This window comes from Streptomyces durocortorensis, assembly GCF_031760065.1.
Classification (GTDB): domain Bacteria; phylum Actinomycetota; class Actinomycetes; order Streptomycetales; family Streptomycetaceae; genus Streptomyces.
The window spans coordinates 6,248,898-6,305,906 of record NZ_CP134500.1; the positions used below are offsets into that span (position 1 = coordinate 6,248,898).

The following is a 57,009-nucleotide window of genomic DNA, read 5'->3' on the forward strand; positions in this document are numbered from 1 at the left end:
GCTCCACACCTCCCAGCAGCTCGCGGCACGGCAGGGTGAAGTCCGCCGGGGCGGGCAGCGCGTGCACCAGGGTCAGCAGCGGTGCGAGGTCGCGTGGCTCGGTGGGGCGTACGGGGTCGGGGAGCCGGTGCCAGAGCGTCACCGGGTGGCCGTCGGCCGTCCGGGGCCGGTGCTCGGCCGCGCGGACGGCCGGGACGCCGGAGGCGGCCAGCCAGTCGGCGAGGGCCACCTCCCGCTCGGCCCGCTCGCGCAGCTCGGGGTGGCCGGTGGCGTCCCGCCCGACCTTGATCACCAGGTCCCCGTCGGCGAACACCGCGTTCTCGCCCAGCGCGAGCAGCTCCGCCGTGCCGGGGAGCCCGGCAGCCGTCAGCACCTCACGCGCACGCTTCTCGTCCATGGGTGCGATTTTCGCATCTCCGGGGACCACCCTTGACGAACCGACGGGCCGTCAGCACGATGACGAAGGCTCACGGTCGGCCGGAAGGGAACGACGTCCGCCTCAGGTGTCTTAGGTGCATCAGGTGCATCAGTGGCATAAGAGACAGAGAGGTCTCCTTCGTGACATCGGTGACCGCGGCGAAGCGGCCCGGGCGGCCGGGAACCCCGGGGCGGAGGGTGTTCGGCGACCGCGCCGCCTGGTTCCTGGTGCTGCCCGCTCTCCTCCCCATCCTGATCCTCAGTGTGGGGCCGCTCCTCTACGGCATCGGGCTCGCCTTCACCGACGCCCAGTCCGGTCGCACCCGCTCCACCCAGTGGATCGGCACCCTGAACTTCCAGGACCTGCTGCACGACACCCTGTTCTGGGACTCGTTCCGGATCGGCCTGCTCTGGGCGGTCGGCGTCACCGTCCCGCAGTTTCTCCTGGCGCTCGGCCTCGCCCTGCTGCTCAACCAGAACCTGCGGATGCGCTGGCTGGCCAGAGCTCTGGCGATCATCCCCTGGGCGATGCCCGAGGTCGTCGTCGGCATCATGTGGCGGCTCGTCTACAACCCCGACGCGGGCATCCTCAACGAGACCATCCGCGACCTCGGCCTCGGCGACGGCCGGGACTGGCTGACCGGTCTCGCCACCGCCCTGCCCGCCGTGATCCTCGTCGGCATCTGGGCGGGCATGCCGCAGACCACCGTGGCCCTGCTCGCCGGGCTCCAGAACACCCCGCACGAACTCCACGAGGCGGCGGCCCTGGACGGAGCGGGCGCCTGGCGCCGGTTCCGTACGGTCACCTGGCCCGCGATCAAGCCCATCGCCCTCGCCATCTCCGCCCTCAACCTGATCTGGAACTTCAACTCCTTCGCCCTGGTCTATGTGCTGACCAGCGGCGGGCCCGGCGGCCGGACCCGGCTGCCGATGCTTTTCGCGTACGAAGAGGCTTTCCGCTACGGACAGTTCGGCTACGCCGCCGCTATGGGCTGTGTGATGGTCGCGGTGGTCTCCGTGCTCCTGGCCTTCTTCCTCGTCGGCCGGCTCAACGGAGGAGACGAGGAGCGATGAGGCGAGAAGCGATGAGGCGAGGGTCCGCAGGGCGGGAGCCGGCCGGGCTGCGCACCAGCGGCGCTGCGCGCGCCGGCCAGTACCTCGCGCTCCTGGCCTATCTGGTCTTCCTCGCCCTCCCGTTCCTCTGGCTGCTCTCCACCGCCTTCAAACCCGCCCGCGAACTGGGCTCGCTGCATCCGACCTGGATTCCCGAGCAGCCCACCCTGGACAACTTCCGCCAGGCCTTCGACGAGCAGCCGCTGCTCCAGGCGGCGGCCAATTCGCTGATCGCGGCCGTCTCCGCCGCCCTGATCGCCGTCGTCATCGCCACCCCGATGGCCTATGTGATGGCCCGCCACCGGGGTCGGCTCGCCACCGCCGCGACCGGCTGGGTCGTGGTCAGCCAGGCGTTCCCGTTCGTCCTGGTGATCATTCCGCTCTTCCTGGTGCTCAAGAACCTGCATCTGATCAACACCCTGTGGGGGCTGATCCTGGTCTACGTCGTCTGGTCACTGCCCTTCGCCCTGTGGATGCTCGCCGGTTATGTGCGCGCGGTGCCCGCCGAGCTGGAGGAGGCCGCCGCCGTCGACGGCGCGGGCCGGGTGCGCACCCTCGTCTCGGTCGTCACCCCGCTGCTCGCGCCGGGGATCGTCGCCACCGCCCTGTTCGCGTTCATCACCGCATGGAACGAGTTCTTCTTCGCGCTCGTCCTGCTCAAGACCCCGGAGAAACAGACCTTGCCGGTCGTCCTCACCCACTTCCTCGGCGCGGAGGGCGTGGCCGACCTCGGGCCGCTCGCGGCCGCCGCGTTCCTCGCCACACTGCCCTCCCTGGTCCTCTTCGCCTTCATCCAGCGCCGGATCACCGGCGGCATGACGGCCGGGGCGGTGAGGGGCTGATGCGGGCTGCCCTGGCCCGGCGGGCCGCCGCGGCCGCCGTCGTACTGGCTCTCCTGCTCACCGGCTGCTCCGGCGGAGGGGACGACGGACGGGACGCGGACGGCACCATCCGGCTGCGGTTCCAGTCGCTGGCCTGGCAGAAGGAGTCCGTCGACGCCAACAAGCAGCTGGTGAAGGAGTGGAACGCCGCCCACCCCGGCGTCCAGGTCGACTACGTCCAGGGCAGCTGGGACAGCGTCCACGACCAGCTGCTCACCTCCTTCGAGGGCGGCGAGGCGCCCGACATCATCCACGACGCATCCGACGACCTGGCCGACTTCGCGTACGGCGGCTATCTCACCGATCTGGGCCCCCTCCTCCCGGCCCGTCTCAAGGCCGAGATCCCCGAACAGTCCTGGCGCACCACGACCTTCGGCGAGGGCGTCTACGGCGTGCCGTTCCTCCAGGAGCCCAGGGTCCTGATCGCCAACACGAAGCTGCTGAAGGCCTCCGGCGTCCGCATCCCGACCCCTGAGGACCCCTGGAGCTGGGAGGAGTTCCGGTGGGTCACCAAGGAGCTGACGGGCAAGGGGCGGTACGGGATCGCCTGGCCGCTCAAGGAGCCGGTCTCCGTCACCCTCAACCTGGGCCTGTCCGGCGGCGGGCAGCTCTTCCACCGCGACGACGACGGCAAGGCGGTCCTGCGCTTCGAGGAGGGCGACCGGGTGGTGCCCGGCACCATCCACGACCAGGTCAACACCGACGGCAGCGCTGCCCGCAGCGCCTTGGGCATGGGCGGGTCGGACTCCCTGCCCGGCTTCTTCGGCGGCAAGTACGCGATGGTGCCTCTCGGGTTCTCGTACCGCCAGCAGATCATCCAGCAGGCGCCCGAGGGGTTCGACTGGACGGTTCTGCCGGCACCGGCGGGTGCGGGCGGGCCGACCCAGGGGGTGAGCCCGCAGACGCTGTCGGTCGCCGAGGACAGCCCGCACAAGAAGGAGGCCGTGGCCTTCATCGACTTCCTCCTGCGGCCGCCGAACATGGTGCGACTGGCCCGGGGCGACTGGATGCTGCCGACCGGTACCGAGGCGCTGGCCGACCCCTCGCTGCACACCGCCGAGCACGGCTGGAACGTAGGGACCGCGCTGGCGCGGGGGCTGCGCCCGGCGCCCGCCCAGAGTGTGCGTGGCTATCCCGAATGGAAGGACAAGGTGGCCACCCCCGCCCTCCAGGAGTTCTACAGCGGCGCGATCGACATCGGTGAACTGCGCAAACGGCTGGTCGACGACGGGAACAGGGTGCTGGCGCGCTACCAGCGCTGAGGGGGGAAAGGGAGCGGGGACGGAAACAGATTGCACGAGACGTCTCGTCTCGTTTACGGTGCCGGTATGACGGAATCCCCGCGTGCCCACATCGCCATGTTCTCCATCGCCGCCCACGGACATGTGAACCCGAGCCTCGACGTCATCCGCGAACTGGTCGACCGTGGACACCGTGTCAGCTACGCCATCCCGGCCTCCTTCGCCGAGAAGGTCGCCGCCACCGGCGCCGAGCCCGTGATCTACACCTCGACCCTGCCGACCGACGAGGACCCCGAGGCCTGGGGCACCGAGCTGATCGACAACATCGAACCCTTCCTCAACGACGCGATCCGGGCACTCCCGCAGCTGGCCGAGGCCTTCGCGGGCGACGAGCCCGATCTCGTCCTGCATGACATCACCTCCTATCCCGCCCGCGTCCTCGCCCACCGCTGGGGCGTCCCCGCCGTCTCCCTCTGGCCCAACCTCGTGCCCTGGGAGGGGTACGAGAAGGAGGTCGGTGAGCCGATGACCGCCGAGCTGAAGCAGACCGGGCGCGGCAAGGCGTACTACGCGCGCTTCGACGGCTGGCTCGCCGAGAACGGCCTGGGCCATGTCTCCTCCGACGACTTCGTGGCCCGCCCGCGCCGCGGCCTCGTCCTGATCCCCGAGGCGCTCCAGCCGAACGCCGACCGGGTCAACCGCGAGATGTACACCTTCGTCGGCGCCTGCCAGGGCGACCGTGCCGACCAGGGGGAGTGGCGGCGGCCCCCCGGTGCGGAGAAGGTGCTGCTGGTCTCGCTGGGCTCCTCGTTCACCAAGCAGCCCGCCTTCTACCGGGAGTGCGTCACGGCCTTCGGCGACCGGCCCGGCTGGCATGTGGTGCTCCAGATCGGCGCACACGTCGACCCGGCGGAGCTCGGTGACGTGCCCGGCAATGTCGAGGTGCGTCGGTGGGTGCCGCAGCTGTCCGTGCTGCGGCAGGCGGACGCCTTCATCACCCACGCCGGGGCGGGCGGCAGTCAGGAAGGGCTCGCCACCGGCACCCCGATGGTCGCGGTCCCGCAGGCCGTCGACCAGTTCGGCAACGCCGACATGCTCCAGTCGCTCGGCGTGGCCCGGCACCTCCCGATGGAGGACGCCGACGCCACGAGCCTCGCCGGGGCGGTGCTCGCCCTGGTGGACGACCCCGAGGTGGCCGCCCGGTGCGCGCGGCTGCGCGAGCAGATGGTGAGGGAAGGCGGCACGCCGCGCGCCGCCGACCTCATCGAGGCCGAGATCGATGCCGAAGCCGATGCCGAAGCCGATGCCGAAGTCAAGGCCGAGGTCAACACGAAGAGCTAGGCCGAACTGTCCTGCCGAGCGGAGCCGTTGGACTGTTGCAACGAGTCCGGCGACGCGAGCCGGAGCTCGCCCGCCCGGGCCCTCGAAGCGATCGCCGTCGCCTCGTCCGCGGACGGCGACCAGCGGCCCTCGCTCTCCAGTCACCGTGGCCGCCGCGCTCTCCCCCCACGGGGCGCGGCGGCCGCGGTGTGCGCGGGGATCGTTCTAGGGTGGGTGGCCATGACGACGACGTACGCGGCACTGCTGCGCGGGATCAACGTGAGCGGCAGCAGAAGGGTCCCGATGCCCGAACTGCGCGACGTGCTCACCGGGCTGGGTCACACCGGCATCGCCACTTATCTGCAGAGCGGCAACGCCGTCTTCCGCAGCGACCACGAGGACGAGAACGCCGTCGCCGCCGACCTGCGAAAGGCCCTGCACCAGCGGTTCGGGTTCGCTGTCGACTGCCTCGTCCGCGACAGCGGCTATCTCGCGGCCGTCGCCGACGCCTGCCCCTTCCCCGCCGCCGAACTGGCGGGCAAGCAGCTCCATGTCACCTACTTCGACCGGCCCGTGGACGCCGACCGCTTCGCGGACCTCGACGCCCCCGCCTTCCTGCCGGAGGAGTTCCGGCTCGGCGACCGCTGCCTGTATCTGTACGCCCCCGACGGGCTCGGCCGCTCCAAGCTGGCCGACGCCCTGGGGCGCCCCCGCCACACCAAGGGCCTCACCGCCACCACCCGTAACTGGAACACCGTGGCCAAACTCGTGGAGATGACCCGTGTCTGAGCCCTCGCCCGCCGTGGCCGCAGCCATCGAAGGCGAGCTCCGCCTGCTGGACCCGGCGGTGCGGGCCTGCGCCGGTCTCCTCGCCGAGCTGCTGCACCCCGAGTTCCAGGAGATCGGCAGCAGCGGCAGGCTCTGGAACCGGGAGACGATCATCGCGTCGCTGACCGCGGAGGACGCCCCGCTCCCCGGCCCGCTGACCGCGTCCCGGATGCGGGGGGCGCAGCTCTGCCCCGACCTGGTGCACCTGACCTTCGACACGGAGTCCAAGGGGCTCCGCTCGCACCGCAGTTCCCTGTGGCGGCTGGCCCCGGAGGGCTGGCGGCTCTACTTCCACCAGGCGACGCCGTTCAGCGACGACTCGCTGACCCGCGATCCGCTGTCCGACGGCCCGTTCGCCGGGGCCTGAGCGCAGCCGAGCAGTGCTCAGGCGCTACGCGCCGCCGCTCCGCCCGGCCGGCGAAGCGGCAGCCGGCTCGTGGTCACGGGCCGCGACGTCGCCTGCGCGGACGCCCGCCAGGGCCGCCGGCTCCGTGTGAGGCCGGAGCGCCGGATCGGGGATTCCGCCCTGCGGAGGCCAGGGTTCCCGGCTGCATCGAATTCAGGTTAGCCTTACCTTCGTTTGTCTGGAGGTGGGTGGCCGAAAGGTGCCCCTCCGCTGTTCGCGACACACTGAGGAGCAGGTGAGTGGGGGCTGATACGGCCGGGCGCGGTGTCATCCGCCGCGCCGTCGCACGGCAGCGTCGCGATGTCGTCGTCGGATCGGTGCTCGGCGCGGGTCACCAGATCGGCGAGGCCCTCGTCCCCGTCCTCATCGGGATGATCGTCGACCGTGCCGTCGTCCGCCCCGACGGGGGAGCGCTGGCCCTCTGGCTGGTGGTCCTCGCCGTCGTCTACGCCATGCTCTCCTACGGCTTCCGCTTCGGCGCCCGGGCCGGTGAGCGCGCCGCCGAACAGGCCGCGCACCACCTGCGCCTGGATGTCGTACGCCGGGTCCTCGCTCCGCACGGCGGAGCGGAGGCCGGACGGCCGCCCGGCGCCCTGGTGAACGTGGCCACCGAGGACGCCCGCCGGGTGGGGGCCGTCAACATGGCCCTGACCCTCGGCATCGCCGCCGTCGTCGGCGTCGTAGCGGGCGCGGTGCTCCTGCTCCGCGCCTCCCTGCCCCTCGGGCTCCTCGTCCTGATCGGCGCCCCGGCCCTCATGGCGCTCGGCCACTTCCTGGCCCGCCCCCTGGAGCACCGCAGCGAAGCCGAACAGGAACGCGCCGCCCACGCCTCCGGGGTCGCCGCCGACCTGGTCGCCGGGGTCCGTGTGCTCAAGGGACTGCGGGCGGAGCACGCCGCCGTCGACCGCTACCGCGCCACCAGCCAGGCCTCCCGTGAGGCCAATGTGCGGGCCGCCCGCGCCGCCGCCCTCCAGACCGGCCTGATGCTCACGCTGACCGGCTCGTTCATCGCGCTCGTCGCCCTCGTCGGCGGCCGCCTGGTCCTCAGCGACTCCATCGGCCTCGGCGCCCTTGTCTCCGCCGTCGGCCTCGCCCTCTTCCTCCCCGGCCCGATCGGCGTGCTGGCCTGGGTCGGCGCCGAGCTGGCCAAGGCCCGCGCCTCCGCCGCCCGGATCGCCGACGTGCTGGCCGCCCCCGGCGAGACCACCGGCGGCACCGGCGAACCGGCGGCTCCCGGCCCCGGCGAACTGCGCCTGCGCGGCCTCGGCCACGCCGGGCTCGACCGCCTCGACCTGACCGTCCGCCCCGGTGAGCACCTCGGCGTCGTCGTCACCGACCCGGCCGACGCCGCGACCCTGCTGCGCTGCCTGGCCCGGCGCTGCGACCCGGACCGGGGACGCGTCGAACTCGACGGTGTACCCCTCACCGAACTGGCCCCGGCCGCCCTGCGCTCCGCGCTGCTCGTGGCCGAGCACGACGCCCAGCTCTTCGACGGCACCCTCCTGGAGAACGTCACCGCCGCCGCGCCCGCCGGGTCCGACCCGCGCCCCGCGATGGACGCCGCCGCCGTCGAAGAGGTCGCCTCCGCCCTGTCCGGCGGCGCCGACGGCCGGATCGGGGAACGCGGCAGCTCACTCTCCGGTGGCCAGCGCCAGCGCGTCGCCCTGGCCCGCGCGCTCGCCGCCGACCGCGGCGTCCTGGTCGTCCACGACCCGACGACCGCCGTCGACGCCGCCACCGAGGCCCGGATCGCCGCGGGCATCCGCCGCGCCCGTACCGGCCGCACCACCGTCCTGGTCACCAGCAGCCCCGCGCTGCTCGCCGCCACCGACCGCGTCGTCCTCATCGACGGCGGCGCGATCGCCGCCGAGGCCCCGCACGAGGACCTCGTACGCGACCATCCCGTCTACCGCACGGCGGTGCTCACATGACCACGACAGCGGAGAATTCGGGCATAGGCGAGGGTGGCGACGGCAGGGAACTGCTCCCCGTCGCCACGGCCGCCCGCACCCGGGCCGCCCTGCGCGCGCTGATCCGGCCCGACCGGGGCCTCGCCCTGACCGGCATCGGCGTCCTGGTCGCGGCCACCGCGGTCGGCCTCCTCGTCCAGCCGCTGCTGGGCCGGATCGTCGACATCGTCGCCGACGGCCGCCCCGCCGCCGACCTGACCCTCCCCGTGGTCCTCCTCGTCGTGGTCGCCGCGATCCAGGGCCTCACCACGACGGTCGGGCTGACCCGGGTCGCGCGCCTCGGCGAGACCGTACTGGCCCGGTTGCGCGAGCAGTTCGTCCAGCGCGCCCTGAACCTCCCCGCCGACCGGCTGGAGCGCGCCGGGGCCGGAGACCTCACCGCCCGCGTCACCGGAGATGTCGCCCGGGTGGCCGAGGCCGTGCGCTCCGCGCTGCCCGAGATGGCCCGCTCCGTCCTCGCGATCGTCCTCACTCTCGGCGCGATGGCCCTGTTGGACGTACGGTTCCTGCTCGCCGCGCTCCTCGCGGTCCCCGTCCAGCTGCTCACCGCGCGCTGGTACGTGCGCCGGGCCGTCACCCTCTACGCGGACCAGCGGGTCGCCAACGGGGCCCAGCAGCAACAGCTCCTGGAGACCATCGGCGGGGCCGTGACCGTACGCGGCCACCTGCTGGCGGAACAGCACACCGAACGCACCGCCGAGCGCTCCCGCAAGGCCGTCGGACTGACCATGCGCAGCGTCAACCTGGTGCTGGGCTTCTACGGACGCCTCCACATCGCCGAGTACATGGGGCTGGCCGCCGTCCTCGTCACCGGGTTCCTGCTGGTGGGCGACGGGGCGGTGTCGATCGGTACGGCGACGGCCGCCGCCCTCTACTTCCACAGCCTCTTCGGGCCCGTCAACGCGGCCCTGGTGCTGCTCGACGACGCCCAGTCGGCGGCGGCCGGACTCGCCCGGCTGGTCGGGGTCACCGACCTCACCCGGCAGGCGGAGCCCGTCGCCGTGCCGAGGCAGCGCACCGGACCCGAGGCAGCCGCCGTCACCGTCAACGGGGTCGGCCACGCCTACGGGCCCGGCCGCCCCGTCCTGCACGAGGTCTCCCTCACGCTGAAGCCCGGAGAGCACGTGGCGCTCGTCGGAACCAGCGGAGCCGGGAAATCGACGCTCGCCCGGATCGTCGCGGGCGTCCAACAGCCCACCACCGGTACGGTCACCGCCCCCGCGGCCACCGGACGACGCCCGGTCGTCCTGGTCACCCAGGAAGTCCACGTGTTCACCGGCACCCTCGCCGACGACCTCCGGCTCGCCCGCCCCGACGCCACCGACGCCGACCTGCGTACCGCCCTGGCCGCCGTACACGCCCTGGACTGGGCCGAGGCCCTGCCCGACGGACTGGCCACCGTCGTCGGCGAGGGCGGCCACCGCCTCGACCCGGCCCGCGCCCAGCAACTGGCCCTCGCCCGGCTCGTCCTGGCCGACCCCGCCCTCGCCGTCCTCGACGAGGCGACCGCCGAGGCGGGCAGCGCGGGCGCGCGCGTCCTGGAACGTTCCGCCGAGGCCGCCCTGTCCGGCCGCACCGCCCTGGTCGTCGCCCACCGCCTCACCCAGGCCGTCGCCGCCGACCGGATCGTCGTGCTGGAGGCGGGCCGGGTCGTCGAGAGCGGTCCCCACGACGAACTGCGCGACGCGGACGGACCCTACGCGGCCCTGTGGCGCGCCTGGTCCGGCAGCCGCACCGCACCGCACCCCTGACCCCACGCACCACCACCCCCCGTTCCCGCCTCCCCGTGGCACGTCAACCGTCCCCGAAGGAATCGCTCATGTTCCGCTTGTTCCAGCGCACCCGGCTGACCGCCGTGGCCGCGTCCGCCCTGCTGCTCTTCGGAGCCGCGGCCTGCGGGTCCGACGAGAGCGGCGACGCGGCCGCCCCGTCCGCCGACGACAGCCCGCGCAAGGGCGCCTACCCGGTCACCCTCGACCACAAGTACGGCGCCACCACCCTCAAGGCCGAGCCGCAGCGCATCGTCACCGTCGGCCTCTCCGACCAGGACGCCGTGCTCGCCCTCGGCAAGGTCCCCGTCGGCACCACCGAGTGGTTCGGCGAGTTCAAGGGAGCCATCGGCCCCTGGGCCGAGAAGGCCCTCGGCGACAAGCCCCGGCCCACCGTCCTGCACGACGACGGCACCGGACCCCAGGTGGAGAAGATCGCCTCCCTGCGCCCCGACCTGATCCTCGCCCTGTACTCGGGCCTCACCAAGGACCAGTACCGCACCCTCTCCAAGATCGCCCCCGTCGTGGCCCAGCCCGAGAACGGCCCGGACTGGGGCATCTCCTGGCAGGACCAGACCGCGCAGGTCGGCAAGGCCCTCGGCAAGAGCGAGGAGGCCGCGGATCTGGTCGCGAAAACCGAGAAGCACATCACCGACGCCGCCGCCGCGCACCCCGAGTTCAAGGGGAAGACGGCCGTCATGGCCACCCCGTACGAGGGCATGTACGTCTACGGCTCGCAGGACAACCGCTCCCGGGTGCTGAACGGCCTCGGCTTCCAGCTGCCCGCCGGCCTGGACAAGGTCGTCGGCGACGCGTTCGGCGCCAACATCAGCAAGGAGCGCACCGACCTCCTCGACACGGACGCCGCCGTCTGGATCGTCGCCGACCCGGGCAAGGACGCCAAGAAGCTCCACGCCAACCCGCTCTACGGAAAGCTCGACGTGGTCGAGGAGGGCCGCGAGGTGATGGTGAAGGAGAGCAGCCACTTCGGCAGCGCCATCTCCTTCGTCACCCCGCTCAGCATCCCGTACACCGTCGACCGCCTGGTGCCGATGCTGTCCGCCGCCGTCGACGGCAAGACGGACACGAAGGTCGTCCACCCCGGGTCCTGACCCGTCCTGACCCGTTCTGACGAGCCCTGACCCGTCCTGACGCGTCCCGGGTGTCCGTCCCCGCCGAACCACCCCTGAGGAACCGGACCGTGGAGCCAGCCCCGTGACCCGCCCCGCCCGATGGCGACCCGTCCTGCTCGTGGCCGCGCTCGGCACCGTGCTGGTTGTGCTGTGCCTGCTCTCGATCGGGCTCGGCGCGCTCCAGATCCCGCCCGGCGACGTGCTCAAGGCGCTCATCGGCCGGCCGACCGGGCCCCGCATCGAGGACGTGATCTGGTCCGTGCGCATCCCGCGTACGGCGCTGGGCCTGGCGGCGGGCGCGGCGCTCGGCCTCTCCGGCTGCGTGATGCAGGCGCTGACCCGCAACCCGCTGGCCGACCCGGGCATCCTCGGGGTGAGCGCCGGGGCCGCGTTCGCCATCGTGCTGGCCGCCGGGGTCGCCGGGATCGGCTCGCTGCTCGGCTACATCTGGTTCGCGTTCGCCGGGGCGATGGCCGCCAGCGTCGTCGTCTATCTGCTGGGAAGGATGGGGCGTTCGGGGTCGACTCCGGTGAAGCTGGCCCTGGCCGGAGTCGCGGTCACCGCCGTCCTGACTTCGCTGACCAGCGCCATCGTCCTCACCGACCCGCACGCGCTGGACCGCTACCGCTTCTGGTCGGCCGGTTCGCTCGCCGAACAGGACGCCTCCACCGTGCTGCGCGTCCTGCCCTTCCTGGCCTTCGGCGCCCTCCTCGCCCTGGCGAGCGCCCCCGCCCTCAACAGCCTCGCCCTCGGCGACGACGTGGCCGCCTCGCTCGGCCGCAAGCTCGGCCTCGTCCGCTTCCAGGGCGTCATCGCCATCACCCTCCTCACCGGCGGGGCGGTCGCGGTGATCGGCCCCGTCGTCTTCATCGGCCTGGTCGTCCCGCACGTCGCCCGGGTCCTCGCCCAGTACGCCGGACTCGGCCCGGACCACCGCTGGCTGCTGCCGCTCTCGGCCGCCCTCGCCGCGAGTCTGCTGCTCAGTGCGGACATCCTCGGCCGGGTGATCGCCCGGCCCGTCGAGGTGCAGGCCGGGATCATCGTCGCCTTCATCGGCGGACCGTTCTTCATCGCCCTGGTCCGCCGACGCCGCCTCGCGGAGGTATGACCGTGACCACCGACACCCTGCCCACGAAGTCGCGCCCGGCCGCGAAGTCGGCCGCCCGCCCCTTCCGGCTCGCGTTCCCGCCGGTCTCCGGCACCCTGCGCCCCCGGCAGCTCGCGGTCTGCGCCGCGCTGGCCTTCGCCGTGTTCCTGGCCCTGTGCTGGAACGTCTCCATCGGGGAGTACGGCATCCCCCTCACCGACGTCGCCCGCGCGCTGACCGGCTCCGGCGACCCGGGCACCCTCCTCGTCGTCCAGGAACTGCGGCTGCCCCGCGCCATGACCGGGCTGCTCGCGGGCATCGCGTTCGGCATGTCCGGGGCGCTGTTCCAGACGATGACCCGCAACCCGCTGGCCAGTCCCGACATGATCGGCCTGACCCAGGGCGCCGGGACCGCCGTCGTCGCGGGCATCGTGCTGGGCTGGGACTTCGGCCTCGGCACCCAGGCTCTCGGCCTCCTCGGGGCCCTCACCAGCGCCCTGCTGGTCTACGGGCTCGCCTGGCGGCGCGGCACCACCGGCTACCGCATCATCCTCGTCGGCATCGGCGTCTCCTGGGTCTGCCTCAGCATCACCGACTTCCTGCTCGCCCGGGGCGGCCGCTTCCAGGCGCAGGCCGCGCTCGGCTGGCTCGTCGGCAACCTCAACGGCCGCGACTGGCAGCAGGCCGCACCGCTCGCCGTCTCCCTCCTCGTCCTGGTGCCCGCGGCCCTCCTGATCGGCCGCCTGATGCGTACGCTGCAACTCGGCGACGACGTCGCCAAGGGGCTCGGCACGCGGGTCCAGACCGTGCGCCTCACCGTCCTGATCACCGGCGTCGGCCTGGTCGCCTTCGCCACGGCGGCCGCCGGACCGGTCGCGTTCGTGGCGCTCACCGCCCCGCAGATCGCCCAGCGCCTCTGCCGCACCGCCTGGCCGCCCCCGCTCGCCGGCGGACTGACCGGCGCCCTCGTCGTCCTCGCGTCCGACGTCCTCGCACGCGAACTGATCCCCGGCACCGAACTGCCCGTCGGGATCGTCACCGGAGTGCTCGGCGCCCCGGTGCTGCTCTGGCTGCTCATCCGCGTCAACCGCGCGGGCTCAGGAGGCTGACCGATGACCACCGCCGAACCCGACCTGCGGGCCGAGGGACTGCACCTGGGCTACGACGGCCGGGCCGTCGTCTCCGGCCTCGACCTGGCCGTCCCGCCCGGCCGCATCACCGCCGTCATCGGCGCCAACGCCTGCGGGAAGTCGACCCTGTTGCGCGCCCTGGCCCGGCTGCTGGCCCCCCGCGAAGGAGCGGTGAGCCTGGACGGCCGCGCCCTGCACACCATCCCCACCCGGGAGCTTGCCCAGCGGCTCGGTATCCTCCCGCAGTCCCCGGTCGCCCCGGAGGGCCTCACCGTCATCGACCTGGTCAACCGGGGCCGCTCCCCGCACCAGACGTGGTGGCGGCAGTGGACCAAGGCCGACGAGCAGGCGGTGCGCGACGCGCTCGCCGCCACCGGCACCACCGACCTCGCCGACCGCGCGGTGGACGAACTCTCCGGCGGCCAGCGCCAGCGCGCCTGGATCGCCATGGCCGTCGCCCAGGGAACCCCGGTTCTCCTCCTCGACGAGCCGACCACGTATCTCGACCTCGCCCACCAGATCGACGTCCTGGACCTGGTCGTCGACCTCAACCGCCGCGAGGGGCGCACGGTCGTGATGGTCCTGCACGACCTCAACCAGGCCTGCCGGTACGCCGATCACGTCATCGCGATGAAGAAGGGCAGCGTCGTCGCCGAAGGCGCGCCCGCCGACGTCATCACCGCCGAAACCGTCGAGGACGTCTTCGGCCTCCGCTGCCAGGTGGCCACGGACCCGGTGAGCCGGACCCCGCTGGTGATCCCGGTGGGCCGCCACCACACCCCTGACCCCGACCAGCCGCAAAAGACGCTCGCCTGACGGGCGGCCGCACGTAACGGCCGTACGGCAGCCCGTCCGTCCGGACTCAGATGCCCGCGGACGCCATCTCGATGATGGAGCGGTAGTAGGCGGCGGTCGAGACCACGCACGCACGGTAGGTGCGGTTGTCCTTCACCACCAGGAAGTAGTCCCGCAGGTTCTTCCAGTACTGGACGAGATACCCGAGGCCCGGTACGAAGCCCGGCGGCCGGGGGACGAGGGCGAACGCCTCCGAGCACTGGAGGATGCGTTCGGTCGCCTGCGAGAGCACCCCGGCGACCTCGGCGTTCATGTTCCATCCGGCGGCCAGCTGCGGCGTCCAGATCGCGCCCGCGATCTCCCTCAGACGCTCCTGCTCCTCGGGCGTCGGATCGGCCTGGAGCCGGAACGCCTCGGCGGTCGTCGGCGCACCTGAGTGCCCGCTGCCGACGGCCAGGGCGGGCGCGGCCGCCCCGGCGGTGAGCAGCGCGCCGGACAGCACCAGCGCCAACGCCGGAATCGTCGTGGACCTGCGTCTTCTCATGATGGTTCCCCTCCCGGACGCCCGCCGTGCCGACGGGACCGCGCACGGTCGTTCCGCGCGAACCGACGCTGACATGAGGCCCGTTGCTCGTCAACGGCGCCTGTTCGGCCGTTCCCGCACCTGGCAGGCGTACCGAAGTGGCCCACCGCACCAGGTACTCATTGGCCCGGGAGCCCACACCAATCACTGCCTAGGCTGAGGCGCATGAGCACGCACCGCCCCGCCTCCGCCCCCGCCCGCACCTCCGTCGACTTCTACTTCGACCCGGCCTGCCCGTTCGCCTGGATCACCTCCCGCTGGATGCTGGAGGTGGAGCAGCAACGGGACATCGAGCTCCGCTTCCGCCCCATGAGCCTGTATCTGCACAACCAGGGAAACGAACTGCCCGACTGGTATCGCGAACTGGTCGACAGATCGATCGGCCCCGTCCGCGTCGCCGTCGCCGCGGCCGCGGCCCACGGCGACGGCATCCTGCGGGACCTCTACACCGCCCTCGGCACCCGCATCCACCGGCACAAGGAGGAGGACTTCGACGCGGTGATCGCCGCCGCCCTCGCCGAACTGGGCCTGCCCGCCGCCCTGGCGGAGGCCGCGCACTGCACGGCGTACGACGAAGAGGTCGCCCGCTGCCATGACGCGGGCAAGGACCCGGAGCAGGAGGCGTACGTGGGCACGCCGACGATCCACGTCGACGGCACGGTGTGGTTCGGCCCGGTCCTCAACGCGATCCCGCGCGGCGAGGAGGCGGCGGAGCTCTTCGACAGCTTCCGGGTGCTGGCCAACCACCATGGGTTCTTCGAGCTCAAGCGGGCGCGCTCGGGTGGGCTGTCCTACGACTGAGCCGCTGGGAGGTGTCCCGTGCGCGAACGCGGTCGCCCGGCCCCGGCGTGCTGGAGCGGCGCTTCACCTGGTCGGTCGCGGCGGAAACCCTGGCGGGCGCGGCAGTCGGCTGCGCGATCAGCGGGCTGGTCGTGGTGTAGCGCTACGCCGACAACGACGCCCCCACCGTCACCCGCGCCTCGTCGTACCGGTCCAGCAGCAGCCGCGCCAGCTCCGGCGCGGGGCCCAGCACGCCGGCCAGCACATCCGCCCCGGCCGCCTCGGCGCCCGCCGCGATGCGGTCGGGGAGCCGTCCTGGAGCGATGACGTAAGGGGCCACCGCCACCCGGCGGACCCCCTCGGCGCGCAGGGCCCGTACCGCGTCCTCGGTACGGGAGAAGCCGCCGGCATGAACAGCGGAGGCGAACGCAGGCCGCACGGCGCACCAACCGGTGTGCCGCAGCTCCCGCGCGATTTCAGCGATCACTGCGATCGCCTCCGGGTCTGTGGATCCCGCCGAGGCCAGGACGAGCCCGGTCCGGGGGAGGTCGCCGGGACGGACCCCGGCCTCCCGCAGCCGCCGGGTCAGAGTGGCGTTGAGCAGCGGGGAGGGGCCGAGTACGTCCGCCTGGCGGATGTGCAGCCGCGGCAGCCGGGCCCGGGCCTCGCGCAGGACCGAGGGGATGTCGGTCTTGGCGTGGAACGCCCGGGTCAGGAGCAGGGGCAGGGCGGTCACCTCGTCCGCCCCCTCCGCGGCCAGGCGCTCCAGCACCCGGGGCACGGAAGGAGCGTTGAACTCCAGGAATCCCGTCTCCACGCGCAGCCCCGGCCGCTCGGCCCGCACCCGCTCGGTGAGCGCGTGCACGGTGGCGGCGTGCCGCGGGTCGCGGCTGCCGTGGGCGATGAGGAGAAGAACGGGCTGGGACATGGCGTGACTCAGTTCTTGACGAGGAGTCCGCGGCTGCGCAGCACCCACCGCTCCAGCGGACTGAAGATCAGCAGGTCGATCGCGATGCCGACGAACAGGATGAGCAGGATGGAGAGGAAGATCCCGGGCATGTCGAAGTTGCTGCGACCGTTCTCCAGCAACTGGCCGAGTCCCAGGCCGAGGTCGGGCGAGGAGACGATGATCTCGGCGGCCATCAGCGAGCGCCAGGAGAAGGCCCAGCCCTGCTTGAGGCCCGCCAGATAGCCGGGCAGCGCGGCCGGGAGCACGATGTGCCAGGTCCCGCGGACGCCGGTCGCGCCCAGGGTGCGGCCCGCCCGCAGGAACAGCGGCGGCACCTGGTCCACGCCCGATACCAGCCCGTTGGCGATCGAGGGCACCGCGCCCAGCAGGATCACCGCGAACATCATCTGGTCGTTCAGCCCGAGCCAGATCACCGCCGGGGCCACCCACGCCACCGACGGCAGCGACTGGAGCCCGGCCAGGATCGGCCCGATCGCCGCCCGGACCAGCTTCACCCGGGCGACCAGCAGCCCCAGCGGCGTACCGATGGCCACCGCGAGGAGGAAGCCGAGCAGACCACGAGAGACGCTGGTCCAGACGACCTCCAGGAGTGTCCCCTTGAGCCACATGTCCCTCGCGCTGTCCCACACCGCGGACGGCGGCGGCAGCTTGTGGACCTCGGTGACCTCGGCGCGGACCAGCAGCTCCCAGACGACGAGGACCAGGGCCACCGCCACGACCGGCGGCAGCACCTTGTTCCGCAGGACCTCGCCGACGGGGGTGCGGCGGATCTGCACCGCGTCCAGGGCGTCGAGGCCCGCCTCCAGGCCCGCCAGGTCGTCGGGCCTCGCGTCGTCCAGGCCGTCCGGCCCGTCCGGCCGCTTCCGGCCGGACGTGATGTCAGTGCTGGCCATGTCGGCGGATCTCCCCACGCAGTTGTTCGGTGATCTCGACGGACAGCTCCGCCACCGCCTTGTCCTCGATGCGGCGCGGCTGCTCGATGTCGACCGTCCACTCCCGGGCGATCCGGCCCGGCCTCGACGACAGCAGCACGACGCGCTGCGCGAGCCGTACCGCCTCACGCACGTTGTGGGTGACGAAGAGGACCGAGGCGTTCGTCTCCCGCCAGATCCGGGTCAGCTCGTCGTGCAGCACATCGCGGGTGATCGCGTCCAGCGCTGCGAACGGCTCGTCCATCAGGAGCAGTTGGCTGTCCTGGGCGAGCGCGCGCGCCATCGCCACCCGCTGCCGCATACCGCCCGAGAGCTCGTGCACCCGCTTGCCGTACGCGCCGCCGAGTCGGACGAGGCCGAGCAGCCGCTCGGCCTCGCCGCGGCGCTCCGACTTGGGCACCCCGCGCAGCCGCAGGGCCAGTTCGATGTTCTTGCCCGCGGTCAGCCACGGGAAGAGGGCGTGCTCCTGGAACATCAGGGCCGGTCGCCCGCCGGGGGTCTCGATGGACCCCGCGGACGGGCGGTCGAGTCCGGCCACCAGATTGAGCAGCGTCGACTTTCCGCACCCGGAGGCCCCCAGGAGGGTGACGAACTCACCCGGAGCGACATCGAGGTTGATGTCGTCCAGGACGAGCTGCTGCCCAGTGGGCCCGGCGAAGGACTTCGAGACGTGTGTGAGACGGGCGGCGTGCTCGACCGCCGTACGGTCCTCGGCCTTGGTGAGGGTGCTGGTCGCCATGGTCGTCACCTCCTGGGATTCCTGGGTCCTGTACGGGTTGGCTACTTGACGCCGAGACCGGCGTCGGCGACCTCGGGCCGGCCCTCGGCCTTGAGGATCTTGTTCAGCGGGCCCAGGTCGTAGATGCCCGACAGCTTCGGGTCCTCCAGCAGACCGGCCCGCACCGAGTGCCCCGCCTGCGTCCTGAGCGTGGTGGCCAGCGGGTCGCTGGTGAACTCGATGGACTCCCACGCCGGATCGAGGATCTCGGTGGGCAGCGGTTTGCCGCTCAGCTTCTCCAGCGCCTTGTTCGCGGACGCCTTGGCCTCTTCGGGGTTGTCGTCGATCCACTTGTTGGTGGACATCGACCCCTTGATCACGGCCTCGACGACGTCGGGGTGCCTGTCGAGGAACTTCTGCGACACGACGATGTGCGTGATCACGAACTTCTTGTCCGGCCACAGGTCCCTCTCGTCGAGAAGCACCTTCGCGCCCTCGGAGACCAGCTTCGACGCGGTCGGCTCGGGGACCCAGGCGCCGTCCAGGGAACCGGCCCGGTAGGCGTCGGGCGTCACCTTGTTGTCCGAGCGGACCACGGAGAGATCGCCCCCGCCGCTCTGCGGGTCGACCTTCCAGCCCTTCTCGGCGATCCAGTTGAGGAAGGCCACGTCCTGGGTGTTGCCGATCTGCGGGGTCGCGATCCGCTTGCCCCTCAGGTCGTCCACGGTCTTGATCTTCTCCGGGTCGACCACCAGCTTCACCCCGCCGGAGGCCGAACCGGCCACGATCCGCAGGCCCTTGCCCTGGGTCCTGACGTAGGCGTTGATGGCGGGGGAGGGGCCGATGAAGCCGATGTCGATGGACCCGGCGTTGAGCGCCTCGATCTCGGAGGGGCCGGCGTTGAAGGCCGTCGACTCGACCTCGGTGCCGCCCAGCTCCTTCTGGATGGTGCCTTCCTGGATACCGACCAGGGCGGTGGCGTGCGTGATGTTCGGAAGGTAGCCGACCCTCACGGTGTCCGCGGAGAGCTTCCTGCCACCGGTGGAGACGTTCGCCCTCGCGTCGTCGGCCTGGGCCTGGGAGCCGTAGCCGCAGGCGGTGGCGGCCAGGGCGAGCAGGGGCAGGGCGGCGGCGGCGACCAGGCCGCGGCGAACGCTGGAACGTGGGGCAGACACGGAAGGTGTTCCTCTCCTTGGCCCGGTGCTCACGTCCCGCTGGTGCTCAGGGGGGCGCGGCCGGGAGATCGGCAGGTCTTCGGCGGTAGGGACGCTGCGGGTGCGGGTGGTACGGGTGGGCGCGCAAGCGGTGCGCGTACGTCATCACGCACATCGCCCGACCCCGCCCTGGCCACTGCCGAGGGCGCCGCTGCCCACGCGGCCGCCCTCCTTCGCGAAGGTGGAGAAGAAGTCGCCGGCCATCAGAAGTCCCACTCGGCGTCGTCGGCCGCGCTGCCGCCTGCTTCGGCCACCGCGGCGAAGGACGCCCCGGCCATACCGGCGCTCAGCGTCGTACCGTCCGCCGGGTCGATCAGCAGGAAGGAGCCGGTGCGCCGGGAGTCCGCGTAGGCGTCGAGCGCGAGCGGCTCGGCGGTCCGCACGACGACCCGGCCGATGTCGTTGGCGACCAGCTGCCCGGGGGCCGGGTGCTGGGACAGGTCGTCCAGGGTGAGCCGGGAGGGGATGTCCTTGACGATCGCCTTGACCGTACGGGTGGTGTGCTTGAGCAGCACCCGCTGGCCCACCGAGAGCGGCTGGTCGGCCACATGGCAGACGGTCGCCTCGACGTCCTGGGTGACCGGCGGCGCGTCGACGGCGGGGGCGATCAGGTCGCCGCGCGAGATGTCGATGTCGTCGGCCAGCCGGAGCGTCACCGACTGCGGCGCCCAGGCGATGTCCACGCTTTCGCCGAGCGCGTCGATGCCCGTGATCGTCGTGGTGCGCCCGGAGGGAAGCACCGAGACGGACTCGCCTACGCGGAAGGCCCCGGCGGCGATCTGACCGGCGTAACCCCGGTAGTCGGGGTGCTCGGCGCTCTGCGGGCGGATCACGTACTGCACGGGGAAGCGCGCGTGGCAGGCGGTCAGGTCGTGGCTGACCGGGACCGTCTCCAGGTGCTCCAGGACGGTCGGCCCGCCGTACCAGTCCATGTGCGCGGACGGCTCCACCACGTTGTCCCCGGCCAGCGCCGAGATCGGGATCGCGGTGATCTCCGGGACGCCGAGCGAAGCGGCGTACGCGGTGAACTCCTCGGCGATCGCGGCGAACACGGGCTCCGCGTAGTCGACCAGGTCCATCTTGTTGACGGCCAGCACCACGTGCGGGACGCGCAGCAGGGCTGCGACGGCGGCGTGCCTGCGGGTCTGCTCGACGACCCCGTTGCGGGCGTCGACCAGGACCACGGCCAGCTCGGCGGTGGAGGCGCCCGTCACCATGTTGCGGGTGTACTGCACATGGCCCGGGGTGTCGGCGAGGATGAACCGGCGGCGGGCGGTGGCGAAGTAGCGGTACGCGACATCGATGGTGATGCCCTGCTCGCGCTCGGCCCGCAGCCCGTCGGTCAGCAGCGCCAGGTCCGGCGCATCCTGGCCGCGGCTCAGCGAGGCCTGCTCGACGGCCTCCAGCTGGTCGGTGAGGACCGACTTGGAGTCGTGCAGGAGGCGCCCCACGAGGGTGGACTTGCCGTCGTCGACCGACCCGGCGGTGGCGAACCGCAGAAGGGTGGTGGCCGACAACTGCTCGGCCGACAGGATGGGTGTGGTCATCTTAGAAGTACCCCTCGCGCTTGCGGTCTTCCATCGCGGCCTCGGACATCTTGTCGTCGGCGCGGGTCGCCCCCCGCTCGGTGAGCCGGGAGGCGGCGATCTCGGTGATCACGGCGTCCAGCGTGGTGGCGTCGGAGTCGACGGCACCGGTGCAGGACATGTCGCCGACCGTGCGGTAGCGCACCAGACGGGTCTCGGTGACCTCGTGGTCCTTGGGCCCGCCCCAGTGACCGGCCGTCAGCCACATGCCGTTGCGGTTGAACACCTCGCGCTCGTGGGCGAAGTAGATCTCCGGCAGCTCGATGCCCTCGCGCTCGATGTACTGCCAGACGTCCAGCTCGGTCCAGTTGGAGATCGGGAAGACCCGGACGTGCTCACCGGGGGCGTGCCGCCCGTTGTACAGCTGCCACAGCTCGGGGCGCTGGCGGCGCGGGTCCCACTGCGAGAACTCGTCCCGCAGCGAGAACACCCGCTCCTTGGCGCGAGCCTTCTCCTCGTCGCGCCGCCCGCCGCCGAACACCGCGTCGAAGCGGTGCTGTTGGATCGCCTCCGTGAGCGGAACGGTCTGGAGCGGGTTGCGGGTGCCGTCGGGGCGCTCGCGGAGCTTCCCGGCGTCGATGTACTCCTGCACGGAGGCGACGTGCAGCCGCAGCCCGTGCTTCTCCACCGTACGGTCGCGGTAGTCCAGGACCTCGGGGAAGTTGTGCCCGGTGTCCACGTGCAGCAGCGTGAACGGCACCGGCGCGGGCGCGAACGCCTTCAGCGCCAGGTGCAGCATCACGATGGAGTCCTTGCCGCCGGAGAACAGGATCACCGGCCGCTCGAACTCTCCCGCCACCTCACGGAAGATGTGGACCGCCTCGGACTCCAGCGAGTCCAGGTGGCTGAGCGCGTACGGATTGACGGTGCCCTCCGGCACGGTGGTGACGGCACTCACGCCAGGCCCCTCTCGGTGAGCAGCGCGTGGAGCGCCGCCGCTGACTCCTGCACGGTCTGCTGGTGCGACTCGATCCGCAGGTCGGGCGATTCGGGGGCCTCGTAGGGGTCGTCGACCCCGGTGAGACCGCTGATCTCGCCCGCGGCCTGCTTGGCGTACAGCCCCTTCACATCGCGTACGGAGCACACCTCGACGGGTGTCGCGACGTGCACCTCCAGGTAGGTGGTGGACTCGGCGGCGTGCCGCTTGCGGACCGCCTCGCGGCTGTCGGCGAACGGGGCGATGACGGGGACCAGCACCTTCACGCCGTTGGCGGCGAGCAGCTCGGCGACGAAGCCGATCCGGGCCACGTTGGTGTGCCGGTCCTCGCGGGAGAAGCCGAGGCCCGCGGAGAGGAACTCCCGGATCTCGTCGCCGTCGAGCACCTCCACCTTGTGGCCCTCGGTCCGCAGCCGGCCCGCCAGCTCGTACGCGATGGTGGTCTTGCCCGCGCTCGGCAGACCGGTGAGCCAGATCGTGGCTCCCGTCTCCGTCACGCTCATCGAACTCTCCTGATCAGTCGTCATCAGCCGTGCAGCCCGCATTCGGTCTTGCCCCGGCCCGCCCAGCGGCCGGCCCGCGCGTCCTCGCCCTCCAGCACCCGGCGGGTGCAGGGCGCGCAGCCGACGGAGGCGTAACCGTCCATCAGCAGCGGGTTGGTGAGCACCCCGTGCTCGGCGACGTAGGCGTCCACGTCGTCCTGGGTCCAGCGGGCGATGGGGGAGACCTTCACCTTGCGGCGCTTGGCGTCCCAGCCCACGACCGGGGTGTTCGCCCGGGTCGGGGACTCGTCGCGCCGCAGCCCCGTCGCCCACGCCGCGTACGCGGTCAGGCCGTCCTCCAACGGCTTGACCTTGCGCAGCGCGCAGCACAGGTCCGGGTCGCGGTCGTGCAGCTTCTCGCCGTGCTCCGCGTCCTGCTCGGCGACCGTCTGCCGCGGGGTGATCGTGATGACGTTGACGTCCATCACCGCGTCCACCGCGTCCCGGGTCCCGATGGTCTCCGGGAAGTGGTAGCCGGTGTCCAGGAAGACCACGTCCACGCCCGGCAGCACCCGCGACGCCAGGTGCGCGACCACGGCGTCCTCCATCGAGGAGGTGACGCAGAAGCGCGGCCCGAAGGCGTCGGTCGCCCACTTCAGGATCTCGGTCGCGGAGGCGCCCTCCAGCTCCCGTCCGGCCTGCTCGGCCAGCTCCTGGAGCTCCCGGTCGGTGAGCTCTCCACTCAGCAGAGTGTCCGTCATATCCGGTCCTCTCCAACGTCGTTGCGCTGAACGCCCCGGGTCAGCAGGCCCAGGAACTTCAGCTGGAACGCACGGTTGCAGGAGGCACATTCCCAGGCGCCGTGGCCGGTCTCGTTGGGACGGAGGTCCTCGTCGCCGCAGTACGGGCAGTAGAACGGGGCGGCTCGCTCGCTCATGACAGCGACTCCGCACTGGCGCGCGCCGCCCAGGCCGCGAAGCGCTCACCGTCCTCGCGCTCCTCCTGGAAACGGCCGAGCACCCGCTCGATGTAGTCCGGCAGTTCGGCCGAAGTGACCTTCAGACCACGGACCTTGCGGCCGAACCCGGCCTCCAGCCCGAGCGCGCCACCGAGGTGCACCTGATAGCCCTCGACCTGGTTGCCCTCGTCGTCCAGCATCAGCTGGCCCTTGAGACCGATGTCCGCGACCTGGATACGGGCGCAGGCGTTCGGGCAGCCGTTGATGTTGATGGTGATCGGGTGGTCGAACTCCGGGATGCGGCGCTCCAGTTCGTCGATGAGGGACGCGCCGCGCGCCTTCGTCTCGACGATCGCCAGCTTGCAGAACTCGATGCCGGTGCAGGCCATCGTGCCGCGCCGGAACGGGGAGGGCGTGACCCGCAGGTCCAGCGCCTCCAGACCGGCGACCAGGGACTCGACCTGCTCCTCGGCCACGTCCAGGACGATCATCTTCTGCTCGGCGGTGGTCCGCACCCGGCCGGAGCCGTGCTGGTCCGCCAGGTCGGCGATCTTGGTGAGCGTGGTCCCGTCGACCCGGCCCACCCGCGCGGCGAAGCCGACGTAGAAGCGGCCGTCCTTCTGCCGGTGCACCCCGAGGTGGTCGCGCCAGGTCTGGGCGGGCTGCTCGGGCGCGGGCCCGTCGACCAGCTTGCGCTTGAGGTACTCGTCCTCCAGGACCTGGCGGAACTTCTCCGCGCCCCAGTCCGCGACCAGGAACTTCAGGCGGGCGCGGGTGCGCAGCCGCCGGTAGCCGTAGTCGCGGAAGATCCCGATGACCCCGCCGTACACGTCGGCCACCTCGTCCAGCGGCACCCAGGCGCCGAGCCGGACCCCGAGCTTGGGGTTGGTGGACAGGCCGCCGCCGACCCAGAGGTCGAAGCCGGGGCCGTGCTCCGGGTGGTTCACGCCGACGAAGGCGATGTCGTTGATCTCGTGCGCCACGTCCAGCTGCGGGGAGCCGGAGACCGCGGACTTGAACTTGCGGGGCAGGTTGGAGAAGTCGGGGTTGCCGATGAACCGGCGCTGGATCTCATCGATCGCGGGCGTGCCGTCGATGATCTCGTTCTCGGCGATGCCCGCGACGGGGGAGCCGAGGATCACGCGGGGCGTGTCACCGCAGGCCTCGGTGGTGGACAGGCCCACCTCTTCGAGGCGCCGCCAGATCTCGGGCACGTCCTCGATCCGGATCCAGTGGTACTGCACGTTCTGCCGGTCGGTGAGGTCGGCGGTACCGCGCGCGAACTCCTGGGAGATCTCACCGATCACCCGCAGCTGCTGCGTGGTCAGCCGGCCCCCGTCGATGCGGACGCGCAGCATGAAGTACTCGTCGTCCAGCTCCTCCGGCTCAAGGACGGCCGTCTTGCCGCCGTCGATGCCGGGCTTGCGCTGGGTGTACAGCCCCCACCAGCGCATACGTCCGCGCAGGTCGTTCGGGTCGATGGAGTCGAAGCCGCGCTTGGAGTAGATCGTCTCAATACGTGTCCGTACGTTGAGACCGTCGTCGTCCTTCTTGAACTGCTCGTTCCCGTTCAGGGGGGTGTGGTGGCCCACGGCCCACTGACCCTCACCACGGTGGCGTCCGGCCTTGCGGCGGGGTGTGGTGGTCGCAGGCTGTTCCGGGGTAGCGGCCATGACAGTACGTCCTTCGGGACTGCAGGAGGGCGGCTCTGAGCGGCGCACTCGCGCTGAGGCGCGGCGGTGCGCAGGGGCGGTTCAGAGGTAAGAGGGTGCGGCGGGTGCTGAGGCTCTCAGCTCGCCGGACAGATGGCGCTGGACATGCGGCCGAGGTCGACGTGGCGTCGACTCACCAAGGCAATTCCAGTTCCAGACATGACGGAAGCGTGTCACGCGCATCTCGGGACAGTCCACCACTATCCATTATGTGGACGCCATGGTCCCGAAGGGTGAGATGGTGTGGTGCCGGTCACAGGGGTCGCCCGTGGCATTGGCGACAAAACGCCCAGAGAGGGAGGCCGGGGCCCGGAAGCAAGGGGGCGGTGGCTCCACCGCCCCGGGCCTCGGTCAGGAGCCGTACGCCCCGGGCCACGGTCCGGGCGTCGCCACCTCGGGCTCCACCTCGGTCCTCGTGTCGAAGAGCCGGAAACCGCGCCGCAGATAGTTGTCCATCGCGTGCGGACCATCGTTCGAGCAGGTGTGCAGCCACACCCGCTTCGTCGCGGGCCGCCCCGGCCAGCGCTCCGCCAGGTCCCAGGCGCGCGCCGCTGCGTACGACAGGAGATGGCCGCCGATCCGCCGCCCCCGGAACGCCGGGATCAGCCCGAAGTACATGATCTCGACCACGCCGTCGTCCTGCGGGTCCAGCTCCGCATACCCGGCCGGAGTCCCGTTCGCGTACGCCACCCAGGTCTCCGCCCCGGGCCGCTCCAGTGTCGCCTGCCACTGGGCGTACGTCATCACCAGCCGGTCCGTCCACCGGATGTCGCCGCCCACGGCCGTATAGAGGAAGCGGCTGAACTCCGGCAGCGGCACCTCGGACCGGACGATGCGTACGTCCCCCTCCGGCACGGCCGACGGAAGCAGATCGGCGGGCGAGGTCTGCTCCAGCGACCAGACGGTCACCTCGGTGGTCGGCGCTGCGGGCTGCGGGAAGTCGCTCATGACCGCCAGAAAACCATGCCGCCGGACCCCCGCACACGGCGGCCCCGCCTCAGCCGGCCCCCGCTCTCCCGCGGGCGCCCGTCACCACCGGCGCCTTCGAGTGCGGCAGCAGATCGCCCGGGTGCTCCGGGTGGACCACTTCCACCTCCACCCCGTCCCCGAAGCGGTACGGGCGGTGCGCCAGCACCGGGGCCAGATGGCGCCGCAGCCGGGAGATCTCGGCCCGGACCGTCACCGTCCGGGTCGCGTCCCCGAAGATGTCCCGCGCGAGCTCGGACGCCGTCCGCCCCTCCCGGTGCACGGACAGCGCGAACAGCAGCTCCGCGTGGCGCGGCGAGAGCCGCTGGGTGCTGGTGCCCAGCGGACCTGTCAGATGCACCGCGAGCCCCCGGGGCCGGCTCAGATCCAGCACCACCCGGCGGGGCGGCCCCTCCGCCCCGCCGTCGCTCACCTGCACCAGCCAGCCGCCCGGCAGCGGCTCCACCCGGCACATGCCGAGCGAGGGCAGCCACACCCGGCCCGGCCGCAGCGACTTCGGCAGCGGCAGCCGGTCCACCGGAGGCATCCCCGTCACCGCCGCCAGCCGCCCATGTGTGTCCACCGCCAGCGCCCGCCCGCCGATCCGGCACAGGATCGGCGCGGCCACCGCACGCAGCCGCTCGATCTCCGCCAGGTGTCGGTTGCGGATCTCGCCCTCGGCGAGCCGGGCCACCGAGTCGACCAGCGCCAGCGTCGCCGGATGGAACGTGGACGCCGGGCCGCTGATGTCCACGACCCCGATCAGCCGTCCGTCGCGCGGATCGCGCACCGGGGCCGCCGCACAGGTCCAGCCGTGCAGCGCCCGGATGAAGTGCTCGGCCGAGTGCACCTGGATGGGGGCCCGGGCCGCCAGCGCCGTACCGATCGCGTTCGTCCCCGTCGCCGCCTCCGCCCAGGCCGCCCCCTCCTCCAGGCAGATGTCGTGGGCCCGGCGCAGTACTCCGGTGTTGCCCTGCCGCCACAGCACCCGGCCCTCGGTGTCGGTGACCACCATGATCTGCTGCGCGGCGTCCGCGATCGAGGCGAGCCCCGACCGCAGCAGCGGCATCAGCTCACCGAGCGCCGTGCTGCGCCGCCGGTGCTCGATCTCGTCCGCCTCCAGCAGCTCGCTCTCCGGCGACTGCTCCGGGTCTATGCCGCTGCGCACCACGCGGTTCCAGGAGGCGTCGATCTCGGCCCGGGGCGCGACCCTGGTCCGCTCACCCGTCAGCCGGGCCTCCCGGGCCCGGTGGAGCAGCCGCGTCGCCCCGCGGTCCGCCCCTTCGCCGGTCACCCGCACCACCCCGGCAGAACCCTTCTCCGCCATGGCCGCCATCCCCCGTTCCCCCGAGTCCCCCGTTCCCCCCGAACGCTTCCGCCCAGTGCACACAATGGTTGCAACCCTTTGCAACTCTGGCGACGCGACGCGCGACTGTACGAGAGTGGCGGAACACCGTGGGCCGGGCCTGTTCCGGCTCTTCGGTGGTGCAGAAGCATGGAGGGTGGTGCCGTGTCGGCGCAGCACCACCCTCTGTCGCTCGCCCGCCCCCGGTTCTCCCGGATCTCGAACTCCATCGCATCCCCTGAGCTGGGGTGTTGCGACGACCACTAGAACTCAAGCGTTCCTCGGGGGCTCACGGCCTACGAGGCGTCCGGCCGGGCCCGTGCCACCACCGACGCCAGATCCAGCGTGTGCGGCAGCGTCCCGAACGCCGCGCCCCAGTCCCCGCCGAGCCGCGAGGCGCAGAAGGCGTCGGAGACCTCCGGCGGCGCCCAGCGCACCAGCAGCGAACCCTGGAGCACCAGCGCGATGCGCTCCACCAGCCGCCGGGCCCGCGCCTCGATGCCCTCCAGGTCAGCCAGTTCGGTCAGCAGATCCTTGATCGCCGCGTCCAGCCGGTGATCCGCCCCGCGCGCCTTCCCGACCTCACGCAGGAACGCGTCCAGCGCCTGCGGCTCCCGTTGCAGCGCGCGCAGCACATCCAGCGCCTGGACGTTGCCGGAGCCCTCCCAGATCGAGTTCAGCGGCGCCTCCCGCAACAGCCGGGGCATCCCCGACTCCTCCACGTACCCGTTGCCGCCCAGGCACTCCAGCGCCTCGCCCACCACGGCCGTGCACCGCTTGGTGACCCAGTACTTCGCGGCGGGCACCGCGAGCCGCAGGAAGGCCCGCTCCTCCTCGGTGTCCGTGTCGTACGCCGAGGCCAGCCGCATCGCCAGGACCGTCGCCGCCTCCGACTCCAGCGCCAGGTCGGCCAGCACGTTGCGCATCAGCGGCTTCTCGATCAGCAGCCCCCCGAACGCGCTGCGGTACGCGCTGTGATGGATCGCCTGCGCCACCGCCTGCCGCATCAGCGCCGCCGAACCGACCACGCAGTCGAGCCGGGTGGCCGCCACCATCTCGATGATGGTGCGCACCCCGCGCCCCTCCTCGCCGACCCGGCGGGCCCACGTCCCGTCGAACTCGACCTCGCTGGACGCGTTCGACTTGTTGCCCAGCTTGTCCTTCAGCCGCTGGATCGCGAACACGTTGCGCGTACCGTCCGGGAGCACACGCGGCACCAGGAAGCAGCTCAGCCCGCCCGGCGCCTGCGCGAGCACCAGGAAACCGTCCGACATCGGCGCCGAACAGAACCACTTGTGCCCGGTGAGCAGATACTCGCCCTCGCCGGACAGCGGCTCCGCCCGCGTGGTGTTGGACCGCACGTCGGTGCCGCCCTGCTTCTCCGTCATGCCCATCCCGAAGAGCACCCCGCTCTTCCGCACGGCGGGCCGCAGCCCCTCCTCGTACGTGTGCGAGGTCAGCAGCGGCTCCCACTCGGCGGCCAGCGCCGGATCGGTCCGCAGCGCGGGCACCGCGGCATGCGTCATCGACAGCGGGCAGCCGTGCCCCGCCTCGGCCTGCGTCCAGACCAGGAACCCGGCCGCGCGCCGCACGTGACCGGCCGGACGCCCCCAGGCGTCCGTCAGACCGGCCGACACGGCATGGCTCAGCAGCCGGTGCCAGGACGGATGGAACTCCACTTCGTCGATCCGATTCCCATAACGGTCATGGGTGCGCAGAACGGGTGGGTACGTATTCGCCTGCGCCCCCCATTCCTGGGCCTGGGCGGAGCCCGCGGACCGGCCGAGCTCCCCGAGCTCCGCCAGCGCCCCGGGCAGAACTCCGGTCGCGATGTGCCGTTCGACGGCCTCGGTCAGGGCCCGGTCGGCGGCAAAGACGTCATAGCCGACCAGCGGCGGAACCTGATTGGTCACTGTGTGGGTGGTGGCTGCCATGCGGATACGGTAAGGAGGTGCAGGCAGCAAATGAAACACCCGAGCGGCCATCGGGCCGGCTCCACCGGGCGCGAGTGCTCTACCGCAACGTCTCCAAGCGGCAGATGGCATGGCACTTGCTCAAGGACACCGTCAACTCGTGCATCGAGTACCGCATCCTGGGACTCGCGGCCGAGGCGGCGTTCTTCACGCTTCTCTCGCTGCCCCCGCTGCTGCTCGGCCTGATCGGACTGCTCGGCTACGTCGACGAGTGGACGACCACCACCACGGTCGCCTCCATCGAGCGCAACATCCTCTCCGCCGCCCAGACCGTGCTCTCCGAGCGCGGGGTCAACGACTTCGCCAAACCGCTGCTCGCCGACGTCACGACCGGGGCCCGCCCCGACATCATCTCCATCGGCTTCGCCATCGCCCTGTGGTCCGGCTCCCGCGCGGTGAACGTCTTCATCGACACCATCACCGTGATGTACGGACTCGACGGCCACCGCGGGATCGTCAAGACCCGGCTGCTCGCCTTCCTGCTCTACGTCGTCGCCCTGCTGCTGGGCGCGGTGGTGCTGCCGCTCCTGGTCGTCGGGCCGGACCGGGTGGTCGAGTTCGTCCCCTGGGGCACCGAGGTCATAGCCGTCCTGTACTGGCCGCTCGTCATGGTGCTGACCATCGCGTTCCTCACCACGCTCTACCACGTGTCCGTCCCCGTGCGTTCGCCCTGGATCGAGGACGTCCCCGGAGCGCTCGTGGCGCTCGGCATGTGGGTGTTCGGCAGTTTCCTGCTGCGCATCTACCTCACCAACACGGTCGAAGGCCCCACGATCTACGGTTCGTTGGCAGCGCCCATCGCCGTCCTGCTCTGGATCGGCATCTCCGCCTTCGCGGTCCTGGTCGGCGCGGCGGTCAACGCGGCCATCGACCGGGTGTGGCCCTCGCTCGCCACCGCCGAAGCCCGCGAGGCATCCGAACGCGTCCGGGCCGCGCAGGCCGCCGAGTTCGTCGCCCGGACCCGCGCGACCGCCTACGAGAGCACGGACACGGAAGACGACGAGGACGACGGCCCCGCGTACATGCCCTCCGAGTTCCCCGAGCGCTGGTCCCGCTTCCTGCCGCCCGACGACGTGAAGTCCCGGCTGCACGCGACCTGGGAGAAGGACTCCAAGGAGTCCAGGACCTCCAGGGAACCGCCGTCGTCCTGACGCCGCGCTAGCGTGGAAGCATGCCCCGCCAGAGGTACGAGGAGAGGCCGTCCCGGCTGGACGGCGCCGTCGTCTGGACCCTGGACGCCCCGCCCGGCTCCCAGCAGCCCGCCCGGTCCGTGCTCCCCGACGGCTGCATGGACCTGATCTGGACCGGCGGCCGCCTGATCGTCGCCGGACCCGACAGCCACGCCTTCGAGGTGGACCCGCGGAACCGGGGCTCCTGCGCCGCGATCCGCTTCGCCCCCGGCACCGCGCCGACGCTCCTGGGCGTACCGGCACACGAGCTGCGCGACCACCGGGTGGAGCTGGACGCCCTCTGGCCCCGGCCCGCCGCCCGCAGGCTCGTCGAGCGGATCGACCGGGCCCCCGACCCCGCCGCCGCCCTGGAGGACGCCGCCCTGGACCTGGCCGCCGGCACCGGACCGCCGGACCCGCTCACCGTGGCGGTCGCGGACCGGCTGCGACGCGGCCGGTCCGTCGCCGCGACGGCCGCCGAGGTCGGCCTCGGAGCCCGCCAGCTGCACCGCCGCTCCCTCGCGGCCTTCGGCTACGGCCCCAAGCTCCTGGCCCGAATCCTCCGCCTCCAGCGCGCCCTGACCCTCATCCGCACCGGCCTCCCGTACGCCGAGGCGGCATGCCGGGCGGGCTGCACCGACCAGGCCCACCTGGCCCGAGAGATGCGCGACCTCGCCGGAACGACGCTCGGGGCCTACTTCGCAGCAGGGGACGCGGAGGCGAACAGCGAGACCCCGCAGCCGTCCGGGTCCAGCACCACCGCATAGCGCTGCCCCCACTCCGCGTCCCAGGGCTTCGCATGGCCCCGGTGACCGGCCTCGACGAGGTCCGCGTACAGGGCGTCGACCTCCGCCGGGTCCTCGCAGGCGAACGCCAGCCCGAGCCGCTCGCCGCCCGCCGGGCGCTTCCAGGCGGGGTCGAACGAGGCGATGACCTCCTCGGTGTCCCACAGCAGCCGCTGCCCGCCCGGCAGGGTCACCTCGACATGGGGCGCGGATTCCGCCCCCTCGGGGATGTCGAGGCCGAGCCGCCGGTAGAAGGCGAGCGAGGCCGCCAGGTCCGCCGTGATGATGCCGATCGCGTCGAGTCGTGGAGTCATGCCCCGACCGTAGGAGCACGCCGTCCCGGCCGTCTTGTACGAATCGGACGTCCGACCCCGCCCCTCATTCCAGGCAGTCCGCGGGCGAGGTCCCCGGGTCGGTCAGGGCCAGGCCCAGGGCGGCCCGTTCGGTGATCCACCGCGTCGGCCGGTGGCGCGGGTCGCCCGTCGTCGCGTGCAGTGCCCGCTGGAGCTCCAGCATTCCCGCGGCCCCGATCCGCTCGCCCCATGCCAGCGGCCCGGCCGGATAGCCGAGGCCCGCGGTCACCGCGAGATCGATATCGGCCGGCGCGGCCAGCGAGCGCTCCGCGATCGAACAGCCGACCGCGACGACGGAGGACAGCAGCCGCTGCGCGACCGACCCCGCCGTGTCCCGCACCACCGACACCCCGTACGGCTCCCCGCCCTCGGCGGACCGCGCCAGCACCCCACGCGCGTCGCGGGCGGCCCCCCGGTCGGAGGCGGGCGTCACCGCGAGCACCCGCCGCCGCCCGGCCGAGGGCAGCACCTCGACCCCGAACGTACGCTCCCGGGGGAGCCCGCCCTCCGCGATCGCCGCCGCCACCGACGTCCCCCACACCGGCACCAGCACCACGGCCTCCGCCGACGGCCCGCCGCCGCGCTCGACGCGGACCCCCGCCGCCTCCAGCGAGCCGGTCAGCCCCTCCTCGTACGCCGCGACCTCCCGCCGCCCGGACGTGGCCAGGAACACCGGGCGCTCCGCGTTCCCGCCGACCGGGCCCTCCGGCGCGGGGCCGGACGCCCCGTCCCCGTACGCGTACCAGCCCCGGCCCGTCTTGCGGCCGTGCAGCCCCGCCACCACCCGGTTCGGGGTGAGGAAGGAGGGGCGCAGCCGGTCCTCGTACCGGAAGCCCTCCCAGATCGAGTCGATCACCGCGGCCGTCACATCGAGACCGGTCAGGTCCATCAGCTCGAAGGGGCCCATCCGCAGCCCCAGGACGTCCCGGGCGATCCGGTCGATCTCCGCCGGGTCCGCCACCGACTCCTCCAGCAGCGCCAGCGCCTCGGTCACCAGCCCCCGCCCGGCGTGGTTGACCAGGAATCCGGGGGTGTCGGCGACGGTGACCGCCCGGTGGCCGCACCCCTCGACCAGCTCGGTCAGCCGGGCCGGGATGTCCGGACGGGTCGCCGCGCCCGGCACCACCTCCACGATCCTCATCAGCGGCACGGGGTTGAAGAAGTGCAGCCCGGCCAGGCGCGAGGGGTCCTGGAGCGTCGCCGCGATCCGGGTCACCGACAGGGACGAGGTGTTCGTCGCGAAGACGGCGGACGAGGGCAGCGCCCGCTCCAGCTTCCCGAACACCTCGGCCTTGGTGGCCAGGTCCTCCCGTACCGCCTCGATGACCAGCTCCACCTCCGGACCGGCCGCCCAAGGATCACCGAGCGGCACCAGCCGGGCCACCGCCCCGTCCCGGTCCGCGGCGGTCATCCGGCCCTTGGCAACCGCCCGGTCCAGCATCGAGGCGACGAAGTCCAGGGCCTCCGTCACCGCCTCGGGCCGTACGTCGGCGAGTTCCACGGTGTGCCCGGCGCTCGCCGCCCACTGGGCGATGCCACGGCCCATGGCCCCGGCTCCGACGATCCTGATACGCATGGCAGTGGGGCCCTTTCAGCAGAGGCAGGCACGGTCTTCAGCGGAGGTAGACACGGTTCGGGTCGACATCGTCGCGCAGGAGCCGGAGCTCCGCGGGTGTGGGCGGGGCCGTCGTCGCGACCCGGTCGGCGGCCTCCAGCTCCCAGCCGGTCGCCGCCCGGACCTGCTCGACGGTGACCCCGGGGTGCACGGCGACCAGCCGAAGTTCGTCCCCGACGCCCTCGCGGGCGAGGACGCCCAGCTCGGTGACGACCCGGGTGACGCCGACGCCGAGCGGACGGATTCCGTCCGCGAGCGCCCGGTCCGGGCCCGGCGTGGTGCAGAAGTCCAGCGCGGCGGCGAAGGAACGCGGGGTGTGGCGGCGCATCACCACGAACACCTCACGGGCGTTCGCCATCACCTCGACCGCGCCCCCGGAGCCCGGCAGCCGCACCGACGGACGACACGGGTCCCCGATGACCGAGGTGTTGAGGTTGCCCCAGCGGTCGATCTGCGCGGCCCCCAGGAACCCCACGTCGATATGCCCGCCCTGGAGCACCGAACCGAACAGGGCGGGCATCGACACGACCGCCTCGGCGCCCGTGATCAGGACCGCGTCCGCGATGGTCTCCGGGAGGTGGGAGGGGTGCGCCCCGCACACCCCGGACTCGTACACCACATCGATGCCCGGCGCGACGGTCAGCCGCGCCAGCTCGGCCGCGAGCGTCGGGAGCCCGATCCCCGCGAACACGGTGCGCCGCCCGGCCAGTTCACGGGAGGCGACGACGGACAGCAGCTCGGAGGAGGTGACAGGCACGGCGGAACCGCCCCCGTCCACCGGGCCGGCCCGACCGTGACCGCGCACAGCCCCGGCCCCCTCCTCCGCCGGGCCCGGCCCGCTCACAGCCGCCGCCCGTAGTTCACCGGGGCGCTCAGCGCCTCGCCCACCGCGAGCCCCGCCCAGTACTCCTCGCCGAGCTTCGCTACGTACTCCGCGTGGTCGGCGGTGCCGTACACCCACTCCGCCAGCCACTCCCGCAGCCGGACCGGATCCCGGCTGATCGCGGACCAGGACCGGTAGAAGGCGTTGTCCCGGTCGTAGTAGCCCTGCGCGAAGGAGGGGTGCGCCCCGCGCGGGCAGACCACCACCGCGTCGACCGCGTGCGCCGGGATCAGCGTCCGGTTCGGGTCCGAGCGGACCACCTCGTCCCCGACCAGCTCCTCCACGACCACGACCGCCCGGTCCGCCGCGTACACCGCCTCGGCCTGGACCCCGGTCAGTCCCCAGATCTGGGTGTTGCCCCGGCGGTCGGCGCGCTGGGCGTGGACGATCGTCACATCCGGATTGACCGGCGGTACGACGTAGATCTGTTCGGGAGGCTGCCCGTCCGGCCCGGGGTAGGGCGACGTCACCTTGCGGATACCGGGGTTGACGGACGGCAGATCGCTCCCGCCGTACGAGCGGAGCGGATGGAACGGCAGTCGCTGCGCACCGGCGAGATAGCGGCAGACCATCCCGTAGTGGCTGTACTCCTCGAACGCCAGCGGCTCGGGGTCCGCCCGCTCGATCCGCCGCCGCAGCTCACCGAGCGAACCGGCGGAGGAGTTGCCGACGAAGGAGGAGACCAGCCGGGTGACACAGCCCGCCGCCACCATCTGGTCCACCACGATGTCCGCCGTCATCCGCACGACCGTCAGTCCGCGACGGCCCTGCCGGATGATCTCGTGCCCGGCTGCGGTCGGGATGAGATGGGTGAACCCTTCGAGGCTCACGGTGTCCCCGTCGTGGACGAAGGCGGCGACGGCCTCCCTCATCGACATGACCTTGTCGGCCGTCCGGTCCACAGTGCTCCCCATCGTCCGCATGCGCCGGTACCACGGTGTCAGCCCCCATTGATGGCTGTCCAATACCGAATTAGGGTCGGACCGAGACGCGAGGAGTATCAAAGACGCGAGGAGCGCCCCATGGAACTGCGCCATCTGAAGGCCTTCCTCGCCGTGGCCGAAGAACTGCACTTCGGCCGCGCCGCCAAGCGCCTCCAGATGGCGCAGCCGCCGCTGAGCCAGCAGATCCGGCAGCTGGAGAAGGAGCTCGGCGTGCAGCTCTTCCGCCGCAACACGCGCTCCGTCCGGCTCACCGGCGCGGGGGAGGCCTTCCTCGAACCCGTGACGAAGGTCCTCGACGACCTCGACACGGCCGTACGGGCCGCCCGCTCGGCCGGCCGGGGCGAGTACGGCCGGGTCACCATCGGCTTCGCCGGAGCCTCCAGCCACGAGACGCTGCCCCGGCTCACCCGCGCCGTACGCGCCGCCCACCCCGGCCTCGAACTGGTCATGACCGGCCAGACGTACGCCAACGTCGCGCTGTCCCGGGTGGCCGACGGCTCGCTCGACCTCGGCTTCGTCCGCCTGCCGGTCACCCGTGCGGGAGTGTCCTACCGGGTGATCGACGAGGAGGAACTGCTCTGCGCCCTGCCCTTCGACCACCCCCTCGCCCGGTGCGAGGCGGTGCCGCTCGGCGAACTGGCCGACGAACCGTTCGTCTCCTTCCCCGCCAACACCGGCTCCACGGTCCGCGACGCGATGACCGAGGCCTGCGAGAGCGCCGGGTTCACCCCGCGCGTCGTCCAGGAGGCCCCCGACTCGTACACGATCATGGCGCTCGTCGCGGCCGGGGTCGGCGTCACCCTCACGGTCACCTCCGTCCGCCACATCCAGCAGAGCGGACTCGTCTACCGGCCCCTTACCGGACCGCCCATCCGCCGACAGGCGGCCCTCGCCTGGCGCGCGGACAACCCCTCGGCCGCCCTGCACGCCGTGCTCGCCGTCGCCCGGGACGCCCTTCCGACACCCGTACGCGGACCGGACGGCGAACCGACTGAGACGCCGGGCCTCTCGATCCGGAGCCGATCCGGTATTGGACCGGCTCAGTCACCGGATGCGAAGGTCACCCCACCACCCGCGCCCCGCCCGTCGCCCTGAAGGAAGGCCCGCCCGTGCCGCTCGACGTCGTCATCTGCGAACCCCTGCGCACCCCGATCGGCCGGTTCGGCGGGGCGTTCGCCCAGCAGACACCGGCCGCGCTGGCCGCACGCGTCATCGCGGAGATCGTCACCCGCACCGGCATCGACCCCGACCGGGTCGACGAGGTGATCCTCGGCCACGCCTACCCGACCAGCGAGGCCCCCGCCATCGGCCGCGTCGCCGCCCTGGACGCCGGACTGCCCACCACGGTCACCGGCTCCCAGATCGACCGCCGCTGCGGCTCGGGGCTCCAGGCGGTCCTGGACGCGGCGATGCAGATCCGCGCCGGGTTCAGCGACGTCGTGATCGCGGGCGGCGTCGACGTCATGAGCGGCGCCCCCTACTACACCCACGACGGACGCTGGGGAATCAAGGGCCCCGGCCTCCAGCTCCACGACGCCCTCGCCCGGGGCCGGGTCACCGCGGGCGGCCTCAACCACCCGGTCCCCGGCGGCATGATCGAGACGGCGGAGAACCTGCGCCGGGAGTACGGCATCAGCCGCGCCGACCAGGACGCCCTGGCCCTGCGCTCGCAGCAGCGGGCCGCGCGCGCCGCCGCCGAGGGGCGCTACGACGCGGAGACCGTCCCCGTCACCGTACGCACCCGCAAGGGCGAGACCGTCGTCACCGCCGACGAACACCCCCGCCCCGACACCACCGCCGAACAACTCGCCGCCCTCCGCCCGGTGATGACCAAGTCCGATCCGGAGGCCACCGTCACGGCGGGCAACGCCAGCGGCCAGAACGACGCGGCGGCCGCCTGCCTGGTCACCAGCGCCGGAACCGCCGAACGCCTCGGCCTCACCCCGCTCGTCCGCCTGGTCTCCTTCGCCCGGGCCGGGGTCCCCGCCGCGACGATGGGCATCGCACCCGTAGCCGCCACCCGCACCGCCCTCGACCGGGCAGGTCTCTCGCTCGCCGACCTCGACCTGATCGAGCTGAACGAGGCCTTCGCCGCCCAGGTCCTGTCCTGCACACGGGAGTTGGACCTCGGCGAGAAGGACCACGAGGAGCGGATCAACGTCAACGGCTCGGGCATCTCGCTCGGCCACCCGGTCGGCGCCACCGGAGCCCGTATCCTCGCCACCCTCACCCGCGAACTCCACCGCCGCGAGGCCCGCTACGGCCTGGAGACGATGTGCATCGGCGGCGGCCAGGGCCTCGCGGCGGTCTTCGAACGGATCGCGGCCTGAGGGGATTCGGGGACATCACGGCCTCACCGGCCGACCGGCGCACCAGCATCCGGCGCGGCCGGGCCCGGCGACGGCACGGCCCCACGGCTCCCGGCCATCATCCACCGATCGGCCCGCACCCCGGGAGAAACCGGTCACCGCACACGACGAAAGGCCCGGCCGGACAGTCCCCGCTGTCCGGCCGGACCTCGTTTTCACGCAGTCGCGGTGGTGATTCAGTCCCGCGCGTCACGGGTACGGCGCATCAGCACCGCCCCGCCGAGCAGCAGCGCGGCGCTCGCACCGGCGGCCAGTCCCAGATCGGCGGCACCGGTGTCGGCCAGGTGTGCACCCGGGGTGTTGGAGCCGGGCGTACCGGAACCGGGGGTGTCGGCACCAGGAGTGTCCGTGCCGGGGGTGTCGGTCGGAGGCATGTCCACGGGCGGCTCGTCGACCGGGGGCTCGTCGACCGGGGGCTCGTCCACGGGCGGCTCGTCGACCGGCGGCTCATCTACGGGCGGCTCGTCGACCGGGGGCTCGTCGACCGGGGGCTCGTCCACGGGCGGCTCGTCGACCGGCGGCTCATCTACGGGCGGCTCGTCGACCGGGGGCTCGTCGACCGGGGGCTCGTCCACGGGCGGCTCGTCGACCGGGGGCTCGTCGACCGGCGGCTCATCTACGGGCGGCTTGTCCACAGGCGGGTGGTCGTGCTTCGGGCCGTCGGCGTTCACGCACTTGTTGCCGAAGGCCGGGTTCAGCAGGGCGATCACATTGACCGTGTTGCCGCACACGTTGACGGGGATGTTCACCGGAGCCTGCAGGGTGTTGCCCGAACCGACGCCCGGCGAGCCGACGGCAGCGCCTTCGGCCGACGCGTCGGCGTGTGCGGTGCCGCCGACCGCGGCCAGGAGACCTGAGGCGGCCGCCACGACGATGAAGCTCTTGTTCAAGACTTGTCGCATTACTTGTTACTTGCCCTTCCCTCACACATGCGCGCTGGACGACTGCCATAACGACCGAGGGCTGTGGGGGAAACTTGGAGTGGCGTGAAAATTTTGCCATCACCCGGATGGCTGGCGTGTACGGATCCCGCACTTCCCGGTCCACGGGTAAAGAAAAACGATTCCGCCGGTACGAACGGGCGGACGTACGAACGGAGGTGGGGCGATGTGTGCGAATCCGTGCGGCGGTCGCGCTCCGGTGCCGCACGCCCCCGTGCCCGGCATTCGGGTGAATGGGCGGAACCAAACGCCGGGCGCCGAGTTGATCAGGATGCTCCGCCGCGGGGCAACCAGTGCGAGAAGGGTTAATCGTGATCAAGAAGGTTCTGGCTACGGGCGCTGTCGCCGCCTCCGTCCTCGGCCTCGGCGCCACGCAGGCCATGGCGATCGCCAACGACGGGGGCACCACCTCGATCAACGGCAACGGCGCTTCGCAGTCCTTCGGCAACGCCGAGACCCACGGTGACTGGAGCCCGCAGTTCGGCCTGGTCCAGGGGTCGCTGAACAAGCCCTGTGTCGGTCTTCCGCTGAAGGGCAACGTCGGTTCGCTCGTCGGCGTCGTGCCGGTCACCGTCCAGGACATCAACGTCCTGTCCTCCCCGCAGAACCAGCAGTGCACCGAGAACTCCACCCAGGCCAAGGGCGACGAGGCTCTGTCGCACATCCTGGACGACATCCCGATCCTCTCGGGCAACGGTGCCGGCAACGGCTGATACGGCTGAATACCCGGGTCCGGGCCCTCGGAGTTCCTCCACCGAGCGGCCCGGGCCCGCCGCTTTTCCCGGGAATGTGCGGTGGCTTTCTGGGCGCCTCCATTCCCGTAACCCACGCCGAATCGACGTTGCGTCATTCGGGCGGTTCTCCGGGATTCCGCTTCCCGGGCAGTTTCGATTCCGGCCGTTCATCGTTACGAATGACAGCGCCGGAGTCACGAGCGATCAATATCGGGCTCGGGCGGCACGAAAGTCGTGACCGCGCCGGACTCCGCCGAGGAAAGGGACACAAAGTGAAGTACACCAAGGTTGCCGCCGTCGCCGCCGGAACGCTCATGGCGATGGGCACCGCCGCGCCGGCCATGGCCGACTCGGGCGCCGAGGCCGTTGCCGCGCACTCCCCGGGCGTGCTGTCCGGCAACATCCTCCAGGCCCCGATCCACGTTCCGGTCAACGTCTGCGGCAACACCGTCAACCTGGCCGGTGCGCTGAACCCGGCCTTCGGCAACACCTGCATCAACCAGTGAACAACTGACCGGCCGGGCGGACAGCCCGGGACCGGTCGGCCCCGGACGGCAACCGCCGTCCGGGGCCTTTTCCTTGAACGGCCGCCGTCGACGGCAGAGAAAAGATGACGCCGCACAGTTTCCCGAATGCGGCCTGATCGTTGTCCAAGGAGAAAGCGGCAGAAGTCACAGGTAAAGAAAGCTTGTGCGGCACGGGAACGTGACCGAAACAGATGCCGCGCAGAAGGGAACACCGAAGTGAAGTACGCGAAGACCGCCGCGATCGTTGCCGGTTCCGTGGCCGCCCTCGGAACGGCTGCCCCCGCCTTCGCCGTTACTGACGCCATGGCCCCCAACTTCAGCCTCGACCGGGGCCTCAACCAGGTCGTGGCCAGCGCCCCGCAGGTAGTGGACCCGCTGGTCGACACCGTCGGCGACACCACCGAGACGGTCTCGAAGGACGGCACGGTCGGCAAGCTGGCCGGTGAGGCCACCGGCGCGGCCGGAGGCGCCGCCCCACTGCTCGGCGGAGTGCCCATCGGCGGCTGACCGCCGCGGAACGGCAGCCCTCTCAGCGCTTTCGCCGCCCCCCCATTCCTCCGGTTCCGACTCCTCCCGTGCCGGCCTCGCATTCTCCGTGAACGCACGGCGGGAATAACACCGTTCGAGTGAATGGGCATAACCAGACCCGCCGAGCCGAGTTGAGCAGAATGCTCCGGACAGGCGGGCACACGTTTCATCCCAGAAGGGTTTTTCATGATCAAGAAGATTATGGCCTCGGCGGCCGTCGCTGCCTCGGTCGTCGGTGCCTCCGCTGCGGCCGCCCCGTCCGCCATGGCGATCGCCAACGACGGCGGCACCACGTCGATCAACGGCAACGGCGCCTCTCAGGCCTATGGCAACTCCGCGACCCACGGCGACTGGAGCCCGCAGTTCGCGCTCATCCAGGGCTCGCTGAACAAGCCCTGCATCGGCCTGCCCGCCAAGGCGAACATCGGCTCCCTCGTCGGCCTCGTGCCCGTCACGGTCCAGGACATCAACATCCTGTCCTCCCCGCAGAACCAGCAGTGCACCGAGAACTCCACCCAGGCCAAGGGTGACGAGGCTCTGTCGCACATCCTGAACGACATCCCGATCCTCTCGGGCAACGGCGCCGCCAACAACTGACGCCGCACAGACCGACCCACGCGGGGCCAGTCCCCCCGTCCGGCGAACACTCTTCGCCGGACGGGACGGGCTGGCCCTTCGTCGTGCGAGGGCGCGTCCGGCGCCGTGTCCGACGGGCGCGGGCGGTGCGGGGGTTGGGCCGGATGCCGTAGCACCGGCTGACGGTCCGGCCCCGTCCGGGTAGAGCCTCTCCATGGACCCGTACGGCAGCCAGCCCCCGCAGCGCAGAGAGCAGCCCCCACCGAGCGGCACACCGATCTTCGACCGGCTCGTCGCCGAGTGGCGGGCGGCCGGATGCGACCCCGTTCCGCAAGCACCTCAGCAGCCGACCGCACACCGCGGCGGCTTCGTCCCGGCGGCCCGCACCTCGGACGAGGTGGCCGAGAACTGAGCAGCGGCGTCGACCTTGCGCCGGATCGAACCCATTTGAGTGGTACTGCGCAACCGATCGCGGTCCGCGTCGGTTGATCAGTACGTTCCACACCGGGACGCTCCGAAAGGTGAAGCTTGATGAAGAAGATGATGGCCGGCGCTGCAGTGGCCGTGTCCATGCTCGGTCTGTCCGCGGTCGCGGCTCCCGCGGCCATGGCGATCGGTAACGACGGTGGCACCACCACGGTCAACGGCAACGGCGCCGAGTCGAAGTTCGGCAACGCTGTGACCAAGGGTGACTGGAGCCCGCAGACCCAGGTTGTTCAGGGCACCCTGAACAAGCTCTGCATCGGCCTGCCCGCCAAGGTCAACGTCGGCTCGCTCGTCGGCGTCGTGCCGGTCACGGTCCAGGACATCAACGTTCTGTCCAACCCGCAGAACCAGCAGTGCGCCGACAACTCCACCCAGGCCAAGGGCGACGAGCCGCTGTCGCACATCCTGGACGACATCCCGGTGCTCTCGGGCAACGGCGTCGGCAACAACTGACGTAGCGAGCACGGGCGGTCCTGAGGTCACCCTCCGGACCGCCCGTCCTCGTTTCCGCGCTTCCGCGGCACGCCGCACGACCGGCACCGCCGCACGACGAGGCCCACCACTCCACGGGGGGTGGTGGGCCTCGCCGTGCGGCGGTGCGGGGCGGTCAGCCCAGGGAAAGGACCGGGAGCAGACAGTGTGCGGAGGTGCGGACGACCTCCTCGTCGGCCGCGAAGGCCCGCAGCTGGTCCTCGCTGACCGGCTGCCCCGGCACGGCCTCCGGCCACGGGGCGGTGGCGAACATGCCGTACACCTGGCCCTGTGCCTGGGCGGCCGCCAGCCACTCGGCGGGGGCGGGGTACTGCGCCTTGAGGTGAGGCAGCGTCAGGACGGCCTGGCCCGCCTGGACGAGGAGCTTCGCCTGGATGCCGGGGGACGTAGCCGCGTCCTGGATCGAGCCGCCGACCTGGAGGCCCGCACGCTCCAGCGCGCTGCGCAGGGCCTCGCGGCCGACCTCCGGGCCGTCCTGCCCGTCGCCCAGCGAATAGGAGAGGAGGAAGGCGGTGTCCTGGTCGGCGTCGGGCTGCCGGCCGCTCCAGCCGATCAGAATCTGGGTGCCCAACTGGGCCGGTGTGAACGTGCCGGTGGAGGTCTGGGGTGTGGTCATGCTCGGCACCCTAACGGCCATGGACCAGCAGCTATGCATGCGTATCACCCGATCGAGGGAGATCTGGGGTAACTCCGGCGAAAAAAACTGTTGGCGCCGCTCCCGGGGGCCGGTCTAGGGTGAACACCGTTCCGCATGCCGCAGTGACGCGTGCGGCAGGCAAGAGGAATCAGGAGGTGAGGACATTGATGACTGTCGTTGTGATGGGCACTGCCCACAACCGGAAGAGCATCGTCCTCATCCCCGTGGCCACCGGCTGACCACTCTCGTAACTCCCGCGCCGAGCGCGCGTGCCGGGGCCACCCTGTGAAGGGTTTCCCTTGTCTTTCTCGTCTTCTCCGGCAGCTTCGTCCTGCTCTCCTTCTTCGCACCCGCTGGCCCCGTACGGCTGGGACGAGGACTGGGCGGCCGCCTCCTCCCCGTACGCCGAGCAGGGGCTCGTCCCGGGGCGGGTGGTGCGGGTGGACCGCGGTCAGTGTGACGTGATCACCGCTGACGGCCCGGTCCGCGCCGACACCGCGTTCGTGGTGCCGCGTGATCCGATGCGGATCGTCTGCACCGGTGACTGGGTGGCGCTCGACGCGGACGGCGACCCGCGCTTCGTCCGTACGTTGCTGCCGCGCCGTACCGCCTTCGTCCGCTCGACCTCCTCGCAGCGGTCCGAGGGGCAGGTGCTCGCCACCAACATCGACCACATCGCCATCTGCGTCTCGCTCGCCGTCGAACTGGACCTCGGACGCCTGGAGCGCTTCCTCGCGCTCGCCCTGTCCAGCTCCAGCGGCGCCGCCCTGCTCGGTGACGGACGGGAGACCGAGCACCAGCCCGAAGTGATCGTGCTCCTCACCAAGGCGGACCTGGTGCCCGACGCGGCCACCGTCTCCCACCTGGTCCGGGACGTCGAGGCGATCGCCCCCGGCGTCCAGGTGCTGCCCGTCAGCTCCACCACGGGCGAGGGGCTCGACGTCTTCGGCGCCCTCGTCTCCGGCGGTACGAGCGTGCTGCTCGGCATCTCCGGCGCGGGCAAGTCGACCCTGGCCAACACCCTGCTCGGTATGGACGTGATGGAGGTGCGGGCCGCCCGGGAGGTCGACGGCAAGGGCCGGCACACCACAACGACCCGCAACCTGCTCGTCCTGCCGCACGGGGGCGTCCTCATCGACACCCCCGGCCTGCGCGGCGTCGGCCTCTTCGACGCCGGGGCAGGGGTCGGCGGGGTGTTCTCCGAGATCGAGGAGCTGGCCGCGCGGTGCCGGTTCCACGACTGCGCCCACACGGTCGAACCGGGATGCGCCGTGCTCGGCGCGCTGGAGGACGGCACCCTGCCCGAGCGCCGCCTCGACAGCTACCGCAAGCTGCTCCGCGAGAACCAGCGGATCGTTGCCAAGACCGACGCGCGCGTGCGCAGCGAGATCCTGCGGGACTGGAAGCGCAAGGGCTCCGAGGGGCGGGCGGCGATGCAGGCCAAGCGGGGCCGGGTGCGGTAGCCGCAGGCGTACGGCTCGATGTCCGAAAACCGCGAGTGCGGCAGCGGCGGCTGCCGCACACTGGACGGTGTGATGGACGAACGGACCAGGTACGAGGCGGTGAGCAGCCGCGACGCACGGTTCGACGGAGTGTTCTTCTTCGCCGTGGTGACCACCGGCATCTACTGCCGGCCGAGCTGCCCCGCCGTCACTCCCAAACGCGCCAATGTGCGCTTCTACGCCACCGCCGCTGCCGCCCAGACGGGCGGCTTCCGGGCCTGCCGCCGCTGCCGCCCGGACGCCGTGCCCGGCTCCGCCGAGTGGAACGTCCGCGCGGACGTCGTCGGCCGGGCCATGCGCCTGATCGGCGACGGCGTGGTGGACCGCGAAGGGGTGCCCGGGCTCGCCGGGCGGCTCGGCTACAGCGCCCGCCATGTCCAGCGCCAGCTGAACACCGAGCTGGGCGCGGGACCCGCCGCGCTCGCCCGTGCCCAGCGCTCCCACACCGCCCGGGTGCTCCTCCAGACCACCCGGCTGCCGGTCACCGAGATCGCCTTCGCCGCCGGGTTCGCCAGCGTCCGGCAGTTCAACGACACCATCCGGCAGATCTACGCCCGCACCCCCAGCGCCCTGCGCGCCGAGGCCGGGACGGGGCTCGGCGGCGGACGCCGCGAGGGAGCGCGGGCCGGGGTGCCGCTGCGGCTCGCCCACCGGCGCCCGTACGCCACCGCCGCCATGTTCGACCTGCTGGCCGCGGAGGCGGTCGCCCGGGTCGAGGAGGTCGTGGGGGAACCGGGGCGCCGTACCTACCGGCGCACCCTGCGGCTGCCGTACGGCTCCGGGCTCGTCGCGGTCGACGAGGCGTCTCCGGGCCCATGGCTGGAGGCCCGCATCCAGCTCACCGACCTGCGTGACCTGACCACCGCCGTCCAGCGGCTGCGCCGGCTCCTCGACCTGGACGCCGACCCGTACGCCGTGGACGAGGCCCTCGCGGCCGACCCCCATCTCGCCCCGCTGGTCGCCGCCCGCCCCGGACTGCGCTCGCCGGGCGCGGCGGACCCGGAAGAGGCCGCCGTACGGGCCTTGGTGGGGCGGGAGCGGGCCCGGGAGCTGGTGGAGCGGTACGGAAAGGCGCTGGACGTGCCGTGCGGCGGGCTCACCCATGTGTTCCCCGAGCCGGGCGCGCTCGCCGGTTCTGTCGAGGATCCGGCGCTCGACGCCCTGGCCGCCGCGCTCGCCGACGGGCGGCTGCGGCTGGACGCCGGCGCCGACCGGGACGAGGCGGAGCGGACGCTGCTGACGCTCCCCGGGGTCGGCCGCCGCACCGCCGCGCTGATCCGGATGCGGGCGCTGGGCGACCCCGACGTGGATCCGTACGGGATGCCCGGGGGCGAGGACTGGCGGCCCTGGCGTTCCTATGCCGTACGCCACCGGGAAGCGGCCGCGGCTCCCCGCTGACCGCCCCCGCCGCACCCCGGGCGGTCAGCCCCAGAGCACCGCGCCCAGCCAGGCGCCCGCCACCAGCAGGCAGGCGAACAGCTCCACCAGCACCGCGTAGCCGGTGGCCCGCATCACCGAGCGCACCGACGTCCAGGCCGCGCCCCGGCTGCCCAGCCGCAGCCGCTCCGCGCCGAAGATCGCCCCCACATACCCGAGGAGCGCGCCCACCACGGGCACCACGAAGAACCCCCCGATCGCCGCGACCCCGCCGAGCATCAACGTCCGGCGGGGGGCGCCCGACTCACCCGGGCGGCGCGGCGGCAGCAGGGGCTTGAGGGCCTGGTTCAGCAGCATCAGGGCCGTCGCGCCGATCAGGACGCCCCAGGCCGCCGTCGTCATGTCCGTCAGCGCCCACCACAGCACCGCCGCCCAGACGATCGCCTGCCCGGGGACGCCCGGCAGCAGCACCCCGACCAGGCCCAGCAGCATGACCAGGCCGACGGCGACGAGCTGCCACACACTCATCTGACCAGCGTGCCGGAGAGTGCACCGCCGCGCCCGTCAGCGCATCCGGGGCACCCGCGTCCACCTGCATCGGTCCACCCCCTCAGGAGGCGGTGGTACGGGACACCCAGCCGCGTTCGTACGCGTGCCAGCCCAGCTGGAGGCGGGTGGAGACCCCGGTCAGCTCCATCAGGCCCTTGACCCGGCGCTGCACGGTCCGCAGCCCCAGGTCCAGCTGCTTGGCCACACTGGCGTCCGTCAGCCCCGCCAGCAGCAGCGACAGGACCTCCAGGTCCGTCGGGTCGGGCCCGACCCCGTCCTCGCGCACCCCGCCGCCCTCGCCCAGCCGTAGCGGCATCGCCTCCCGCCACACCGCCTCGAAGAGGCCCATCAGCGACTCCAGCAGACCGCTGGCATGAACGACCAGGGCGGCGGGCTCCTCGCCCCGCCCGGTCAGCGGGACCATCGCGAGGCTGCCGTCGGCGACGACCAGCTTCGTCGGTACCCGGTCCACCACCCGGCACTGCTCGTCCCGGCTCAGCGCCGTCGACAGCTCCAGAATCCCGTACGGCATCGACAGCACCTCGCGCTCGACCACCACCCGGTAGCTCACGCCGCGCGAGGTGGCGCGCTCCTCGGACTCGTTCTCCATGCCGGTCACCGCGACCGTCTTCCCGGTGACCAGGGCGCACACCTCGGACACCGCGCCCAGCTGCAACTGGTGGAAGCGCTGGGTGACGGCGCTCGCCCCCGTCACCACCTCCACCAGGTCGTGTACCGCGGGCTCGCTCGCCTCCGCCCGGTACTCCTCGGCGAGCAGCGCGGACGCCAGCTCCGCCTGCTCCAGCTCGTGCCGCTGCTGGATCAGCAGCGCACCCAGGGCCACCCCGGGCGGAGCGGCCACCCAGCGGCCCGGCCGGGCCGAGGACTGGGCGGCCAGACCCTGCTGCTCCAGCCGGCGCAGCACCCGCTCGGTGTCCGCCTCGGGAAGGGCCAGCCGGTGCGCGAGATCGGTGAGCTCGGCCGCTCCCGCCGCGACGAGTGCGCGGTACGTGGCTTCCTGTCTCTCGTCGAGACCTATGGCCCCCAGCATTCTCCGGCCCTCCCGTGTGGTGATCGCGCATCGCGGCGCCCCTGCCCGCGGGTCCCGCGTGGCGGGAAGAGGCCACGGCGTAAACCCGCCGCTCACATCATCCCCCGTACCCCTGGTCGCTCTGCCACTGTGGCGCCACCGCAGCACCAACAACCTCCGGGATGCGGCCTCTTGGGCTGATTCGTTCCGGATTGACCTGGGGAGAGCGATGCGCCCGATATCGCGTACGGCACTCGGAGCGGCGACCGCCGCCGTGCTCGCCGTCACCGCTATCGCACCGTCCGTGGCAGCGCCATCGGACGCGCGATACGCGAAGAGACCGCTCACCGGCAGTGCGGCCGCCGCCACGGATGCCACGCCCGTCACCCTGACGCTCGTCACCGGCGACAAGGTGCTGGTGACCACCGACGCCTCGGGAGCGTCCGCCGCCACCGCCCTGCCCCGCGAGGACGGCAGTGTCCCTCTCGTCCAGACCCGGCAGTCCGGCTCCGACCTGTACGTCTACCCGGAGTCCGCCGTGGCCGCGCTCGCCGCGGGTACCGTCGACGAGGAGCTCTTCAACGTCACCGGACTGATCCGCCAGGGCTACGACGACAGCCGCGCCGACTCCGTCCCGCTGATCGCCACCTACACCGGCGACGCTGCCCGCCGCACCCTCGTCACCCCGCGCGGGGCGGAGCGCGGCCAGAGGCTCGACGTCATCGACGGACTCGCGCTGAAGGCCGACAAGAAGCGCACCGCCGACTTCTGGGCCGACCTCACCGCCCCCCGCTCCCGGGCGGCCTCCGGCCTCAAGAAGCTCTGGCTCGATCGAAAGGTTCAGGCCAGTCTCGACAAGTCGACGAAGCAGGTCGGCGCGGACCTTGCCTGGGCGGCCGGTCACGACGGCACCGGCACCAGGGTCGCCGTCCTGGACACCGGCGCCGACGCCGAACACCCCGACCTCCAGGGCCGGATCACCGCATCCGAGAACTTCACCGACTCCGACACCACCGACGACCGCCAGGGCCACGGCACCCATGTCGCGTCCACCGTCGGAGGCTCCGGCGCGGCGAGCGACGGCAAGAACAAGGGCGTCGCCCCCGGCGCCGACCTCATGGTCGGCAAGGTCCTCAACGACAGCGGGTCCGGCGCCGCCTCCTGGATCATCGCGGGCATGCAGTGGGCCGTCGACAACAAGGCCGACGTCGTCTCCATGAGCCTCGGCAGCGCGGAGCCCACCGACTGCACCGACCCGATGAGTCTGGCCGCCGAGGAACTCGGCAAGAACAAGGACACCCTGTTCGTGGTCGCCGCGGGGAACCTCGGCCCGTCCCTGAACACCGTCTCCTCGCCCGGCTGCGCCGCCGGCGTGCTGACGGTGGGGGCGGTGGACCGCGACGACTCCACCGCGAACTTCTCCAGCCGCGGCCCCACGATCGGCTCGCACACGCTCAAGCCGGAGATCGCCGCACCCGGCGTCGCCATCTCCGCCGCCGCGGCGGGCGGCCGGGGCTCACAGGCGTACCGGTCGATGTCCGGTACGTCGATGGCCACCCCGCACGTCGCGGGCGCCGCCGCCGTCGTCAAGCAGCGCCACCCGGACTGGACGGCCCAGCAGATCAAGGCGGCCCTGGTCTCCTCGGCGCACAGCGCCGTGCCCGGCGACGTACGCGAGACCGGCGGCGGCCGCCTCGACGTGGACCGCGCCGTCCGTACGCCCGTGACCGGTGCGCCCGCCGTCCAGGGCGGCACCTTCAACTGGCCCCAGGACAGGAGCGATCGCACCACCGTTGCCCTGCCCTACACCAACACGGGCGGCAAGCCGGTCAAGCTCTCGCTGAAGGTCTCGGGCGTCACCGGCAACGACGGCTCCGCCGTCGGCTCCAAGGTCGCCGCCCTCGGCCGGAAGTCCATCACCGTGCCCGCCGGGGCGACGGTCGAGGTCCCCCTCGAACTCGACCCCGACGCACGGCTGGCCGCCGCCCAGTACGGTGACGTCACCGGGCGCGTCCTCGCCACAGCACCCGGGGGAGTGCAGGTCTCCACGCCGTTCTCCCTCTATGTGGCACCGGAGACCGTCACCCTGCGCGTCAAGCTCATCGACCGCACCGGCAAGCCCGCCGGCGGAGTCTCCTCGGTCGACCTCATCGGCACCGACACCGCCTCCGGCGAACGCCGCTTCAACGAGGGCGCCACCGACCAGACCTACCGGGTCCGCCCCGGCGCGTACTTCGTATCCAGCTTCATCGCCTCGCCCGACACCACCGATCCGACCGGTCAACTCGTGGGCTCCGTCGGCTATCTGGCACGCCCTCAGCTGAACCTCACCAAGGACAGCACGCTCGTCCTCGACGCCCGCAAGGCCCACCGCCTGAAAGTGAGGACCCAGGACCGGGCGGCCGAGACGCGCGGCGCGACCCTCGCCTTCGGGCGCACCTGGGACAACTGGCTGCACTCGGGGTCCATCTCGGGCAACGAACTGATCAAGGACTATCTGGTCGACGTCCAGGGCAAGCCCCGTGACGGCGACTTCGAGTTCGCCTCCTTCTGGCGCGCCTACGCCCCCCAGATCCAGAAGTTCTCCCTCGTCGGCGGAGCCGATCTGCACCCCCGTCCCGCCACCACGGGGTCGGTCAACCTGGACGGCAAGGGCCGCGCCGAGGTCGTCGACGCCGGTGAGGGCAGCACGGCAGAGCTGGAGGCCGCAGGGGTCAGGGGCCGGATCGCCCTGGTGAAGGTCGCGGACGACTCCTCCAACGTCCTCGCCCAGGCACGCGCCGCGGAGGCCGCCGGGGCGAAGGCGCTCCTGGTGTACCGGCCCTCGGCCGGCGACTGGAAGCCCGGCATCGGTTACGGGGCGGCGCCCCTGCCGGTCCTCGGCCTGCGGGCCGACGAGGCCGCCGTACTGACCGCTGCGCTCGCCAAGGGCCGGGCGGACGTCACCTGGAAGGCCACGGCGGTCAGCCCGTTCGTCTACAACCTGTCGTTCCCGGAGAAGGGGCGGATCACCTCGGACCGCACCTACAAGGTCCGCGACAAGAAGCTCGGTTCGGTCGTCTCCACGCACGAGTCCATGGGCGTGGCCGCCGACTTCGTCGACACGCTCCTGGTCTCCCGCCCCTACGGCGGAACGTTCGGCGCGTCCTCCCTCGCTCTGGTCGCCGCCCCCGGCAAGCGCACCGAGTACTACACGGCGGGCGACACCGTCTGGCAGAAGATGCTCTCCTCCAGCTTCCCCTGGGGCGAGCTGATGACCGGCAACCCCCGTACGTACAAGGCGGGTCGGGCCACGGCGGAGGAGTGGTACCGAGGTCTGATCGTCCCGGGCGCCCCGCGCGACGCGGCGGGCGGGGAACTGCTGGCGGGTGAACGGCAGGACAACCTGATCGGCGTCGCCCCGGCGTTCATGACCGACTCCGAACACGTGGGACAGCAAGGCTCGTTCGGTGACATCGGCAACATGCGGCTCAGCCGTGACGGACAGCTCATCGGCACCAGTGCCTACCCGTTCGGTGTGTTCACCGTGCCGGCCGAGGACGCCGCGTACGAACTCACCATGATGACCACGAAGGTCGGCTCGCCCGCCCAGGTCTGGAAGCGGTCCACGCAGACGCAGACCACCTGGAAGTTCCGTTCCGAGCGGAAGCCGCACGTGGCCTCGCAGGGGCTGCCGTTGCTCTTCCCGCGCTATGACCTGCCGTCGGACGGGATGAAGACCCTGCCCGCCAGGGACGGCCAGCGGATCGGCCTCGGTGCGACCGGGCACGCCGGATACACTCCCGGCAAGCTCACCGGCGCGAAGGTCTCCTTCTCCTACGACGGCGGCGAGACCTGGCACACGGCCACCACCGCGCAGCGTGGCGGCCGGTGGACCGCGACCGTGGACCACGCGGACGCGACCGGACGGTCCGTCACCCTGCGGACCGAGCTGACCGACGCGAACGGCAACGCCGTCGTCCAGACCGTCAACGACGCGTACGCCGTGAGGTAAGCGGATGAACAGCTGATACGCCGATACGGCGATCACCTGGACCGGTCTGCCGGGCGTCCCTCCCCTGGGGGTGGGGAAGCCCGGCAGACCTCGTTCACAGGCCGCGATTACGGGCCACTTTTTCCCGATGCCCCGTTTTCGGGCGCTGTCCGCGGTGGACAATAAGGGCATGAGTCAGCAGGGGGAGAAGCCCGCCGCCCATGAGGACGACTGGTGGCGGAAGCTGTACGACGAGACCGCGCCGGACACCGGTCCCAGCAGCGCGCCCGACAGCCTCGACGACCGCTTCGACTCCGTGTCGTACACGGTGGGCAGGACGGTGGGCGACCGCCGGGACATACACCGGCCGCCGGAGGCGGACACGGGCAGGGGCGCGGGGGCCGCGTGGGACCCGGAGGCGGACAGAGCGGCGCTGTGGGACCCGGAAACGGACCCCGACCTCACGCCGGACCCGGGCCTCACGCCGGACCCGGGCCTCACGCCGGACTCGCACCTCACGCCGGACCCCGACCTCACACCGGACCCGCGGTCCGCCTGGGACCCGTATGCGAAGCGCGACACGATCCCGGAGCCCGACCGGCGCCCGGCCGCACCCGCACCCGCCATCGACCGGGCCACCTCGGCGCCCGGGGCTCGGGCTGGGGCGGGGCCGGAGGCGGGCACGGGCCACGGACCGGTCGCCTTGCCGGAGCCGCGCGACGCCGCTCCGGCCGGGCTGCCGAACCGCCGGGCAGCCAGGCCCGGGACCGACGCCATCCCACCCCGCCCGGCCGCCGCTTCCGTACCGCCGTCGACGCCCGCAGCCACGTCCGCCCCGCCCCCGCTCCCCACCGCTCCCCGCACCACCGTCTTCCCGGCTCCCTGGGAGCCGCCCGCCGGGCGGAGCGGTCCGCGGACGTTCGCCGCGCCCCGGCCGCCCGGACCCCCGGCCGCGCCCGAGCCGGCCGTCGCGGCCGACCCGAGCGCCCTGCACGCACTGCCGCCGGACCCCGCGGCCGCCGGGGCCCCCGGCGCGCGACCGGTCGTCGGGCACCTCGGGGACCGGCCGCCCACCTACGACGCCGAGCCCGCCGCCCTGCCCTCCGCCACCTCGGACAACCTGGACGGCCTGGTCCCCGACACCGTGCTGGACGGCGCGCGGTACGGGACGTACACCCTGCGCGTCGCGTCCGTGCGGGGCGACTCCGCCCGGTTCCGCGGCGAACCCCGGCGCGACGGGCTGCTCACCGCCCGGTTCGGGGCGGGCGAGAGCGCCCTCGTGCTCGTCGCCGTCGCCGGGGGCGCGCGGGCCAGTGAGGCGGCGCACCTCGCCGCGGCCGACGCCTGCCGCTGGATCGGCGGGGCCGTCGCCCGCAGCCACGCCCGGCTCTCCGAGGACATAGGGGCGGGCCGCCGGGGCGACCTGAAGTCGGGGCTGCACCGGCTCACCGACCGTACCTACGGCAAGCTCCGCGCCCGCGCCGCCGAACTGGGCGTCGAACCCGCCGAGTACACCGCGAGCCTGCGCTGTCTGCTGCTGTCCGCCGACCCCGACTGCCGCACCCGCGTCTTCTTCGGCGTCGGCAGCGGAGGACTGTTCCGGCTCCGCGACGGCCTCTGGCAGGACCTGGAACCCCTGGTCCCGGAGGGCAGCGCCCCACAGGCGGCGGGCGAACAGGAGGAAGGGCCGGACGGGGACCGGCTGACCATGGACCTCCAGATCACGCCCCCGTCGCCGCCCGCCCAGGGCTCCGTCCCACCGCCCGCCCAGCCCTTCCGCTTCCGGGCCTCCGTCGCCCGCCCCGGTGACACGCTGCTCCTGTGCAGCAACGGGCTCGCCGAGCCGATGCGCGGCGAGGCGGCGCTCCCGGGAGAGCTGGCCGAACGCTGGGGGACCGGCGGACCGCCCGGGCTGCCGGCCTTTCTCGCCGACACCCAGCTCCGGATCAAGGGGTACGCCGACGACCGCACCTGTGCCGCCGTCTGGGAGGCGTAACCGCGCCCGCCGTGGGTTGATGGACTGCGGAGCCCGATCCGCCGGAGTCTCGGGTTCCGCAGTCCGGACAGCCGAAGTGCACGGAGCACGGGCAAGGAAGGGTGCGCATCCATGGCCAAGCAGAACGTGGCGGAGCAGTTCGTCGACATCCTCGCCAGGGCAGGCGTCAAACGTCTGTACGGTGTCGTCGGTGACAGCCTGAACCCCGTGGTGGACGCCGTCCGGCGTAATCCGTCCATCGACTGGATCCACGTCCGCCACGAGGAGACCGCCGCCTTCGCGGCCGGTGCGGAGGCCCAGGTCACCGGCAGCCTCGCGGCCTGTGCCGGCTCCTGCGGGCCCGGCAATCTGCACCTCATCAACGGCCTGTACGACGCCCACCGCTCCATGGCCCCGGTGCTCGCCCTCGCCTCGCACATCCCCTCCAGCGAGATCGGCCTCGGCTACTTCCAGGAGACCCATCCGGAACTGCTGTTCCAGGAGTGCAGCCACTACAACGAGATGATCTCCAACCCGGAACAGATGCCCAGGCTCCTCCAGACGGCGATCCAGCACGCCATCGGGCGCGGCGGCGTCAGCGTCGTCTCGATGCCGGGGGACGTCGCCTCCAAGGCGGCACCCGAGAAGAGCATCGAGCACGCGCTCGTCACCGAACGGCCGACCGTCCGGCCCGGCGACGACGAGATCGACCAGCTCTGCCGGATGGTGGACGAGGCCAAACGGGTGACGCTGTTCTGCGGCAGCGGCACCGCCGGGGCGCACCCCGAGGTCATGGAGTTCGCCGGGAAGATCAAGTCACCGGTCGGGCACGCCCTGCGCGGCAAGGAGTGGATCCAGTACGACAATCCGTACGACGTGGGGATGAGCGGGCTGCTCGGCTACGGCGCCGCCTACGAGGCGACCCACGAGTGCGACCTCCTCATCCTGCTCGGCACCGACTTTCCCTACAACGCCTTCCTCCCGGACGATGTGAAGATCGTCCAGGTGGACGTCCGCCCCGAGCGCCTCGGCCGCCGCTCCAAGCTCGACCTCGCGGTCTGGGGCGATGTACGTGAGACCCTGCGCTGTCTGACGCCCCGGGTGAAGCCCAAGACCGACCGCAAGTTCCTCGACCGGATGCTGAAGAAGCATGCGAACGCCCTGGAGGGCGTGGTCAAGGCCTACACCCGCAAGGTCGAGAAGCACACCCCGATCCACCCCGAGTACGTCGCCTCCGTGCTGGACGAAGTCGCCGACCCGGAGGCCGTGTTCACCGTCGACACCGGCATGAACAATGTCTGGGCAGCCCGCTATCTGACGCCCAACGGCAAGCGGCGGGTGATCGGTTCGTTCAGCCACGGCTCGATGGCCAACGCACTGCCGCAGGCGATCGGCGCGCAGTTCACCGACCGTGGGCGGCAGGTCGTCGCGATGTCCGGCGACGGCGGATTCTCCATGCTGATGGGCGACTTCCTCACCCTGGTCCAGTACGACCTGCCGGTGAAGGTCGTACTGTTCAACAACTCCTCCCTGGGCATGGTCGAGTTGGAGATGCTCGTCGCGGGACTGCCCTCGTACGGGACGACGAACAAGAACCCGGACTTCGCCGCGATCGCCCGTGCGGCCGGTGCCTACGGCGTCCGCGTGGAGAAGCCCAAGCAGGTGCAGGGCGCGCTCAAGGACGCGTTCAAGCACAAGGGGCCCGCGCTCGTCGACGTCGTCACCGACCCGAACGCGCTCTCCATCCCGCCGAAGATCAGCGCCGACATGGTCACCGGCTTCGCGCTCTCCGCCAGCAAGATCGTGCTGGACGGCGGAGTGGGCCGGATGCTCCAGATGGCCCGCTCCAACCTCCGTAACGTGCCCCGCCCCTGAGCCTCTTCAAGGGCGGGGCGGGTGCTCACGCCGGTGTCAGGCGCACCGTCAGGATCTGGAACGGCCGCAGTTCCAGGACGAGTTCCTCCCCGTCGGTCACCGCCGGGTGCAGCGGCCGCTCCAGCAGGTCGGTGATCCGCGCTCCCGCTACCGGGAAGGACACCGCCAGCCGCGCCCGCGCCCGGCCGCCCGCCGATTCGTAGATCCGTACGATCACATCACCGCCGCGGTCGTCGGCGAGCTTGACCGACTCGACCGTCACCGCCGGATGGCCCGTCGCCACGAGCGCGGGCACCACCGGGGCCACCGCCGCCCGCAGCGGAAGGTTCAGCGCCAGCCCCTCCCGTACGGCATCGGTCACCTCCGCGCCGGGCGCGAGTGCGTAGCGGAAGCGGTGCGTGCCGAGATCGGTGAGCGGGTCCGGGCTGTGCGGGGCGCGCAGCAGGGTGAGCCGGACCGTGGTGCCCAGCCCCTCCGGGTGCGGGGTCCGCGTCACCTCGTGCCCGTACGTCGAGTCATTGAGCAGCGCGACACCGTATCCGGGTTCGGCGACCCGCAGCCAGCGGTGCGCGCAGATCTCGAACCGGGCCGCGTCCCACGACGTGTTGTCATGGGTCGCCCGGTGGACATGGCCGAACTGGATCTCGGCGGTGGACCGTTCGGCGTGCACGTCGAGGGGGAAGGCCGCCTTGAGGACCTTCTCCGACTCCTGCCAGTCCACCTCGGTCTCGATGTCGAGCTGCCGGCTGCCCCCCGCGAGCCGCAGCTCCTGGACGACGGTGGACCGCCCGAAGGACCGCACCACCCGCACCGCCGCCCGCAACGGGCCCTCCTCCACCAGAGACACGGCATCGGCCGCGGTGAGATCGGTGCGGGACCGCTGGTAGTGCCGGTCGATGTCCCAGGCGTCCCAGTGGTTGGGGTGGTCCGGGTGCAGCTGGAGGAGGTTGGCACGGGCGCCCGGGGCCAGTACCTCACGCCCGGCGGCCACGTCGTACACCGAAGCGATCAGCCCGTCGCCGTCCACCCCGACCCGCAGCAGTCCGTTGTCCAGCACGATTCCGCGGCTGCCGGACGCCTCCGCCGTCACCGGGAGCTCCGGGACCGCCGCACCGTCCAGCGGGCCCGCGCCGAGCCCCGGACTCCGGGCGAGCACCGCCGCCCGGCCCTCACCCAGTTCCTGGACCTGGGCCCCGGACGGCAGCACCCCGGCCGCCTCGGCGTCCAGCTCGATCACCTGAACGCGTTCGTACGGAGAGGAGTTGAGCGCCACCATGGCCTCGGCCGGGCCCAGCGAGGCCACCGCGTCCGCCACGATGTCCGCCAGTTCGGCACGTACCTCCTCATAGGTCTCCCGCGCCTCGCGGTGCACCCAGGCGATCGACGAGCCGGGCAGGATGTCGTGGAACTGGTGCAGCAGCACCGTCTTCCACACCTGGTCGAGACGCCCGTGGGGATAGGTGTAGGCGGGGGAGCGCAGGGCGGCAGCCGTCGCCCACAACTCCGCCTCCCGCAGCAGGTGTTCACTGCGGCGGTTGCCCTGCTTGGTCTTCGCCTGCGTGGTGTACGTCCCCCGGTGCAGCTCCAGGTACAGCTCGCCCGACCAGACGGGTGCCTGCTTCCCGTACTCCTCCTCGGCCGCGGCGAAGAAGGCCGAGGGTCTCTCGATCGTCACCCGGGGTGAGCCCTCCAGATCTCGCAGTCTGCGGGCCCGCTCCAGCATCTCGCGGGTCGGACCGCCGCCGCCGTCGCCCCAGCCGAACGGGACCAGGGAGCGGGTGGCCCGGCCCTTGTCGGCGAAATTCCGCTCGGCGTGCGCCAGTTGGCGGGCGTTGAGCTGGGCGTTGTAGGTGTCGACGGGCGGGAAGTGGGTGAAGACCCGGGTGCCGTCGATGCCCTCCCACCAGAAGGTGTGGTGCGGCATCCTGTTGTGCTGGTTCCACGACAGCTTCTGGGTGAGGAACCACCGCACCCCGGCCAGCCGTGCCAGTTGGGGGAAGGCGGCGGTGTAGCCGAAGGAGTCGGGGAGCCAGATCTCCTCCGTGTCGACGCCGAGCTCATCGCGGAAGAACCGCTTGCCGTGGACGAGTTGACGCGCCAGCGCCTCGCCGCCCGGCAGGTTGGCGTCCGACTCCACCCACATCGAGCCGACCGGCGACCACTGCCCCGCCGCCACGGCCTCCTTGATCCGGTCCCAGATGTGCGGCTGGTGCTCCTTCACCCAGGCGTACTGCTGGGCCTGCGAACACGCGAAGACCAGCTCCGGGTACTCCTTGGCGAGGGCGGTGACATTGGCGAACGTACGGGAGGCCTTGCGGACCGTCTCGCGCAGCGGCCACAGCCAGGCCGAGTCGATGTGTGCGTGGCCGGCCGCCGAGATCCGGTGCGCGCTCGCGGAGGCGGGCCGGGCCAGCACCTCGGCCAGCTCCGCCCGCGCCGCCGC

At 72.2% G+C, this 57,009-nt stretch carries 54 protein-coding genes (2 of these 54 running past the window's edge); 29 read left to right on the top strand and 25 right to left on the bottom strand.

Annotation, left to right across the window (positions count from 1 at the left end; genetic code table 11):
• Positions 1–397 carry the 5' end (the start) of a phosphotransferase enzyme family protein gene (locus RI138_RS27565; RefSeq protein ID WP_311122055.1) on the bottom strand. 470 nt of this gene lie to the left of the window's left edge, so the window shows 397 of its 867 coding nt (coding positions 1–397); it begins with the start codon at positions 395–397; its stop codon lies off the left edge, out of view.
• 161 nt (positions 398–558) lie between these two features.
• Here RI138_RS27565 and RI138_RS27570 point away from each other — a divergent pair, with 161 nt between their 5' ends.
• From RI138_RS27570 to RI138_RS27625, 12 genes are all read left to right on the top strand, one after another.
• Positions 559–1,491, top strand: coding sequence for an ABC transporter permease subunit (locus tag RI138_RS27570; protein WP_398863854.1), 933 nt, complete (start codon positions 559–561; stop codon positions 1,489–1,491).
• An 11-nt stretch (positions 1,492–1,502) separates the two neighbouring features.
• A complete protein-coding gene (locus tag RI138_RS27575; RefSeq protein WP_311123033.1) occupies positions 1,503–2,372 on the top strand; it encodes a carbohydrate ABC transporter permease in 870 nt (289 codons plus the stop codon).
• Entirely contained in the window at positions 2,372–3,673 is a 1,302-nt protein-coding gene (locus RI138_RS27580; protein WP_311122056.1) for an ABC transporter substrate-binding protein, read from the top strand. The genes RI138_RS27575 and RI138_RS27580 overlap by 1 nt, the downstream gene beginning before the upstream one ends.
• A 66-nt stretch (positions 3,674–3,739) precedes the next feature.
• Positions 3,740–4,993 (top strand): macrolide-inactivating glycosyltransferase, encoded by a 1,254-nt coding sequence (gene mgt / locus RI138_RS27585; RefSeq protein WP_311122057.1) that lies wholly within the window; start codon positions 3,740–3,742, stop codon positions 4,991–4,993.
• A gap of 219 nt (positions 4,994–5,212) precedes the next feature.
• Positions 5,213–5,761, top strand: a complete 549-nt coding sequence (locus RI138_RS27590) for a DUF1697 domain-containing protein (protein WP_311122058.1) — start codon at positions 5,213–5,215, stop codon at positions 5,759–5,761.
• The gene (locus RI138_RS27595; protein WP_096626178.1) at positions 5,754–6,167 is read left to right on the top strand and encodes a nuclear transport factor 2 family protein; all 414 of its coding nucleotides are present in this window, start codon (positions 5,754–5,756) and stop codon (positions 6,165–6,167) included. Before RI138_RS27590 ends, RI138_RS27595 begins: the two co-directional genes overlap by 8 nt.
• Positions 6,168–6,445: 278 nt before the next feature.
• On the top strand, positions 6,446–8,137 hold the full coding sequence (locus tag RI138_RS27600; protein WP_311122059.1) for an ABC transporter ATP-binding protein: 1,692 nt from the start codon (positions 6,446–6,448) through the stop codon (positions 8,135–8,137).
• The gene (locus RI138_RS27605) at positions 8,134–9,927 is read left to right on the top strand and encodes an ABC transporter ATP-binding protein (protein WP_311122060.1); all 1,794 of its coding nucleotides are present in this window, start codon (positions 8,134–8,136) and stop codon (positions 9,925–9,927) included. The genes RI138_RS27600 and RI138_RS27605 overlap by 4 nt, the downstream gene beginning before the upstream one ends.
• Positions 9,928–9,995: 68 nt before the next feature.
• A complete protein-coding gene (locus RI138_RS27610; protein WP_311122061.1) occupies positions 9,996–11,057 on the top strand; it encodes an ABC transporter substrate-binding protein in 1,062 nt (353 codons plus the stop codon).
• A gap of 103 nt (positions 11,058–11,160) precedes the next feature.
• Positions 11,161–12,186 (top strand): FecCD family ABC transporter permease, encoded by a 1,026-nt coding sequence (locus RI138_RS27615; protein ID WP_311122062.1) that lies wholly within the window; start codon positions 11,161–11,163, stop codon positions 12,184–12,186.
• On the top strand, positions 12,183–13,274 hold the full coding sequence (locus RI138_RS27620) for a FecCD family ABC transporter permease (RefSeq protein WP_096626188.1): 1,092 nt from the start codon (positions 12,183–12,185) through the stop codon (positions 13,272–13,274). The genes RI138_RS27615 and RI138_RS27620 overlap by 4 nt, the downstream gene beginning before the upstream one ends.
• 3 nt (positions 13,275–13,277) lie before the next feature.
• On the top strand, positions 13,278–14,111 hold the full coding sequence (locus tag RI138_RS27625; protein ID WP_311122063.1) for an ABC transporter ATP-binding protein: 834 nt from the start codon (positions 13,278–13,280) through the stop codon (positions 14,109–14,111).
• A gap of 46 nt (positions 14,112–14,157) precedes the next feature.
• Here the strand turns inward: RI138_RS27625 and RI138_RS27630 are convergent, their stop codons facing one another.
• Positions 14,158–14,634, bottom strand: coding sequence for a hypothetical protein (locus RI138_RS27630; RefSeq protein WP_096626192.1), 477 nt, complete (start codon positions 14,632–14,634; stop codon positions 14,158–14,160).
• A 204-nt stretch (positions 14,635–14,838) separates the two neighbouring features.
• Here RI138_RS27630 and RI138_RS27635 point away from each other — a divergent pair, with 204 nt between their 5' ends.
• On the top strand, positions 14,839–15,474 hold the full coding sequence (locus tag RI138_RS27635) for a mycothiol-dependent nitroreductase Rv2466c family protein (RefSeq protein WP_311122064.1): 636 nt from the start codon (positions 14,839–14,841) through the stop codon (positions 15,472–15,474).
• Between the two features lie 11 nt (positions 15,475–15,485).
• Positions 15,486–15,614, top strand: a complete 129-nt coding sequence (locus RI138_RS27640; protein ID WP_311122065.1) for a hypothetical protein — start codon at positions 15,486–15,488, stop codon at positions 15,612–15,614.
• Positions 15,615–15,616: 2 nt separating this feature from the next.
• Here RI138_RS27640 and RI138_RS27645 read toward each other — a convergent pair whose 3' ends face one another.
• From RI138_RS27645 to RI138_RS27710, 14 genes are all read right to left on the bottom strand, one after another.
• On the bottom strand, positions 15,617–16,381 hold the full coding sequence (locus RI138_RS27645; RefSeq protein WP_311122066.1) for a sirohydrochlorin chelatase: 765 nt from the start codon (positions 16,379–16,381) through the stop codon (positions 15,617–15,619).
• An 8-nt stretch (positions 16,382–16,389) separates the two neighbouring features.
• Positions 16,390–17,316, bottom strand: a complete 927-nt coding sequence (locus RI138_RS27650) for an ABC transporter permease (RefSeq protein WP_311122067.1) — start codon at positions 17,314–17,316, stop codon at positions 16,390–16,392.
• On the bottom strand, positions 17,303–18,094 hold the full coding sequence (locus tag RI138_RS27655) for an ABC transporter ATP-binding protein (protein WP_311122068.1): 792 nt from the start codon (positions 18,092–18,094) through the stop codon (positions 17,303–17,305). The genes RI138_RS27650 and RI138_RS27655 overlap by 14 nt, the downstream gene beginning before the upstream one ends.
• A 41-nt stretch (positions 18,095–18,135) precedes the next feature.
• The gene (locus RI138_RS27660; RefSeq protein ID WP_311122069.1) at positions 18,136–19,248 is read right to left on the bottom strand and encodes an ABC transporter substrate-binding protein; all 1,113 of its coding nucleotides are present in this window, start codon (positions 19,246–19,248) and stop codon (positions 18,136–18,138) included.
• Positions 19,249–19,490: 242 nt separating this feature from the next.
• On the bottom strand, positions 19,491–20,834 hold the full coding sequence (locus RI138_RS27665; RefSeq protein ID WP_311122070.1) for a sulfate adenylyltransferase subunit 1: 1,344 nt from the start codon (positions 20,832–20,834) through the stop codon (positions 19,491–19,493).
• A gap of 1 nt (position 20,835) precedes the next feature.
• Complete coding sequence (gene cysD, locus RI138_RS27670) at positions 20,836–21,771, bottom strand: sulfate adenylyltransferase subunit CysD (protein WP_311122071.1); 936 nt, start codon at positions 21,769–21,771, stop codon at positions 20,836–20,838.
• Positions 21,768–22,313, bottom strand: coding sequence for an adenylyl-sulfate kinase (cysC, locus tag RI138_RS27675; protein ID WP_010059288.1), 546 nt, complete (start codon positions 22,311–22,313; stop codon positions 21,768–21,770). The genes cysD and cysC overlap by 4 nt, the downstream gene beginning before the upstream one ends.
• Positions 22,314–22,336: 23 nt before the next feature.
• Positions 22,337–23,053: a phosphoadenylyl-sulfate reductase gene (locus tag RI138_RS27680; RefSeq protein ID WP_311122072.1), complete on the bottom strand. Its 717-nt coding sequence runs from the start codon at positions 23,051–23,053 to the stop codon at positions 22,337–22,339.
• Positions 23,050–23,229, bottom strand: coding sequence for a hypothetical protein (locus tag RI138_RS27685; RefSeq protein WP_096626210.1), 180 nt, complete (start codon positions 23,227–23,229; stop codon positions 23,050–23,052). The genes RI138_RS27680 and RI138_RS27685 overlap by 4 nt, the downstream gene beginning before the upstream one ends.
• Positions 23,226–24,923: a nitrite/sulfite reductase gene (locus RI138_RS27690; protein ID WP_311122073.1), complete on the bottom strand. Its 1,698-nt coding sequence runs from the start codon at positions 24,921–24,923 to the stop codon at positions 23,226–23,228. The genes RI138_RS27685 and RI138_RS27690 overlap by 4 nt, the downstream gene beginning before the upstream one ends.
• A gap of 116 nt (positions 24,924–25,039) precedes the next feature.
• The gene (locus tag RI138_RS27695; RefSeq protein ID WP_309486338.1) at positions 25,040–25,123 is read right to left on the bottom strand and encodes a putative leader peptide; all 84 of its coding nucleotides are present in this window, start codon (positions 25,121–25,123) and stop codon (positions 25,040–25,042) included.
• Positions 25,124–25,313: 190 nt separating this feature from the next.
• Positions 25,314–25,910 carry a GNAT family N-acetyltransferase gene (locus RI138_RS27700; RefSeq protein ID WP_311122074.1) on the bottom strand — a complete coding sequence of 199 codons (597 nt, stop codon included), beginning with the start codon at positions 25,908–25,910 and terminating at the stop codon, positions 25,314–25,316.
• Positions 25,911–25,959: 49 nt separating this feature from the next.
• Positions 25,960–27,264, bottom strand: a complete 1,305-nt coding sequence (locus tag RI138_RS27705; RefSeq protein ID WP_398863865.1) for a GAF domain-containing protein — start codon at positions 27,262–27,264, stop codon at positions 25,960–25,962.
• Between the two features lie 305 nt (positions 27,265–27,569).
• The gene (locus RI138_RS27710) at positions 27,570–29,207 is read right to left on the bottom strand and encodes an acyl-CoA dehydrogenase family protein (protein WP_311122075.1); all 1,638 of its coding nucleotides are present in this window, start codon (positions 29,205–29,207) and stop codon (positions 27,570–27,572) included.
• A 74-nt stretch (positions 29,208–29,281) separates the two neighbouring features.
• Here RI138_RS27710 and RI138_RS27715 point away from each other — a divergent pair, with 74 nt between their 5' ends.
• Together RI138_RS27715 and RI138_RS27720 are read left to right on the top strand one after the other, a co-directional pair.
• Entirely contained in the window at positions 29,282–30,397 is a 1,116-nt protein-coding gene (locus RI138_RS27715) for a YihY/virulence factor BrkB family protein (RefSeq protein ID WP_096626218.1), read from the top strand.
• 20 nt (positions 30,398–30,417) lie between these two features.
• Complete coding sequence (locus RI138_RS27720; protein ID WP_311122076.1) at positions 30,418–31,182, top strand: AraC family transcriptional regulator; 765 nt, start codon at positions 30,418–30,420, stop codon at positions 31,180–31,182.
• On the opposite strand, the gene RI138_RS27725 is transcribed toward RI138_RS27720, so the two are convergent.
• The 4 genes from RI138_RS27725 to RI138_RS27740 all read right to left on the bottom strand — a co-directional run bounded on the left by RI138_RS27725 (position 31,110) and on the right by RI138_RS27740 (position 34,965).
• Entirely contained in the window at positions 31,110–31,514 is a 405-nt protein-coding gene (locus RI138_RS27725; protein WP_096626222.1) for a VOC family protein, read from the bottom strand. The two genes, RI138_RS27720 and RI138_RS27725, sit on opposite strands and share 73 nt — an antisense overlap.
• 64 nt (positions 31,515–31,578) lie before the next feature.
• Entirely contained in the window at positions 31,579–33,129 is a 1,551-nt protein-coding gene (locus tag RI138_RS27730; RefSeq protein WP_311122077.1) for a 3-hydroxyacyl-CoA dehydrogenase, read from the bottom strand.
• Positions 33,130–33,166: 37 nt separating this feature from the next.
• Positions 33,167–33,925, bottom strand: a complete 759-nt coding sequence (locus RI138_RS27735; RefSeq protein WP_398863869.1) for a CoA-transferase — start codon at positions 33,923–33,925, stop codon at positions 33,167–33,169.
• Between the two features lie 83 nt (positions 33,926–34,008).
• Complete coding sequence (locus tag RI138_RS27740; RefSeq protein WP_311122078.1) at positions 34,009–34,965, bottom strand: CoA transferase subunit A; 957 nt, start codon at positions 34,963–34,965, stop codon at positions 34,009–34,011.
• 108 nt (positions 34,966–35,073) lie between these two features.
• On the opposite strand from RI138_RS27740, the gene RI138_RS27745 reads away from it, so the two are divergent.
• Positions 35,074–36,090 (top strand): LysR substrate-binding domain-containing protein, encoded by a 1,017-nt coding sequence (locus tag RI138_RS27745; protein WP_257002123.1) that lies wholly within the window; start codon positions 35,074–35,076, stop codon positions 36,088–36,090.
• Between the two features lie 14 nt (positions 36,091–36,104).
• Positions 36,105–37,325: an acetyl-CoA C-acetyltransferase gene (locus RI138_RS27750; protein ID WP_311122079.1), complete on the top strand. Its 1,221-nt coding sequence runs from the start codon at positions 36,105–36,107 to the stop codon at positions 37,323–37,325.
• 215 nt (positions 37,326–37,540) lie between these two features.
• Here the strand turns inward: RI138_RS27750 and RI138_RS27755 are convergent, their stop codons facing one another.
• On the bottom strand, positions 37,541–38,266 hold the full coding sequence (locus RI138_RS27755; RefSeq protein WP_311122080.1) for a chaplin: 726 nt from the start codon (positions 38,264–38,266) through the stop codon (positions 37,541–37,543).
• Between the two features lie 350 nt (positions 38,267–38,616).
• Here RI138_RS27755 and RI138_RS27760 point away from each other — a divergent pair, with 350 nt between their 5' ends.
• From RI138_RS27760 to RI138_RS27785, 6 genes are all read left to right on the top strand, one after another.
• The gene (locus RI138_RS27760) at positions 38,617–39,018 is read left to right on the top strand and encodes a rodlin (protein ID WP_096626230.1); all 402 of its coding nucleotides are present in this window, start codon (positions 38,617–38,619) and stop codon (positions 39,016–39,018) included.
• A gap of 293 nt (positions 39,019–39,311) precedes the next feature.
• A complete protein-coding gene (locus tag RI138_RS27765; RefSeq protein ID WP_311122081.1) occupies positions 39,312–39,545 on the top strand; it encodes a chaplin in 234 nt (77 codons plus the stop codon).
• Positions 39,546–39,782: 237 nt separating this feature from the next.
• Positions 39,783–40,073: a hypothetical protein gene (locus RI138_RS27770; protein ID WP_096626234.1), complete on the top strand. Its 291-nt coding sequence runs from the start codon at positions 39,783–39,785 to the stop codon at positions 40,071–40,073.
• Positions 40,074–40,280: 207 nt separating this feature from the next.
• Positions 40,281–40,691, top strand: a complete 411-nt coding sequence (locus RI138_RS27775; RefSeq protein WP_311122082.1) for a rodlin — start codon at positions 40,281–40,283, stop codon at positions 40,689–40,691.
• Between the two features lie 193 nt (positions 40,692–40,884).
• Positions 40,885–41,082 carry a hypothetical protein gene (locus tag RI138_RS27780; RefSeq protein WP_311122083.1) on the top strand — a complete coding sequence of 66 codons (198 nt, stop codon included), beginning with the start codon at positions 40,885–40,887 and terminating at the stop codon, positions 41,080–41,082.
• Positions 41,083–41,201: 119 nt separating this feature from the next.
• On the top strand, positions 41,202–41,609 hold the full coding sequence (locus RI138_RS27785; RefSeq protein ID WP_311122084.1) for a rodlin: 408 nt from the start codon (positions 41,202–41,204) through the stop codon (positions 41,607–41,609).
• A 154-nt stretch (positions 41,610–41,763) separates the two neighbouring features.
• Here RI138_RS27785 and RI138_RS27790 read toward each other — a convergent pair whose 3' ends face one another.
• On the bottom strand, positions 41,764–42,264 hold the full coding sequence (locus RI138_RS27790; RefSeq protein WP_311122085.1) for a DUF5949 family protein: 501 nt from the start codon (positions 42,262–42,264) through the stop codon (positions 41,764–41,766).
• Positions 42,265–42,584: 320 nt separating this feature from the next.
• Here RI138_RS27790 and rsgA point away from each other — a divergent pair, with 320 nt between their 5' ends.
• Complete coding sequence (rsgA, locus tag RI138_RS27795) at positions 42,585–43,748, top strand: ribosome small subunit-dependent GTPase A (protein ID WP_311122086.1); 1,164 nt, start codon at positions 42,585–42,587, stop codon at positions 43,746–43,748.
• 72 nt (positions 43,749–43,820) lie between these two features.
• Positions 43,821–45,185: a DNA-3-methyladenine glycosylase 2 family protein gene (locus RI138_RS27800; protein ID WP_311123036.1), complete on the top strand. Its 1,365-nt coding sequence runs from the start codon at positions 43,821–43,823 to the stop codon at positions 45,183–45,185.
• Positions 45,186–45,209: 24 nt separating this feature from the next.
• On the opposite strand, the gene RI138_RS27805 is transcribed toward RI138_RS27800, so the two are convergent.
• Positions 45,210–45,692, bottom strand: coding sequence for a DUF456 domain-containing protein (locus tag RI138_RS27805; protein WP_311122087.1), 483 nt, complete (start codon positions 45,690–45,692; stop codon positions 45,210–45,212).
• An 82-nt stretch (positions 45,693–45,774) separates the two neighbouring features.
• Positions 45,775–46,764: a helix-turn-helix domain-containing protein gene (locus RI138_RS27810; protein ID WP_311122088.1), complete on the bottom strand. Its 990-nt coding sequence runs from the start codon at positions 46,762–46,764 to the stop codon at positions 45,775–45,777.
• Between the two features lie 208 nt (positions 46,765–46,972).
• On the opposite strand from RI138_RS27810, the gene RI138_RS27815 reads away from it, so the two are divergent.
• The 3 genes from RI138_RS27815 (at position 46,973) to RI138_RS27825 (ending at position 54,566) form a co-directional block, all read left to right on the top strand.
• A complete protein-coding gene (locus RI138_RS27815) occupies positions 46,973–50,737 on the top strand; it encodes a S8 family peptidase (protein WP_311122089.1) in 3,765 nt (1,254 codons plus the stop codon).
• Positions 50,738–50,906: 169 nt separating this feature from the next.
• Positions 50,907–52,712 (top strand): protein phosphatase 2C domain-containing protein, encoded by a 1,806-nt coding sequence (locus tag RI138_RS27820; RefSeq protein WP_311122090.1) that lies wholly within the window; start codon positions 50,907–50,909, stop codon positions 52,710–52,712.
• Positions 52,713–52,823: 111 nt separating this feature from the next.
• Complete coding sequence (locus RI138_RS27825) at positions 52,824–54,566, top strand: pyruvate dehydrogenase (protein WP_311122091.1); 1,743 nt, start codon at positions 52,824–52,826, stop codon at positions 54,564–54,566.
• 25 nt (positions 54,567–54,591) lie between these two features.
• Here RI138_RS27825 and RI138_RS27830 read toward each other — a convergent pair whose 3' ends face one another.
• Positions 54,592–57,009, bottom strand: the 3' portion of a protein-coding gene (locus RI138_RS27830) for an alpha-mannosidase (protein ID WP_311122092.1). 696 nt of this gene lie beyond the right edge of the window; 2,418 of the gene's 3,114 nt are visible here — the last part of the coding sequence; its start codon lies off the right edge, out of view — the gene reads right to left on this strand; the stop codon is at positions 54,592–54,594.

Coding starts and splice junctions, on each gene's coding strand:
- RI138_RS27575 (WP_311123033.1), top strand. CDS start 1,503: ATGAGGCGAGGGTCCGCAGGGCGGGAGCCGGCCGGGCTGCGCACCAGC.
- RI138_RS27580 (WP_311122056.1), top strand. CDS start 2,372: ATGCGGGCTGCCCTGGCCCGGCGGGCCGCCGCGGCCGCCGTCGTACTG.
- mgt (WP_311122057.1), top strand. CDS start 3,740: ATGACGGAATCCCCGCGTGCCCACATCGCCATGTTCTCCATCGCCGCC.
- RI138_RS27590 (WP_311122058.1), top strand. CDS start 5,213: ATGACGACGACGTACGCGGCACTGCTGCGCGGGATCAACGTGAGCGGC.
- RI138_RS27605 (WP_311122060.1), top strand. CDS start 8,134: ATGACCACGACAGCGGAGAATTCGGGCATAGGCGAGGGTGGCGACGGC.
- RI138_RS27610 (WP_311122061.1), top strand. CDS start 9,996: ATGTTCCGCTTGTTCCAGCGCACCCGGCTGACCGCCGTGGCCGCGTCC.
- RI138_RS27620 (WP_096626188.1), top strand. CDS start 12,183: ATGACCGTGACCACCGACACCCTGCCCACGAAGTCGCGCCCGGCCGCG.
- RI138_RS27625 (WP_311122063.1), top strand. CDS start 13,278: ATGACCACCGCCGAACCCGACCTGCGGGCCGAGGGACTGCACCTGGGC.
- RI138_RS27630 (WP_096626192.1), bottom strand. CDS start 14,634: ATGAGAAGACGCAGGTCCACGACGATTCCGGCGTTGGCGCTGGTGCTG.
- RI138_RS27635 (WP_311122064.1), top strand. CDS start 14,839: ATGAGCACGCACCGCCCCGCCTCCGCCCCCGCCCGCACCTCCGTCGAC.
- RI138_RS27645 (WP_311122066.1), bottom strand. CDS start 16,381: ATGTCCCAGCCCGTTCTTCTCCTCATCGCCCACGGCAGCCGCGACCCG.
- RI138_RS27650 (WP_311122067.1), bottom strand. CDS start 17,316: ATGGCCAGCACTGACATCACGTCCGGCCGGAAGCGGCCGGACGGGCCG.
- RI138_RS27655 (WP_311122068.1), bottom strand. CDS start 18,094: ATGGCGACCAGCACCCTCACCAAGGCCGAGGACCGTACGGCGGTCGAG.
- RI138_RS27665 (WP_311122070.1), bottom strand. CDS start 20,834: ATGACCACACCCATCCTGTCGGCCGAGCAGTTGTCGGCCACCACCCTT.
- cysC (WP_010059288.1), bottom strand. CDS start 22,313: ATGAGCGTGACGGAGACGGGAGCCACGATCTGGCTCACCGGTCTGCCG.
- RI138_RS27680 (WP_311122072.1), bottom strand. CDS start 23,053: ATGACGGACACTCTGCTGAGTGGAGAGCTCACCGACCGGGAGCTCCAG.
- RI138_RS27685 (WP_096626210.1), bottom strand. CDS start 23,229: ATGAGCGAGCGAGCCGCCCCGTTCTACTGCCCGTACTGCGGCGACGAG.
- RI138_RS27690 (WP_311122073.1), bottom strand. CDS start 24,923: ATGGCCGCTACCCCGGAACAGCCTGCGACCACCACACCCCGCCGCAAG.
- RI138_RS27695 (WP_309486338.1), bottom strand. CDS start 25,123: ATGTCTGGAACTGGAATTGCCTTGGTGAGTCGACGCCACGTCGACCTC.
- RI138_RS27700 (WP_311122074.1), bottom strand. CDS start 25,910: ATGAGCGACTTCCCGCAGCCCGCAGCGCCGACCACCGAGGTGACCGTC.
- RI138_RS27705 (WP_398863865.1), bottom strand. CDS start 27,264: ATGGCGGCCATGGCGGAGAAGGGTTCTGCCGGGGTGGTGCGGGTGACC.
- RI138_RS27710 (WP_311122075.1), bottom strand. CDS start 29,207: ATGGCAGCCACCACCCACACAGTGACCAATCAGGTTCCGCCGCTGGTC.
- RI138_RS27720 (WP_311122076.1), top strand. CDS start 30,418: ATGCCCCGCCAGAGGTACGAGGAGAGGCCGTCCCGGCTGGACGGCGCC.
- RI138_RS27725 (WP_096626222.1), bottom strand. CDS start 31,514: ATGACTCCACGACTCGACGCGATCGGCATCATCACGGCGGACCTGGCG.
- RI138_RS27730 (WP_311122077.1), bottom strand. CDS start 33,129: ATGCGTATCAGGATCGTCGGAGCCGGGGCCATGGGCCGTGGCATCGCC.
- RI138_RS27740 (WP_311122078.1), bottom strand. CDS start 34,965: ATGGGGAGCACTGTGGACCGGACGGCCGACAAGGTCATGTCGATGAGG.
- RI138_RS27745 (WP_257002123.1), top strand. CDS start 35,074: ATGGAACTGCGCCATCTGAAGGCCTTCCTCGCCGTGGCCGAAGAACTG.
- RI138_RS27755 (WP_311122080.1), bottom strand. CDS start 38,266: ATGCGACAAGTCTTGAACAAGAGCTTCATCGTCGTGGCGGCCGCCTCA.
- RI138_RS27775 (WP_311122082.1), top strand. CDS start 40,281: ATGATCAAGAAGATTATGGCCTCGGCGGCCGTCGCTGCCTCGGTCGTC.
- RI138_RS27780 (WP_311122083.1), top strand. CDS start 40,885: ATGGACCCGTACGGCAGCCAGCCCCCGCAGCGCAGAGAGCAGCCCCCA.
- RI138_RS27785 (WP_311122084.1), top strand. CDS start 41,202: ATGAAGAAGATGATGGCCGGCGCTGCAGTGGCCGTGTCCATGCTCGGT.
- RI138_RS27790 (WP_311122085.1), bottom strand. CDS start 42,264: ATGACCACACCCCAGACCTCCACCGGCACGTTCACACCGGCCCAGTTG.
- RI138_RS27800 (WP_311123036.1), top strand. CDS start 43,821: ATGGACGAACGGACCAGGTACGAGGCGGTGAGCAGCCGCGACGCACGG.
- RI138_RS27805 (WP_311122087.1), bottom strand. CDS start 45,692: ATGAGTGTGTGGCAGCTCGTCGCCGTCGGCCTGGTCATGCTGCTGGGC.
- RI138_RS27810 (WP_311122088.1), bottom strand. CDS start 46,764: ATGCTGGGGGCCATAGGTCTCGACGAGAGACAGGAAGCCACGTACCGC.
- RI138_RS27815 (WP_311122089.1), top strand. CDS start 46,973: ATGCGCCCGATATCGCGTACGGCACTCGGAGCGGCGACCGCCGCCGTG.
- RI138_RS27820 (WP_311122090.1), top strand. CDS start 50,907: ATGAGTCAGCAGGGGGAGAAGCCCGCCGCCCATGAGGACGACTGGTGG.
- RI138_RS27825 (WP_311122091.1), top strand. CDS start 52,824: ATGGCCAAGCAGAACGTGGCGGAGCAGTTCGTCGACATCCTCGCCAGG.